The organism is Clostridium sp. 29_15, from assembly GCF_001916075.1.
Classification (GTDB): domain Bacteria; phylum Bacillota; class Clostridia; order Clostridiales; family Clostridiaceae; genus Clostridium; species Clostridium lentum.
In genome coordinates, this window is record NZ_MNRT01000018.1 from 1 (window position 1) to 57,671 (window position 57,671).

Consider the following 57,671-nt stretch of genomic DNA (forward strand, 5'->3'; position numbering starts at 1 on the left):
GTAGAAGTAGTAACTGTATTAAAAGATTTATATAAATCTACAAATGAACCTGAAGTTCCAGAAGTAAAACCTGAAGTAAAACCTGAAGTAAAACCTGAAGTGAAACCTGAAGTAAAACCTGAAACTCCTGAAGTAAAACCTGAAACTCCAGAAGAGAAGCCTGATACATCAGATAAAAAAGAAATACCAGTTAGTGTAGAATCTTCAGAAAAAAATAATAAGGAAGATGATAAATCAATACCTAAAACAGGAGGAGTTAATTCTCTTGGAATAATAGGACTTGGATCTACTATTTTAACTTTAGGTGGATTATTAACATTCAAAAAGAAGAGGAAAAAATAAATAAAATCATTTATAAATTGATTAAGTAAAGATAGTTTTGCTGATTATATAAATTAGCAAAACTATCTTTTTGTAATTTATAATAAAGAAAAAAAGATAGTTTTCGATAAATATTTTAGAAGAGATTTTAATTATTAATATAGTATAAAGGAGGAAATAATTCTATGAATAAAAAAATTAATAGAATTATTATAGGGATATTTTTATTTTTAGGTGCTTTATATATTGGTGGTTCATTAAGCCAGTATGCAGTTGGAGATAGAAGTAAAGAATTTTTATTATTAATTACTGGGAGTATAATAATAACAAATTTAGTAGCTATTATAGAATATAAGAGAAATAAATTGAGTAAAACTATTTCGTGGATATATTCAATTATATATTGTATTATATACTCAATAACATTATTAACAACCAAAACTGTAGTAACATATGTAATTGCATTTGTTTATATAATCTCTATAATTTTATGTAAAAATGTAAAATTAATAAGATTTATGTGTACATGGTGTTCTATTACAATAGCAATATATGTATATATGTTAATTTCGCAAGGAAATACCAGTGAGTCTATTATAGTAATTGCAAGTGTTATTGGGTTTATACCTGTAAGTTTATTTGTAACAAGCAGTTTAAAAACTTCTGAGGAAATTACAGCAAAAACATTAGAGGAAATAAGTAATAAAAATTTACAACAACAACAATTAATAGATGATATGAAAAAAATAGTTGAAATATTATCAGAAAATTTTATATCACTAAATGAAATTATGAATGATTTTAATAATAGCAATGTAGAATTAAATAAATCATTTTTAGAAATAAAATCAAGTTCATCAAAAACTGTATTGGAAATAGAAGAGGAAAGTTCTTTAATAGAAGATATTAAAAATAAAATTGAAGATGCAACTAAAGCAAGTGAAAATGTAGAAGATTATTCAACGGATGCAGATAATGCTATTAATACAGGAATACAAAAGGTTAAAACATTACTAGAAACAAGTAAATTTGTTAATGAGAAAAACAATTTAGTAAATGAATCTATGAAAAATTTAGAAAATAAATTTTCTAATATAGCAAATATAACAGAAATTATATCTAGTATAGCAGAGCAAACCAATCTTTTATCTTTAAATGCATCAATAGAAGCTGCTAGAGTAGGAGAAGTAGGAAAAGGGTTTTCAGTTGTAGCAACAGAAATTAAGAAATTAGCAGAAGAAAGTAAGACTAATGCAGAAAATATAGAGCGTATCTTAGCAGAATTAAAGAATGAAACTCAGGTATCAGTTATGCAAGTTGAAAATTTATTAAAAGAAAGTATAAAACAACAAGAGTTGGTTTATGACACAAATGATGCATTTAACAAAATTCAAGATAATATGAATACTGTTAAAGGTGAAATAAATGTAGTAACCAATATGATGAGATTGGTATTAAATAATAGTGAAAAAGTATGTGATAGTATTTCAAATATTTCTATATTATCAAAAGAAACTATGGATAATTCAGAGTATACTGCTTCAATATCTAATAAAAATTCAGAAAAGTTAGAAGAAGTTAAAGAAATTTTTATGTCTCTAGAAAAGACTGTTAATGAAATAGAAAAATATATTTAGAATTAATAAAAGAAGCTTCCAATAAGTAATTATAGGGAGTTTCTTTTTTAAATTTAAATAAGCTTATGGTACTTAAGAGTATTGAAAATCTCATCTTTATCAAAAATAATTTAATTTTTGCAATTAAAGAGTCAATAGATAATATAATGAATAAATAGCAATAACAATGGAGGAACATATGGTACAACTAATGTTATGTTGTGGTTTGATACTTCTTATATGTATTACTTCTAGTAAGGTTTTATACAAGTTTGGAGTGCCTCTTCTTTTGATTTTTATATTTTTAGGCATGATATTTGGAATAATAGGAATTGACTTTAGTGACTTTCAACTAACTGGAGAAATTGCATCAATAGCTTTAGTTTTTATAATGTTTTATGGTGGTTTTGGAACTAATTGGAGTATGGCTAGACCAAAGGCAGTACCTTCTATTTTAATGTCTACTTTAGGAACTATCATAACTTTTTTTATTACAGGATTGTTTGTATATTTAATATTTAAAATATCTTTATTAGAATCTTTACTTATAGGTGCAGTGGTGAGTTCCACCGATGCAGCATCAGTTTTTACTATACTTAGATCACAAAAATTAAATTTGGAAGGTTCTTTAGCATCGCTTTTGGAAGTAGAAAGTGGTAGTAATGATCCAGTAGCTTATATGTTAACTTTGATTATTCTTACTATAATGGGGAACGGTACAGTAATGCAGCTTATACCAATGATAGTAAGTCAGATAGTTTTTGGAATTATTGTAGGAGCTGTGATAGCAATAGCTTCTATATATTTAATTAGGCATGCAAATTTTGAAATAGAAAGCTTTTACATTATTTTTATCATAGCTATAGCTATAATTTCATATTCATTGAGTGAATGGATGGGAGGGAATGGATATTTAAGTGTTTACATCAGTGGAATAATTATTGGTAATAGTAAGATACCTCATAAGAAGACTTTGGTACACTTTTTAGATGGTGTATCTTGGATTATGCAAATAATATTATTTTTTATTTTAGGACTTTTATCAAGTCCCATAGAACTACCTAAAGTAATAGGAAAGTCAGTGGTGATTTCTCTTGTTATAATTTTTATAGCAAGGCCAATATCAGTTTTTTTAGTGCTTAGAAGGTTTGAGTTTAATACTAGGGAAAAGCTATTTATATCATGGGTAGGTCTTAGAGGTGCAGCATCTATAGTTTTTTCCATATTTGCTTTAAATTATGAGGTTAATATAAATAATGATATATATCATATTATATTTTTTATTGCTTTGATGTCTGTTGGAGTTCAAGGAACTTTGATACCTATAATAGCAAGGCGTTTAGAACTTTTAGATAATAACAAACCTGTATTAAAGACATTTAATGATTATGTTGAAGAGAAAAATACAAAGGTTATGGAATTAAAAGTTGATGTGGGCTGTAATCTTATAAATAAAAGTATAATTGATGCTAATATTCCAGAAGAAATACTTATAGCTATGATAAAAAGAGAAGGTGAAATAATAATTCCTAAAGGATCTTCTATAATAAAGGAAGGCGATGTATTGGTGGCAGTTGGTAATTGTTTAGATGAGGACTTTTATAAAGTTATAAAGGCTAAATAGTAAATTTTTAAATAAAACAAAAAAAGAAGTTCAAAATTGAACTTCTTTTTGGTGCTGAAGACCGGAATCGAACCGGTACGGTATCGCTACCGCAGGATTTTAAGTCCTGTGCGTCTGCCTGTTCCGCCACTTCAGCAAGAACAATGTCAGTATAATATAAAAAGCTTATATGGTCAACACTTTTTTACAAAATAGTTATAAAAATTATTTATAGTATAAGTTTATATTATAATTTAATATGATAAAATTAATAAATAAAGTAAATAAGTAAAAGGGTGGTGATTAAAAGTATGAATATTATTTTTGAAGTTTTAAATAAATACTATGGATATACTTCATTTAAAGAAGGACAGTATGAAATAATAAGCAATATATTAAAAGGTAGAGATAGTTTTTGTATATTACCTACTGGGGGAGGAAAATCAATTTGTTATCAGATACCTGCAATGATATTTAAAGGAATAACAATAGTAGTATCACCACTTATATCATTGATGAAGGATCAGGTGGACAGTTTAAATGAAAATGGTATTGTAGCAGAGTATATTAATAGTACTCAAAGCTTAAATGATATAAATGACATAATAAAAAAATGTTATGAAGGAAAAGTTAAATTATTATACATAGCACCTGAAAGATTAGAAAATGATTTTTTTAAAAGAAAATTAAAAAATCTTAATATAAGTCAAATAGCTATAGATGAAGCTCATTGTGTATCAATGTGGGGACATGATTTTAGAAAAAGTTATAGAGAAATAGCACAGTTTATTAATGAATTTGATAAAAGACCAGTAATAACAGCATTTACTGCTACAGCTACAGAGGTGGTGAGAAAAGATGTGCTTGAATTATTAGGGCTTAGCAATCCTTATATTTATATTGGTGGTTTTGATAGGGAAAATTTAAATATACACTTATATATAGAAGAAGATAAGCTAGAATTTGTTAAAGATATAATTAGAGAAGAAGATAGCTCAGGAATAATATATTGTGTAACAAGAAAAGAAGTAGAAGGGCTCTATAATTACCTAAAAGATTTAGGCTATATAGTAGGAAAATATCATGGCGGTCTTAAAGATGAAGAAAAAGAATATTATCAAGAAGAATTTCTTAAGGAAAATATCAATTTAATGATAGCTACTAATGCATTTGGTATGGGAATTGATAAATCAAATGTAAGGTATGTTATACATTTTACCATGCCAAAGAATATAGAAAGTTATTATCAAGAAATAGGAAGAGCCGGACGTGATGGAGAAAATGCCAATTGCTATCTTTTATATAATAGAAGTGATGTGCGTACTTTAGAATATCTTATATATACGACATCGTCTTTAAATAGGAAAGAAATAGAGATAAGAAAGTTACAAGAAATGATAAATTTATGTGAAAGCAAAGGGTGCTTAAGGTATTTTATCTTAAACTATTTTGGTGAAAAAAATGCAAGGAATTATTGCAATAGCTGTAGCAATTGTTTAAAAGATGAAGAAATTCGTGATTATACCATAGAAGCACAAAAAATATTATCTTGTGTATATAGAAGCAGAGAAAAATATGGAATTGCTGTGTTGGTAGATGTTTTAAGAGGGATGACAGGACCTAAGATAGTTAATGATAAATTAAATCAGTTGACCACTTATGGAATAATGAAAGAGTACAGTAGCAGATTTATTAAGGATATAATAAAGACATTGATAGATTTTGGTTATGTGGATTTAAAAGAAGGTACATATTCTATGCTTAAGCTAAATAAGAAGTCATTGAAAATATTAAAATCTGAAATGAAGGTTTTATTTAAGCTAAATGAAAGCGAAGAAGAAGTAATGTTAAATAAAGATTTATTTAATGTGTTAAGGAATTGGAGAAAGGATAAAGCTCTTAAAGAAGGAATTAAGCCATATATAATATTTTCAGATGCTACTTTAATTCAAATAAGTAATATATTACCTAAGAATAAGGAAGAGCTTCTTGGTATAAGAGGAATGGGAGAAAAGAAATATGAAAAATTTGGAGAGGAACTATTAGATATAATAAATAATTATAAGTAGAAATCCATGTATGGCTCGCAACTAATATAGGTTGTGAGCCAATATTATAATATTACAAAAATTTTATATTAAATGTTTTTAATACTGTTGAAATAGGATTGAAAATACTATAGGAGGTGCTACTAGTAACGATATTACATATTTTGACACTAAAATCATTATTGGTCATAATATTACTCCTTATCATTTGTTAAAGAAAATAGCATAATATATACTACTAGGTTATTTTTAAAATTTGATATTAAATGAATAAATAATGGCATAAAAGGAAATAGTGGTAATTATAGAAAATAATATTAAGGAGTTAGTATGTTTAAAAAATTTTTAATAGGTATATTATTACTATGCATTAATCTTGTAGGTTGCTTAGAAAGTAAAGCAGTTAATTCTAACAATGTAGAGGAAAGCTATAAAAGTGAGAAATTAATAGAACTTTATGTACCAGATGATAATATTTCAAAATGGGTAGTTGAAGAGAAAAATGTAGATATTTCAGAATTAAAAAATGTTATTACAGCATTAAAAGATACTGAAAAATGTTGTATACCAAAAGAAACAGAAGTTAATTCAATAAAAATAGAGAATAAAATAGCATATGTAGATTTAAGCAAGGATTTTGATGATAGTCAAACAGGCTCTTCTGCAGCTGTTAAAGTAAAAATATATTCAATTGTAAATACATTATGTTTAAATGAATGTTTTAATGTGGATGGTGTAAAATTCCTTATTGATGGGAAGGAAGTGGAAACCATAGGTCCAATGGATGTAAGCCTTATAAAAACACCAAAACTAGAGCTTTAAAAAGTAAATAAGATAGTAGAAGTTAATTGTTACTACTATCTTATTTATTTTTTAATTAAACGCTGTTTGATTTTATTGATAAATAATAATTGGTGCAGGTTAAATCAAAGTAAGGATTTATCCATAAATAAGCCCATGGTTTGGCTACGTTTATATTTTATTTAATCTAAAAAGATAAAAAGAGTAATATATTACGTTTGGTAATTAATATATTAAAGTAAAGGGGGGAGTGCTTATGAACTTCAAAGAATTTATTCTAACAGATAGAGAAAGTAGAAATAAAGAAAAATTTGAAGGTACATTTATAGATTACTTAGAACTTGTGAAGGCTAATCCAGATATTGCACAGCTTTCTCATAAGAGATTATATGAAAGGATTATGAGTGAAGGTGTTGAGGTACTAAAGGGGGATGAGAATCCTAAAATAAGAAAAATCTATGGAAATGAAACTATAAAGAGATATGGATTTTTTAAAGATGATTTCTTTGGTATTGATAAAGTATTAATGAAATTGGTAAATTATCTTCATTCTGCATCAATGAAAGGTGAAGAGGCAAGGCAAGTATTATATTTAGTAGGACCTGTTGGTGCTGGTAAATCATCTTTGGTTGAAGCATTAAAATTAGCTTTAGTAAGCTGTGATCCTATTTATTCTATAAAAGGCTGTCCAATGCATGAAGAACCTTTACATCTTGTTCCTAATCATCTAAGAGGAAAATTTAATGAAATGTTAGGCACACAAATTGAAGGAGATTTATGCCCAGTATGTAAATATAGGCTTATTCATGAATTTAATGGGGAATATGAAAATGTTCCTGTTGAAAGAAAGAATTTTTCTATAAGATCAAGAAAAGGAATAGGTGTAGTGCCTCCAGTTGATCCTAATAATCAAGATACATCTATTTTAACAGGATCAATTGATATATCTAAGATGGATATGTATCCTGAAGACGATCCAAGGATATTCTCATTAAATGGTGCATTTAATGTAGGTAACAGAGGGTTGGTAGAATTTATTGAAGTGTTTAAAAATGATGTTGAATACTTACACACTATAATAACAGCTACTCAAGAAAAATCAATTCCATCACCAGGAAAAGGTTCAATGATTTATTTTGATGGACTTATTGTAGCTCACTCAAATGAAGCAGAATGGGAAAAGTTTAAATCAGATCATACTAATGAAGCTATATTAGATAGAATTGTAAAGATTGAAGTTCCATATTGCTTAGAGCTTGATGAAGAAGTGAAGATATATGAAAAGATATTGAAGAGAAGTAATTTTAAAGCTCATATAGCTCCACATACAATAGAAATAGCAGCAATGTTTGCTATACTTTCAAGATTATCTCCTTCAGCTAAAGTAGATCCTATGACAAAGTTAAAACTTTATAATGGTGAGGATATTGTGGAAAAAGGAACTACTAAGAGGATAGATATACAGGAATTAAGAGAAGAAGCTGGAAGTTATGAAGGTATGAAAGGTATCAGTACTAGATTTATTGTAAAAGCAATAGATAATGCCTTATCTATTTCAGAATATGATTGTATAAATCCATTAAGCATAATGGAGAGCATTATTAAATCTATTAAAGAGATGGATGCTTCAGCAGAAGATAAAAAGAGATATTTAGGATTTATTCAAGACACTATTAGAAAAGAATATAATAAGGTATTGGAAAAGGAAATAACAAAGGCCTTTATACATTCATTTAGAGAACAAGCTGAAAGCCTATTTAATAATTATATAGATAATGCAGAAGCATTTGTAAATAAGACTAAGATAAAGGATTGTTCAACAGGAGAAGAATTAAATCCAGATGAAGACTTCATGAGAAATATAGAAGAACAAATAGGTGTATCTGAAGCATCTAGCAAGGGATTTAGAGCAGATGTTACATCTTATATGTTCTACTTAGTAAGAAATGGCATGAAAATAGATTATACTTCATATGAACCATTAAAAGAAGCCATTGAAAAGAAGCTTATGGCATCAGTAAAAGATTTGTCTAGAATAATAACTAAGACAAGAGTAAGAGATAAGGAGCAAAATGAAAAGTATGATGCTATGGTTGAAGAAATGAAGAACAATGGATATTGTCTACACTGTTGTGACGTCATATTAAAATATGCAGCAAACAATTTGTGGAAGGATTGATAAAGATGGCTATCTTTCGAGATAATAGTGAAAATCCAGTAGAACACGATAGAAGCATTGAAGATAGAAGACGTCATAGACAATTAGTTGAAAAATCTATCAAAGAAAATTTAGGTGATATCCTTTCTGAAGAAAGTATTGTAGGGGAAACGAAAAATAAAAAATTTAAGATTCCCATTAGAGGGATAAAGGAATATCAATTTGTATTTGGAAACAACAATAAAGGTGTTGCTACTGGTACAGGAGAAGAAAAAAGAGGAGACAAGATAGGTTCGGCAGAAAGTATTGGAAAAAAAGGTAAGAAAGGTGCTGGAAACAGTGAAGGTGATGATGTTTATGAAACTGAAATCACCTTGGAAGAATTAATGGACTATATAGTGGAAGACTTGGAACTTCCAAATTTAGATAGAAAGAAATATTCACAGATTCTTTCTGAAAGCGCCAGCAGAAAAAGAGGATATGCAAGACATGGTATTAATCCAAGACTTGCTAAAAAGAAGACTGTTATAGCTAAAACAGCTAGAAAGCAAGGTAAAAAGAGAGCTTTAGCAGAAGCAGGCTTAGATCAGGATATAGATAGATTTCCTTTTAGAGAAGATGACCTTAGATATTATAGAGTAAAAATGAAACCAAAGAAAGAAAGCAATGCTGTGATGATATTTATCATGGATGTATCAGGCTCTATGGATAGTACTAAGAAATATCTAGCAAGATCATTTTTCTTTGTATTATCTAGGTTTATAAAGAGAAAATATAATAATATAGCTTTTGAATTTGTATCTCATACAACAATAGCCAAGCTGGTAAATGAATATGAATTTTTCCATAAAGCTGAATCAGGTGGAACATATATATCCAGCGGACTTAATGTAGCTTTAGACTTGATTAAGGAAAAATATCCTCCAGAAATGTGGAATATATATCCTGTATATGCTAGTGATGGTGACAATTGGTCAGAAGATAATGAAAGGGCAATAACAGCACTTAAAGAACTTTGTGAAGTGAGCAATATGGTGGGCTATGCTGAATTGCTTCCTTCAACCTATTCAACTACAATGTACTATAGGTTTAGTAAAGAAGTAACCAATAAAAATTTCATTTCTGTGGTGGTAAAAGAAAAGAAAAATTTATGGGATGCATTGAAATTGATGTTAAGTAAAGAGCTTAGGGAGGAGTAGCCATGGAATATACAGTGAGAGAATTAGAAAAATGGAATAAGATTATAGAACAAAAGGCTACGGAGCTTGGACTTGATTATTATCCTCAAGAATTTGAGATAATAGGATTTAATGAAATGATAGGGTATGAAGCTTATGTTGGTATGCCTTCTAGATATCCTCACTGGAGTTATGGTAAGGCATATGAAAAGAATAAGACTTTATATTCATTTAATTTAACAGGTCTACCTTATGAAATGGTTATAAACTCAGATCCATGTTTAGGTTATTTAATGAGGGAAAATACCTTGTTATTACAAATATTGACCATGGCTCATGTGTATGGTCACAATGATTTTTTTAAGAATAATAGACTATTTAGAGAAGGGACTAAAGCTTATTATACCATTGAAATGTTTAAGCTTGATGCAGATATAATCAGAGATTATATTAATGATCCTAATATAGGATATGATAAGGTTGAAAAGATTCTTGATGCAGCTCATGCTTTGAGATTTCAAATACCAAGAGTTGTAGGTGTAAAGGAACTCACTCAGGAACAAATAAAAAAAGCCTTAATTGATGAGTATAATAGCAAAGTGGATAATAAGGGAGCCTTTGATGAAAAAGAGGAAATTATTCTTCCTAACTTGAATAAGATACCTTTAGAGCCTTGTGATGATGTCATGGGCTTTATAATTAAATATTCTTCCCTAGAAGACTGGGAAAAGAATATATTAAAGATAGTTAAGAGAGAAAGCGAATATTTCTTGCCACAAATAGAAACTAAGATAATGAATGAAGGCTGGGCAAGCTATTGGCATTATACTATATTAAATGAGCTTAAATTAGAGTCAGGTTTACACTTTGAGTTTATTAAGCGGCACAATGATGTTATAGCACCTATTTTAGGAGGCTTAAATCCTTACTATATAGGTTTTAGAGTGTTCCAAGACATTGAAAAGCGATATGGACGAGAAAAGATGTTTGAAGTGAGATATTTAGAAAGAGATAATTCTTTTTTAAGAAAATATTTAACACAAGATTTATGTGAGGAATTAAACTTATTCCAATATGCTAAGAAAAATTTTGAATTTGTGGTAGAAGAGGTATCTGATGAAGATGGATGGAAGAGTATAAGAGATACTATATCAGATACTTGTGGAGTAGGGGGAATACCGTATATCAGAATAGTTGATTTTAACAGAAATGATGGTACTCTTACTTTAGAGCATGTATATGATGGACGAGAACTAGAACTATTATATGCAAAAGAAACCATAAAATATCTATTTGATTTATGGGGTCATAAGATAGTTTTAAAAACAAAAACAAAGGAAGGTAGGCAAATAGAATTAACTTGTGATAATGAACGAAAGGTTATAGTAAATTAATAAACAGGCTGTGTCAACGATTTTGATGCAGCCTGTTTATTTATAAAGAAAAAGTAACTAGAAAAATGTATTTGTATCGAAAATAAAAGCAACGAATATTTTATTTAATGAATAATTTTATAAATAATAAGGAGAGAGTTAAATGAAATATAAGGAAATGATGAAGAGTTATTATGGAGAAGTATACAATATATCTGAATTATTAAAGAAGGTAACAGACTCATATAGGCTACTAATTGCTGGAGCAGCAGAACTAAACAATATTCCTGAGGCTAAATCCAGTTATGTTAAAGATGCTGTAAAAAGAGCAGATAAATTAGGAGAAACTATAGATCATTTAATAACTCTTCTTGATAAGTGTGGTGAATCTTATTTTCAATATTGTTCAGTTTTAGGAAATTATATCATGAATAAAAGCACTCAAAAGGATATTTTAACTGAAATAGATGATGAATTGTTATATGATAATTCTTCTAATATAGGACAGGTTAAAAATAGGGAGGATAATTTTGTTAATTTTGATGACGATGATAATTAATTAAAGAGTATATTAAACTAAAAAATAAAAAAGAATTCAGCAATTTGAATTCTTTTTTATTTTAATTATGTTATAAAACTAAAATTTCTTTAATTTTAAATTACTGACCATTAAATATGAACCAATAAGCATCAATATTACTAGTAATGTTGGTGCAATAGTATATTTAAATGATAATAATGCCAAAATAGCTATAAAGCATCCTACAACAGTAATTGGAACGCCTGTAAATACTCCATCAAAGGAAACAGCATTATATCTAGCCAATCTGTATGCACCACATATTGGGAAAAGTAATAAAATAATAATTCCTATGATTCCAAATGGGCCATATGAGTTTAAGTCAAATAATAAAAATACAAGAATTGATGGTGCTACACCAAAGGATACTAGATCTGCTAGAGAATCCAATTCTTTTCCTAAATCACTGCTTACTTGCAGAAAACGAGCGATTCTTCCATCATATCTATCAACTAAAGCAGCGGCAATAATAAAGATACTAGCGAGTCTGTAATTCCCATTATGGGTTTCTATAATTGATAATATTCCAAAAGATAGATTAATAAAGGTAAATATATTAGGAACACAGCTTTTTCTCATTTTAATCACTCCTAAATAATTTCTATGTCAAAATATAATTATAGCACAAAAGTATTCACAATTTAATACTGAAAATATATGTATTATAAAATATAGATTGCAAAAAGCAATATATTTACAAGTTATTTATTTTATAAGTATAGAAATCGTGATATAATTTAAAAATAATGGTAGTAGGAGAGATAGTGTTATGAAAGTAAAGTTTATTTATAATCCATATTCAGGTGAAAATCTTATATTATCAAAATTAGATAAAGTTATAAGCCTTCATCAAGAGGCTGGATATACGGTAGTTCCATATAGAATCACAGCTGGAGAAGATGTAGGAGTGGCCTTAAGTGATATAAAAGATGGAAATTATAAATACATATTAATAGCTGGTGGAGATGGGACTGTTGATTCAGTTGTTAATGCTATGGCCAAGAGTGGTATATCATTACCAATAGGTATATTACCGGTTGGAACAGCCAATGATTTTTCTAAGTTTTTAGGGATGTCTTCTGATGTAGAAGAAGCATGTAAACAGATATTATCTTCAGAAGTCAAATCAGTAGATTTAGGAAGTATTAATGATAAGTATTTTGTAAATGTTGCTAGTACAGGATTATTTACTGATGTTTCTCAAAAGACAGATGTAAATTTAAAAAATACTATAGGTAAATTAGCATATTATCTAAAAGGGTTAGAAGAGTTACCTAATTTTAGAAAGCTTCATGTAAATATTTCATCAAAAGAAGTAGAGTTTGAAGGCGAAATGTATTTATTATTAGTATTCAATGGGGCTACGGCAGGGAATTTTAATCTGGCTATGAGAGCAGATGCTTGTGATGGTTTATTGGATATAATAATGTTTAAGGCTGTGCAGATATATGAGCTTTTACCTTTATTTATTAAGGTTCTTAAAGGTGAACACCTAGATTCAAATAAGGTGTTATATTTTAAGACAGATTATTTAAAGGTTGAATGTCATGAAGATATAGTTACTGATATTGATGGAGAAAAGGGACCAGATTTCCCATTAGAAATTAAATGTATAAAAGGTGGACTGAAAATTTTAGGTGTTAAGTAATTATATGTAGAATAAAATATAAAAAAAAATAATAGTTATAAATAACAGTAATTATGGAAGGAAATAAATGTGAAGGCTTTTTATTATTTATGTCTTTTGTTATTTATAATTACTATAATATTTTATTTAATTATGAAAGCAAGAAAAAGATGTCCAGTTAAGGTTAGGAAATACTATATTATTACTTTAACTATTTTATTACTGAGAAACATTACGTTACTATTGTTATCTTTAATTGAAAAGCAGGAAATAATGTATTTTTTAAAGCCCATGTCAATGATGGATATAATTACAATTCCGTTATTATCAATGGGGGCATTATATATATTTTTAAGAAATGAAAGGATGAGGTTTGATTATAATTTTATCTTGATGATATCAATGATAGGAATATATTGTTTCTTGATATCCTTTTATAGATTAAAGAGCTATATTGATGCTGAATTTGGCTACGTAGTTATTTTTAAAGATACGATGATTCCAAGCCTTATATATTTAATTGTTATGGCCATGGTTACAGTTATATCCTTAATAAATATAGATAAGCCATACAGTAATACTTTAGGTATGAAGCTTTTGACTTTTTCAAGTGTAGTATTTGTTATAGAGTATATATTGTTCTTAGGGGGAATAAAGATATTTCCTTATCCTTTTATTGGTGAAATTAGTTTATTAATAGTAGTATTACAATCTATAGATACTTTTAATTAGTTTAACCATTAGGAAGAATTTTTCATAAGTAAAAAGGAAAAAATAGTTGCCTTTTAAAATTAGTGTAATATAATATAAGTATATGAAAAATGCCCTTTTATGGGCTTTTTTGATGTGTATAAAAATGAGTTTTTAAATAATGGTGGTGAATTTAAATGGAGGGTGTCCCTCAGAGGAATAATTTTAGAAAATTGAATAGGGATTATTAGAGGGAATGCTATTTATTAAATAAGCTCCTCTGATAATATAGGAGGAAGCTTTATGAAGAAAATGTCAGTATTTTTATTTACAAATATTTTAGGTAAAAAAATATATGATGAATTTGATGATGTTTTAGGTGAGTTAAAGGATATCTATGTAACTACAGATGAAGGATATCCAAGAGTAATAGGCTATAAAGTTAAGAAGGATGGGTCTACTTTTCACTATGAATTTAGAAACATTAATTTTTATGCTTCTGATAATAAGGTAAAGATACTTACTAGAGGAAGTAAAGAAATTTTACCTAGAACGTACTCATATCTATTATCTGAAAATCTATTAGATAAGAAAATAGTGGATATAAATGGAAAGCAAGTGGTAAGAGTTGATGATTTAAGGCTTGCTGAAATTGCAGGAGAATATAGGGTAATAGCTGTTGAAACAGGACCATTAGCTAAATTTAGAAGAATGGGATGCCAAGGCGTAGGAAAATTTATTTATAAAGTTATCAATAAAGATTATGAAGATAGAGTTCTTATGTGGGATGATGTTGAATCATTGGAAATGATAAACAATAACTTAAAGATAGCTGTTCCTTATAAGAAATTATCAACGCTACATCCAGCAGATTTAGCAGATATTTTAGAAGAGCTTGATGATAGTTCAAGAAAGCTTGTATTTGAATCATTGGATGAAGACCTTGCAGCAGATACTTTAGAGGAAATTGAACCAGAGTATAAAGGGAGCATAATTAAAGATCTTAGTGAAGAAAAGGCTGCAGAAGTTCTTGAAAATATGCCTAATGATGAAATAGCTGATATTTTAGATGATTTAGATGATGATGAAAGAGAAAAGATATTAGTTAACTTAGAAACTGAAGATGCTAAGGAAGTTAAAGAACTTTTACAATATGAAGATGAAACTGTAGGAAGTATTATGAGTAAAGATTTTATATCTTTTAATTTAGATATAACTATAGGTGAAATAATAGAAATATTAAGAGAAACAGAATATGAAGATGATGAATTTAATAGTATATTCATCAAAGATGAAAAAGAAGAAGTCATAGGAGTTGTTTCATTAAAGGATTTAATTTTAACTAAACCTGAAACAAAGGTTAAGGAAATTATGAATGAAAAGACTAACGCTTTAAGATATGACTTAGATATAGATGAGGCAATAGAAAAATGTGCAAAATATGATTTAATGTCTATTCCGGTGGTAGATGAACATGAAGTGCTTATAGGTGTTGTGAATACTCATGATTTAATTGATGAGATATTATATCCTATTTGGAAGAGAAAAAATAAATAGATTTCATTGACATTTAAAAGCAAAGTCATATAATAATATATAAAGGATAGTTAAATAGTCGGAATTAAAACGATGAAAAAGAAAAGTAGTATAGATGATGGTTTAAGAGAGAAGAGGGGGCTGGAATCTCTTCACCTATAGTTTATATGAAGTGCACTTTGGAGTTTAAATCTGAAATATAAGTAAGATTCTACGGTAATCGTCCGTTATAGCGAAAGGGTATTATTTGTACCTGTATTTGAGTTGGAATTTATTGATTTAAAATTCAATTAGAGTGGAACCGCGATTATTACTTCGTCTCTAAGTTTAGAGACGAAGTTTTTTATATTTAAAGGAGGAAATAGTATGATTTATAACAATGTTTTAGAACTAGTAGGAAAGACACCAGTGCTAAAGTTAAATAATTTCAATGTAGAAAATGCAGCGGAAGTGTTTGTGAAATTAGAAAAGTATAATCCAGGCGGTAGTGTTAAAGATAGAGCAGCACTTGGTATGATTGAAGCTGCAGAAAGAGATGGGTTGTTAAAAGAAGGATCAGTAATAGTGGAACCTACAAGTGGTAATACTGGTATAGCATTAGCTATGATTGGTAAGTTGAAAGGGTATAAGGTGATAATAGTTATGCCAGATACAATGAGCAAGGAAAGAAGAGACTTAATAAGTGCTTATGGTGCTGAGTTAGTTCTTACTGAAGGCATAAGGGGAATGAAGGGTGCCATTGAAAAAGCAGAAGAAATGGTAGAAAAGTACGGATACTTTATGCCACAGCAATTTGAGAATTTTGCTAATTCATTAAAGCATTATGAAACAACAGCAAATGAAATATATGAAGATATAAAGGATTTAGATGTATTTGTAGCAGGTGTAGGAACAGGTGGAACTGTATCAGGTATAGCAAAGAGATTAAAAGAGCTAAATCCACATATAAAAGTAGTGGCTGTAGAGCCAAAAAGTTCACCGGTTATATCAGGAGGGAATCCAGGAGCTCATAAAATACAGGGTATTGGAGCAGGATTTATACCGGGGATTTATGAAGGAAAATATATCGATGAAGTGATGACTGTTGATGATAATGACGCCATAAGAACTGCTGTAGAGTTTGCAGAAAAAGAAAGTGTTCTAATTGGTATATCATCAGGAGCAGCAGTATATGCAGCTATGGAAATAGCTAAGAGAGAAGGTGAAGGCAAGAAGGTATTAGCCATTGCTCCAGATGGAGGAGAAAAATATATATCAATGGGAATATACGGATAAGTAAAAAATAAGCAGCATATACTTCTAAAAAGGAGAATGAGAAGAAATGTTTGATAATTTAAAGTTTAAACAGGATTATGGAAAATGATCCTGCTGCTAGAAGTAAGATAGAAGTTTTTTTAGTATATCCTTCGGTTCATGCATTAATTGCTTATAGAATTGCACATTTTTTGTATAATAAAAAACTATTTTTACTAGCTAGAATAGTATCTCAATTGTCAAGGTTCTTTACAGGGATTGAAATACATCCTGGTGCAATTATTGGAAAAGGTCTTTTTATAGATCATGGAATGGGTGTTGTTATTGGGGAAACCACAGAGATTGGTGATGATGTAACTTTATATCATGGAGTTACTTTAGGGGGTACTGGTAAAGATAAAGGTAAGAGGCATCCAACGGTGGGAAATAAAGTTGTAATAGGTGCAGGAGCTAAAGTATTAGGACCTATCAATATAGGAGATAATAGTAAGGTAGGCTCTAATTCGGTGGTTTTAAAAGATGTTCCGGCAGGTGCTACAGCAGTAGGCATTCCAGCTAGAAATATTGTAAAGGCTAGTGAAAGTCATGCAATTATAGATATAAGCCAGCGTAACGTAATAAAAGGAAAAATATATAATTTATGGTGATTTAGCATGATAAAGGATAAAATCATAGGATACTGTAATTCTTTAGGTTTAGATACGCTGGGGTTTATACCATGTAGGCAATTTGAAGAATTGGTAGAATTCTATAAGTATAGAAAAGAAAATAATTTAGAAAATGAATTTGAAGAAAAAGAAATTGAAAAGAGAATAAATCCTAAGGTTTATATGGAAGATGGGAAAACTATAATATCTATAGCTTTCCCTTATTATCATGAAGATGTTAATGAAAATAATAATGGATTTTCTATATATACTAAAAGAGGAGATTATCATAGAATAGTAAAAGAGTATTTAGAGAAAATATGTATTTACATAAATTCTTTAGGATGGGAAGCAATATCTTTTGTTGATAGTAATTATTTACCTGAAAGATATATAGCATATTTAGCTGGTGTAGGTTTTATTGGTAGAAATAATATGATAATTACTGAAAAATATGGTTCATATGTATTTTTAGGAGAAATAATAACTAATGCAAAAATAGAATGCAATGAAGTTAGAAGCTTTCAAGATATAAGGCAATTTGATGAATGTAGTAAATGTGATATATGTATAAAAGAATGTCCTACAAAATCAATAAATAAAAATAGAATTAATCCTAATATATGTCTTTCATACATTACTCAGAAAAAAGATATAAATGATAAGGAGATTAAGCTTTTGAAAGGCAATGTATTTGGTTGTGATTTTTGTCAACTTAAATGTCCATATAACGAAGGTGTAAAAATTAATGTATTAGAAGAGTTTAATACATTAGAGTATATGAATGAAGACACATATATGTTTGCTAATATGGATAATAAAATATTTAAAGAAAAGATAGCTAAAACTTCTTGTGGCTGGCGAGGAAAGAATGTTATAAGAAGAAATGCTATAATTAAAATGCACAATGAAAATTATGATATTGAAGAGTTTAAGGGGCCATCTCCGTATATAAATAATTATATTGAAATTTTAAAGAAGAAATAATTGGAGTGATTAATTATGAAACAAAGGACAAAATTTATATTAGAAAAGCTTAAGGAAATGTATCCAGATGCAAAATGTGAATTGAATTATGAAACACCTTTTCAGTTATTGGTGGCAACAATATTATCAGCACAAACTACTGATAAAAAAGTAAATGAAGTAACAGAGACATTATTTAAAAAATATCCAGATGTTGATACATTTCTTACCATGTCTATTAATGAACTAGAAGATCATATAAAACAAATTGGTTTATATAGAAATAAGGCAAAGAATTTAATGATTATGTGTAACCAACTTAAAGATAAATATAATGGAGAAGTACCAGATACTATGGTAGAACTGGTGACATTGGCTGGTGCTGGCAGAAAGACTGCTAATGTAGTGCTATCTAATGCTTTTAATGTGCCATCTATTGCAGTGGATACACATGTTTTTAGAGTATCCAATAGGCTTGCACTGGCAGATTCAGATGATGTTTTAGAAGTGGAAAAACAACTACAAAAAGAGCTTCCTAAAAAGGAGTGGAGTCTTACACATCATTTACTTATTTTTCATGGTAGAAGATGTTGCACAGCTAGAAATCCTAAATGTGATGAATGTCCATTTACATCTAGATGTAGATATTATAAAGAAAATAAAAAGAAATTAAAATAAATATAAAACTCTATATTTTTATGTAGTAGAGTTTTATATTTATGTAAACTTCTAATTAGATATAGATAATGATATAATTAGTTAAGTGCGTTAATGAAATATATGCATTGTTTAACTTTATAATATGGAGGTAGTTTTGATGAAAGTTGGAGTAATCATGGGAGGAATATCCTCAGAAAGAGAAATTTCTTTAAAAAGTGGAAAATCAATTATTGAAAATATAGATAAAAATAAATATGAGGTAATACCAGTTGTTATTGATGAAAAGGTAGATATAATAAATAAAGTAAAGGATTTAGATTTTGCTTTATTAGCATTACATGGTAAGTTTGGTGAAGATGGAACTGTTCAATCAGTATTACAGACTTTAGATATACCATATTCAGGATGTGGACCATTAACTTCTGCTTTATGTATGGATAAAGATTTGACAAAGACAGTTTTACAGGCTAATGGTATAAGAACTGCAAGATGGCTTAATGTAAAATCAGTAGAGGAAATAGATTATGAGGCAATAGAAAATATTGGTTATCCAGTATTTATAAAGCCAACTAATGGTGGTTCAAGTGTTGCTACTTTTAAGATATATGATAAAGAAAAGGTACAAGAAGCTGTAGAAGAGGGATTAAAGTGGGATACAGAAGTTATGATAGAAGAGTTTATTGATGGAAATGAAATTACTTGTCCAGTATTTGATAATAAACTATTTCCGGTTATAGCAATAAAGCCAAAAAGTGATTTTTTTGATTATACACAAAAATACTCAGAGAATGGAGCAGATGAAGTGCTTGTGGAACTTGAAGAAGATTTATATAAAGAAGTTAAAGAAATGGCATTAAAAACTTATAAAGCACTTAAGTGTGAAGTTTATTCAAGGATAGATATGATAGTTAATAAAGAAGGAACTCCTTATATATTAGAAGTTAATACACTTCCAGGAATGACTGCTGCAAGTCTTTTCCCTAAAAGTGCAAAGGGAGAAGGATATAGCTTTTCAGAGTTCTTAGATTTAATAATAGAAACATCTTTAAAGGTAAATAGAGCAGTTTAGAATGTTAAGAAGATTGGTGAGTTAAGATGTTAAGGAAGCAATTACATTAAATAGTGTAACTGCTTCTTTTTTAATAGCAGAAGATTGAGGTACGTTTTAAATTCACTAATAAAAGATTTTTATTACCAAATAGGAAACTATTTTGAAAAATATTAATAAGCTATAAAGTAAGGAAATTTTATGTACGGAGGAGCTATGCAAAATAGAACTGATAAAAGTCTTTTTGGTATAGATATAAATGAGTATACTCAGGGAGTAGATTTTGCAGTTTTGGCAAGGACGGTAGATTTTTTATATCTAAGATCATCAGGATCAGCTTCAGGGAGATTTAGAACTGATAGAAAGTTTATTGATTTTGCTTCTAAGGCAAGAAATTATGGTATTCCTGTAGGAGCATATCATTTTGCAGTGCCTAGCTATGATTTGAATACAGCAGATGCTCAATGCGATGGTTTTATTAATGTATTGCAACAAGGATTTGGTGATGGTGATTATGGAGATTTATTTCCAGTAGTAGATGTAGAAACACCTACAGATAAATCTATTTCTACTACAGCTTTAATTAATTGGATTGATAGATTTAGGAAGAGATTTGAAAAGTCCACTAGAAGAAGACTTATGCTTTATACAGGAGTATTTTTTGTACAGTTATATAATAATTTTTATATTGAAGGCAGAGGATATCCTCTAAAAAATATGCCTCTTTGGATAGCTTTATATACTGCTATATCTGGAAATCCTAAAGTACCGCCAGATGTAGGAGGATGGACAAGGTGGAGAATATGGCAATATAGTGAAAGTGCAACAGTTGCAGGTATAAGCAATAAAGTAGATGCAAACTGGGGGCCTAACAACATAGACTTATTAACACCACCAGATGTGGTTAAAGGCTTACAAGCCAGCAGACAAGGTAATGTAATAAATATAAGCTGGATTCAAAATGCAGACTTTGATTTGCTTGGTTACAATATATTTGCCAATGGTTATTGGATAGGAACAGTAGATGCAAATGATACTAGTTTTTCAATTGGAATAAATGAGTTACCATTCACAGTAAAGGGAAATATTTCTATAGCTATAGAAGCATTTGATCAAGATGGTGAAGTTTCTGTAAAAAGAGCCACTGTTAAAGTATAATTATTTAATAAAAGCCATCTGTTTCAGGTGGTTTTTATGCTGTTTTGAATATAACAATAAAATAAAGTATATTTTACATTTGCATTGAATTCACATAACACATGGAAAGTTTTCATTGTTGTTTTAGACAAAATAATATACTATAATAGTAAAAGTACTATAAAAATACATTTTTTATAGTATTTCGTATTATTGAAAGATGGGGGAGGTATATTGTTTGCAAGAGAATAATATAGAATCTAAAGATCAAAGTAAATTCAGTGAGTTTATAACTGATAAAAGGAAAATTATAATTTGTACTGCTTCCGTATTAGTAATAATTTTAGCTGCAACTATTGGGTATATATTTAGTATAAAAACTAAAGTTGCTTCTTGGGATAATAGGATTTATTCAGGAGTAAGCATATATGGTGTGGATTTATCAGGACAGACTGCTGAAGAAGCTAAGACAACTTTAGAATCACAATTAATGACGCAAATTAATAATAAAGTAATAGATGTTATGGTAGGAGAGCAGAATTTTCAATTAAGCTATAATGACATAGATTCATCAATAGATGTTGATGGTATTGTTAAGGAAGCATTAGCTTATGGAAAAGGTGAAGGGTTATTTGAAAAAAATTCAATGATTAAAAATGGAGTAAATCATCAAATGAAAACAGTATTAGTTTATGATGAAAGTAAAATTATTGAATTTGCCAATGAAATAAATAATTCAGTAAAGATTGAACCAAAGGATGCTACTATAAATATCAGTGCAGGTGCTATATCAATTTCTAATGAAACTGTTGGAAAGAAGATAGATGTGGATGCATTAGTTAATAAAATAAAAGAAAGTATTTCTCCAGATAATTTTGCAGGAAAAGCTATTGTTATTGAACTTGAGGAAAATGTACCAAGGGTTACATCAGCAGAATTACAAAAAATTAATGGTGTAGTATCAAGTTTTTCAGGTAGTTATGTGAATAACGCAACTGGCAGAGTTAACAATATGAAGATAGCTACAAATTCAGTTAATGGAACGCTTTTAATGCCAGGTGAAGAATTTAGTTATAATAAAGCAATAGGAAAAACTACACCAGAAAATGGTTATCAACAAGCTGGAGCTTATGTAGCTGGTGAAGTAGTACAAGAATATGGTGGTGGAGTATGTAATATTTCTACTATACTATATAGAGCTGCCATGAGAGCTAATTTAAAATCTTCATTAAGATATAACCATTCAATGATGGTAAGTTATGCAGAGCCAAGCTTAGATGCAACTGTTTATGAAGGAGAGATAGACTACAGATTTGTTAATACATATGATTTCCCTATATATATTGAAGGATATATGACTTCTAATACTATAGTATTTAATATCTATGGAAATAAAGAAAGTTTTGGAAACAACACTTATGAGTTAGTAAATGAAGTTATAGAAAAGCTAGATTATACTACAGAATATGTTAATGATAATACACTTGCAGAGGGAAGTAGAGTTACAACTGTAAATGGTATGGCTGGATATAGATCAAAAGCATATTTAGTTACATATTCAAATGGTGTTGAAGTGTCAAGAGAGTTTATTTCATCAGATTATTATGCACCAATGAATACTGTGGTAAAAGTAGGAACTAAAAAAGCAACTACTACAGAAAATTAAAATAATTAATTATACAAAAAATCGTTGTAAGTTTAATACATACAGCGATTTTTTATTTTGGTGAGTTTTTTGCACCATTTTTTCTTTGTTGTTAATAAGGACTTAAATAGAGAAATTATAAATTTAATTAAAATTAACATTCTGTAAAATGCTTTGACTAATAAATAATCATATAGTATTATAAAATTTATAGATAGATACATACATATATTAAAGTAAGAGACTTTCATTTTACTTTTTGGAGGGTGAATTCATTGAATTTAAATATAGTTTTATATAAACCAGAAATACCACAAAATACTGGGAATATTGCTAGAACTTGTGTTTTAACGGATTCTGTTTTACATTTAATAAAGCCTTTAGGATTTAGCATAGATGACAAGGCAGTTAAAAGATCTGGATTAGATTACTGGAAAGACTTAAAGCTTGAAGTGCATGAATCTTATGAAGATTTTATGGCTAAGTATGGAGAACAAAGAATATTTCTAGCTACAACTCATGGAGGAAAATTCTATAATGAAGAAAGTTATAAGCCAGGAGATTTTATTATGTTCGGAAAAGAATCAAGTGGGGTTCCAGAAGAAGTGCATAATGCGCATAAAGGTATACGAATACCAATGATAAAGACTAGTACAAGAAGCTTAAATTTATCCAATACAGTGTGTACAATAGCTTATGAAGCATTAAGACAAATGGATTTTCCAAATATGAAATAAGAAATGGGGGTACTGTTCATGGAAAAAATTAAAATTATAACAGATAGTACTTTAGATTTACCGGCAGAACTTATAAGAGAAAAAGACATTGAAGTGTTACCGTTATTAATAAACTTTGGAGAAGAAAGTTATTTAGATGGTATAGAAATTACCACGAAGGAAATGATTGATAAAATTGATGCTACAGGCGTTTTACCTACAACAGCTCAAGTAACTCCTAATAGATTTGAAGAAAGTTTTAAAAAGTATTTAGATGAAGGGTATAAAATAGTAGCCTTAACATTATCTTCAGACATGAGTGGAACATATCAATCAGCATGTATAGCAAAAGATATGTTAGAAAGTGATGATATTATTGTAATTGATTCTAGAAATGTTACATCAGGATTAGGATTATTAGTATTAAAAGCTTGTGAACTTAGAGATAAAGGTTTAGGAATAAAAGAAATTGAAGAGGGAATTATTAAAGCAATACCTAAGGTTAAGTGTTCATTAAATTTTGAGTCATTAGAAAACCTTGTAAGAGGTGGAAGACTATCAAAAACTGCAGGAACAATAGGTAGTGTGTTAGGCTTAAGACTAATTTTAGAAATAAAAGATGGTAAAATGTCTGTTAAAGATAAGGTTAGAGGAAGTAAAAAGGCTTTAAAGAAATTAGTATCAGATTTTGAAAGTGCTGATGTTGATTTTGACTCGCCAATAGTATTATTAGAACTTTTAAATGAAGATGTATACCAAGGGTTAAAGATATACTTCCAAGAAAAAAATATAAATTATATAGATGCTAAAGTAGGGTGTACAGTAGGTATTCACTCTGGAATTAAGCCTTGTGGAATATTTTTCTTTGAAAAATAAAAAAAAGCCATGAGGCTTTTTTTATACTGTTAGAAAATACATTACATATATCTAGAATAACCGTGGCAAAATATAGAGGGTAAATGGGGATTAGCCTTCTAATAAAAGAAACAAGAAGTTAGATAATAAAAAAATATATAAAATTTTACTATAAAGGGTTTAAAAATTCTAAATTCTGTTTTATAATAATATATGCGGGACACAAAAAGTTATAAGTGGGACGCTTTAAGACCAAAAGGAGGGCTAAAAGTGCAGGAAATATTATCAGTTCAGAAAAAGATAGTTCCTGAATTGGTTGATATCTTAGAAAAAAGATACAATATTTTAAAGACTATATATTTCAACCAGCCAATTGGTAGAAGGGTTTTAGCATCAGAACTTTCATTAGGTGAAAGAATTGTGCGTACTGAGATTAACTTTTTAAAAGAGCAGGATTTAATTGAGATAAATACTCTGGGAATGACTGTTACTGAAGAGGGTATCAGAGTAGTAGAACAATTAAACGATTTTATGCATGAGATAAAAGGATTAAACGACGTTGAGGAATTTATTAAAACATCTTTAGGATTAAAAGATGTAATAATTGTTCCGGGAGACGTGGAAAGTAATCCGTATGTATTAAAAGAATTAGGAAAAGCTGCTTCTAATTATGTAAAAGATATTATTAAAGATGATAGTATAATAGCTATTACAGGTGGAAGTACAGTTAAGGAATTAGTTGAAGCTTTCCCTAAAATAAATTATGTCTCCAATGTTCTTGTTTTGCCTGCAAGAGGAGGAATGGGAAGAAAAGTTGAAAGCCAAGCTAATACTTTGGCAGCTGCCTTAGCACAAAAAGTTAATGGGAGTTATAAATTGCTTCATATTCCGGAAAATGTTAGTTTAGAAGTCTTAGATGGGCTTTTAAAAGAAAAGCAAATCAAAGATGTCATAGATTGCATTCATAAAGCAGATATACTTATATATGGTATAGGAAATGCTATTCATATGGCAGGGAAAAGAGGAGCATCTGAAGAATTTATTGAAGAGCTTAAAAAAAATGGCGCAGTAGGCGAAGCGTATGGATGTTATTTTGATAAAAATTCAAAAGTTGTATCTGAAAATACTACCATTGGTATAAAAATAAATGATGCAAAAAAAATTAATACACATATTGCTGTAGCAGCTGGAAAAAATAAAGTAGAAGCTATAATAGCAGCTGAAATGAATGATAGTAATGCAGTTCTAGTAACTGATGAAGCAGCAGCAAATAAGATAGTGGAACTGATGAAAGCTCAAAATTAATGTTGTTTTAAAATTTTTATTTTAAATATATTATATTTATTATTTAGGAGGTAATTGTAATGGTAAGAGTTGCAATTAATGGTTTTGGACGTATAGGACGTCTAGCATTTAGACAAATGTTTGGAGCAGAAGGGTATGAAATAGTTGCTATCAACGATTTAACAAGCCCATCAATGTTAGCTCATTTATTAAAATATGATTCAGCACAAGGTAGATACGCTTTAGGAGATACAGTTGTTGCTGGAGAAAACTCAATCACTGTAGATGGAAAAGAAATAAGAATCTACGCTGAAGCAGATGCTTCAAAATTACCATGGGGAGAAATTGGTGTTGACGTAGTATTAGAATGTACTGGATTCTACGTATCAAAAGCTAAATCTCAAGCTCATATCGAAGCAGGTGCTAAGAAAGTTGTTATATCAGCTCCAGCTGGAAATGACCTTCCAACAGTTGTATTCAACGTAAACCAAGATATATTAACTGCTGAAGATAACATAATCTCAGCTGCATCTTGTACTACAAACTGCTTAGCTCCAATGGCTAAAGCTTTAAATGACTTTGCACCAATTCAATCTGGTATAATGTCAACAATTCACGCTTACACTGGAGACCAAATGATCTTAGATGGTCCTCAAAGAAAAGGTGATTTAAGAAGAGCTAGAGCTGGTGCTGTTAACATAGTACCTAACTCAACTGGAGCTGCTAAAGCTATCGGATTAGTTATTCCAGAATTAAACGGAAAATTAATCGGATCTGCTCAAAGAGTACCAGTTCCAACTGGATCAACTACTATATTAGTTGCTGTTGTTAAAGGTGAAAATGTAACAGTAGAAGGAATCAATGCTGCTATGAAAGCTGCTTCAAATGAATCATTTGGTTACACTGAAGAAGAATTAGTTTCTTCAGATATCATCGGAATCAAATACGGTTCATTATTTGATGCAACTCAAACTATGGTATCTGAAATCGGAGAAGGATTATACCAAGTACAAGTTGTTTCATGGTATGACAACGAAAACTCATACACTAGCCAAATGGTTAGAACTATTAAATACTTCGCTGAATTAGCTTAATTTTAATAGATAATTATATATGGATTTAGATGCTTATAAAAGCACTCTTATAAGATCCTAAACAGGGTCCGGTCTCTAAGGCATACTTATAAGACCGGGCCTATTTTAAAATTATAGATAAAACTATAAAAATTTATGAGGTGAAAAGAATGAGCTTTAATAAAAAGACAATTGAAGATGTTCAAGTTAAAGGTAAAAGAGTTTTAGTAAGATGTGACTTTAACGTACCATTAAAAGATGGAGTTATAACTGATGAAAATAGATTAGTAGGAGCTCTTCCAACAATCAAATACTTAATTGAAAATGGAGCTAAAGTTATACTTTGCTCACACTTAGGAAAAGATGCATCTAAGAGCTTAGCACCAGTTGCTGTAAGATTAAGCGAAATGTTAGGTAAAGAAGTTGTTTTCGCTAGAGACGAAGAAGTTGTTGGAGAAAACGCTAGAAAAGCTGTTGCTGATATGAAAGACGGAGATGTTGTATTATTAGAAAACACTAGATGCAGAAAAGAAGAAACTAAGAACGGAGAAGAATTATCTAAGGAATTAGCTTCTTTATGTGACATTTATGTTAACGATGCATTTGGAACAGCTCACAGAGCTCACTCATCAACTGTAGGAGTAACTAACTACGTTGATACAGCTGTATGTGGATACTTAATCCAAAAAGAATTAAAGTTCTTAGGAGAAGCTGTAAACAATCCAGTTAGACCATTCGTAGCTATATTAGGTGGATCTAAAGTTTCTGATAAGATTGCTGTTATCAACAACCTTTTAGAAAAAGTTGATACAATAATCATTGGTGGAGGAATGGCTTATACATTCTTAAAAGCTCAAGGATATGAAATAGGAACTTCTTTATGTGAAGATGATAGATTAGATTATGCTAAAGAAATGATAGCTAAAGCTGAAGCTAATGGAGTTAGATTCTTATTACCAGTAGATCATAGAATAGCATCTGAATTTAAAGATGTTGAAGCTACTGTAACAGAAGATCAAAACATACCAGCTGGATTCATGGGATTAGATATTGGACCTAAGACAGAAGCTTTATATGCTGATGCAGTAAAAGATGCTAAGACAGTTATATGGAACGGACCAATGGGAGTATTCGAATTTGAAAACTACAATAAAGGAACAATTGCAGTTGCTAAAGCTATGGCAGATGCAGATGCTACAACAGTTATCGGTGGAGGAGACTCAGCTGCTGCTGTTAACATCTTAGGATTTGGAGATAAGATGACTCACATTTCTACAGGTGGTGGAGCTTCACTTGAATTCTTAGAAGGTAAAACTTTACCAGGAATCGCTGCTTTAAATGATAAATAATTATTTAAATTAATAATTAATAATTGATAATTTATATATGAGGTGAAAATAATGAGAAAAGCAATCATCGCTGGAAACTGGAAAATGCACTATACTCCAGAAGAAGCTGTTAAATTAGTAAATGAATTAAAACCATTAGTAAAGGATGCTACTTGTGATGTAGTAGTTTGTCCTACTTTTGTATGCTTAGATGCAGTATTAAAAGCTGTTGAAGGGTCAAACATTAAAGTTGCTGCACAAAATATGCACTTTGAAGAAAAAGGAGCTTTCACAGGGGAAATAGCTCCAGGAATGCTTGAAGCTATGGGAGTTAGCTATGTTGTTTTAGGACACAGTGAAAGAAGAGAATACTTTAACGAAACTGATGAAGCCTTAAACAAAAAAGTTAAAGCTGCATTTGCTCATAACTTAACTCCAATCCTTTGCTGTGGAGAAACTTTAGAAGAAAGAGAAAATGGAACAACTAACGAAGTTGTTGGAGCTCAAATAAAAGCTGATTTAGAAGGTTTAGCACCAGAATTAGCAGAAAAGGTTGTTGTAGCTTACGAACCAATCTGGGCTATAGGAACAGGTAAAACTGCTACTGATGAACAAGCTAACGAAACAATTATGGCTATCAGAAATATTTTAGCTGAAATGTTTGGAAAAGAAGTTGCTGACAAGATAAGAATCCAATACGGTGGATCAGTTAAGCCAGGAACAATCAAAGCTCAAATGGCTATGTCTGACATAGATGGTGCTTTAGTTGGTGGAGCTAGCTTAGTTGCTGCTGATTTTGCACAAATAGTTAACTACTAATTATAAAGTTAAGGAAGCCTTAGGGCTTCCTTTTGTATATTAGTGTAAATTAAGAAAAAGATAAAAATTATTAATTCATAGATAAACATTTACAAAAATAGTTATTTTATTGTTATACACATATAATTATAGTATAATAATTATGAATTAAATTAAAGATAATAAATATAGATAAATTTATTATCTTTAATTTATTTAAAGCATTAATTGATGAACTTTACAATAATTTGTTTTATTGTATAAAAAATGATTTACGATATTTGGAGGGAATTATGGCTAAGAAACCAGTAATGTTAATGATATTAGACGGATTTGGAATAGCTCCAAAAGGCGATGGAAATGCTGTTGAAGCAGCAAAAAAAGAAAATTTTGATAAATTAGTTGCTAAATATCCACATAGTGAATTACAAGCAAGTGGAATGGCAGTTGGTTTACCTGATGGACAAATGGGCAACTCAGAAGTTGGACACTTAAATATAGGTGCAGGAAGAATTATATACCAAGAATTAACTAGAATTACTAAAGAAATTCAAGATGGTGGATTCTTTAAAAATGAATCACTTTTATATGCAATGAGTAATGCTAAAAAGAATAATGCAGCTTTACACTTAATGGGATTATTATCTGATGGTGGAGTTCACTCTCACATCGATCATTTAAAAGGTTTATTAAGATTAGCTAAAGAACAAGAAGTTCAAAATGTATATGTTCATTGTTTCATGGATGGTAGAGATGTTGCTCCAGGTTCAGGAATTGAATTTGTTAAAGATTTAGAAAGCTATATGGCTGAAATAGGTGTAGGACAAATAGCTACTTTATCTGGAAGATACTATGCTATGGATAGAGATAATAGATGGGAAAGAGTTGAACTTGCATATAATGCTATGGTTCTAGGAAAAGGTGAAAAAGCAACTAGCGCTGTGGAAGCTTTAGAAGCATCTTACCATGACAATAAATCAGATGAGTTTGTATTACCATGTGTAGTAAACGAAAATGGTAAAATTAAGAATGGAGATTCAGTAGTATTCTTCAACTTTAGACCAGATAGAGCTAGAGAAATAACTAGAGCTATTAATGATAAGGTATTTGATGGGTTTAAGAGAGAAACTTTAAATTTAGTATTTGTTACTATGACTCAATATGATAAGACATTAGAAGGTGTTGAAGTTGCTTATAGCCCACAAACAATTACTAATACTTTAGGGGAATATGTTGCAAGCAAGGGATTAAATCAATTAAGAATTGCTGAAACTGAAAAATATGCTCACGTAACATTCTTCTTCAACGGTGGTGTTGAAAAAGAAAATGAAGGTGAAGATAGAGCGTTAATTGCTTCTCCAAAGGTTGCTACTTATGATTTAAAACCTGAAATGAGTGCACCAGAAGTTACTGAAGAATTAATAGCAAGATTAGATTCAGGGAAATATGATATGGTTATCTTAAACTTTGCAAATCCAGATATGGTTGGACACACAGGAGTTTTAGAAGCTGCTAAAAAAGCTATTGAAGCAGTGGATGTATGTTTAGGAAAAGTTGTAGATAAAGTATTAGAATTAGATGGTACTGTATTTATAACAGCTGACCATGGTAATGCTGAAGTTATGATTGATTATTCAAATGGTAAGCCATTTACAGCGCATACTACTGATCCAGTACCATTTATATGGGTTTCAAATCATACTGAAGGTAAAACTTTAAAGAATGGTAAATTAGCTGATATAGCTCCAACTATGTTAAATGTAATGGGATTAGAAGCTCCAGTTGAAATGACAGGAGAAAATTTAATAATTTCTAAATAACAATAATAAAAGAGTAAGATATTTTAATAAACACCTTACTCTTTTATATTTCGACAAACTTTGATAATCAAAATATTTGACAATAGAACTAAAATTGATATAATAATATTAAAGAAACAATCTAATGTTTTAGGAGGGTATTATGACTATTAAGATAGTAACAGATTCATCTTGTGATTTAGGTATTGATTTTGTAAAAAAAAATAACATAGAGTTTGTTCCATTATTATTAAATTTAGATGGTGAAAATATAGAAGATGATTTAGGCAAGAGTTTAGGATATAGAGAATTTTATGATAAATTAAGGGAAGGTAGTATGCCTAGTACTTCACAAATAAATATTTATACTTTTGAAGAAAAGTTTAGAGAGTTATTAAATGAAGGATATGAAATATTATATGTAGGTTTATCTTCTGCTTTAAGTGGAACTTTTAATAGTGCAAATATGGCTAGAAATAATATATTAGAAGAAAATCCTAATGCGAAAATATCTGTAGTTGATAGTTTATCAGTAAGTATGGGTGTTGGAATGTTAGTAAAAAAATCTTGCGATATGATAGAGGAAGGTAAGGATTTAGAATATATTACAACATGGATTGAAGAAAATAAAAATAAAGTCATTCATTCTATATTAGTAGATGATTTAAAACATTTAAAAAGAGGGGGAAGAATATCGGCATCTACAGCAGCGGTAGGATCGTTATTAAATATAAAACCTATACTTAAAATAGATAATAATGGAGCTGTTGAAGCTACAGAGAAAATAAAAGGAAAAAAGAAAGCACTAAAATATTTAGCTACAGTTGTTAAAGAAAAAGCTGTAAATATCGAAAGTGAAACATTATATATAATGCATGGTGATGCGTTAGAAGAAGCTCAAGTATTAAAAGATATAATTTTACAGGAATTAAATTTTAAAGAAATAAAAATACAATATATAGGAACTGTTATAGGAAGTCATGGAGGACCAGGAACTATTGCAACTATATTTTGGGGTAATGAAAGATAAGTGAATTTAAATATTAATTTAGCAAAATTAATTATGTTTTTGTTAAATTAATATTTTTTTTATAAATAAAAATAGTTACTCACCGATAATAAGAAGAGAAGTTACTTAATTTATAGGAGAGTTTAAATGAAAAAGAAGACAATAAGTTTAAGATTTATTATTACTTTTATAATAGTTATGTTAGTTGCTATAATTTTATTTACATCAACATTACTTAATTATATAACAGTAAAGAAAAGTGTATCTAAAGAAGTTGAGGATAAGGCCAAGCTTACATCTAAGCAATATTCAGATGAGGTAAAGGAGTGGTTAAATGAAGAAATAGGAGTATTAGAGGAAATGTCTAGAACTATTTCTGTTGTGAATAATTTTGAAAATTCTTTTATAAAAAATTATTTAAAAAAACAAGGAGATGAAAAAGGTTTAACATTTTATATGTCTTTAGTTAATGGTACATATATTGGGAGTGATGATTGGATACCTGATTCTGATTATAATACATTAGAAACAGAATGGTATAAAAGTGCATTTGACAAAAAAGATACAGTAATAGGAAATCCATATGTAGACTCTGCAACAGGAAATATTATAATAACTATTTCAGTACCTATAAAAAATTCAGAAAATACAGAAGAAATACTTGGAGTATTGGCTAGTGATATAAATATATATAATTTACAAGAAATAATAAGTAAAAAGTCTATGGGAGAAAAGGACTATTCATTTATAGTGGATAAAAATGGAATAATAATTACACATAAAAATGAAGAATTTATGACAGGTAAAAAAGAATTATCATCTATAAATTCAGGAAGTTTAATGAATTTTGTAAATGATATAAAAAAGAATGATTCAGGTATTGTGAAATCTGTAGATTACGATAATGTTAAAAAATATTTTGCTTATAATACTATAGAAGGAATGGATTGGATATATGTTATTGCTATTCCAGAAAGCCAACATTTAAATAGTATTAATATTCTTTTAAAAACTTCAATAAGTATTTTTGTAGTTTCAGTAATAATAACTATAATTATTGGATATTTTGGCTTGACTTTAATAGTTAATCCTATAAAAAGATTGCAAAAAGAAGCAGCACTACTGTCAGAAGGTAATTTTAGTGGAGTTATTAAAAATACTTCAAGAAGTGAAATAGGAGATTTAATTAATAGTTTTAATACTATTAATGAGAAGCAAAGTATATTTATAAATAATCTTAAAGAGATAGTTAAAGAAACTAATGAAAAGAATAGTGAATGTAAAATTGAAATGGATAAGATATCAGAATCAGCAGGTGAAATAAAGAGTGGTATTGAAAATATAACTGAAGGAATTAATGAACAAGCTAAAGATATGATTAATATGGTTGATGAATTAAATAACCTAGCTGATGGAATTGTTAATATTGAAGGTATGTCTAAAGAATTATTAAATATGAGTGATTTAGTTAAAAGTAAAAATTCTGAATCTATTGAGCTTATTAATAATATCAAGGAAAATATACTGGCTAATTTAAATAGTGCAGAAAATTTAAATGAAGGGATTGTAAACTTATCAGAAAAATTTAATTCAATAAATAATATTACAAATACAATAAGGGGAATTGCTGAACAGACAAATCTTTTAGCATTAAATGCAGCAATAGAAGCAGCAAGAGCTGGAGAACAAGGCAAAGGGTTTTCTGTTGTAGCAGATCAAGTAAGAGAACTTGCTAATCAATCATCGGAATCAGTGAATGAAATACAAGAAATAATAAAAGAAATATCATTATTAGTATCTAATGTTAGAGGAGAGGTAACAGAAACTTTAACAATTGCTAAAAATTCAGATGAACAAATTAATAAAACTATGGGTGAATATGAGCAAATTGTAAAAACTTCTGAAAATCTTATATCTGAAATATATAAAGTAGGTAATGAAATTAAAAAGGTAAATGAAAACCAAAAAGAAGTCATGACTAATGTTGATAATACTGCACAAATAACAGAAGAGCAATCAGCATATATAGAAGAAATTAATGCTATAATACAAAATCAAACAGAATCTATTGAAGAAGTTAAAAATGTAGTTTATGAAATAAATGAGATAAGTAATATCATTGATGAAAATGTATCTAAGTATAAAACTAGAGAATAAAAAGTAAATATAAATAGTAGATAGGAATAGTATAATGTAAGTAAGTATTTCGTTTTAGGTAGGTATAATGGTTAGGACATATGCATACTCAGCTAATTTTGATAAAGAATTAGAAAAACTTTTTAGAGAAGCAAAATTTTTAGGGGAAGGTCATAATGGAATAGTTTATGAACTTCCTGAAAATAAAGCTGTTAAGATATTTACTAATAAAGATATATGCAGGGAAGAAGCTAAAATATTATATAAAGTAAAAAGGTCTAAATATTTTCCAAGAATTTTTAGGTGTGATAGATATTATATACTTAGAGAAAAGGTTAAAGGAAAGAGACTTGATCACTATATTAAGGAAAATGGAATGTCTAAAAAACTTGTGATGAATTTATATAAACTTATCAATGAAATGAAAAGATTAAAGTTTTCTAAGTTAGATGCAAGGTGTAGAGATATATATGTTGATGAAAATGAAAATTTAAAAGTAATAGACCCAAAGCAATGTTATACAAGAAAAGTTTCATTTCCAAGGCATTTAATGAAGGGGTTAAAAGGAATAGATTATTTAGATATATTTTTAAAGTATATGCGAGAAATTGATTATGAAAGTGCAAAGAAGTGGGAAATGAAATTTGAAGAGTACTGCAATGAAGAAGAATAAAGAGATGGACTGTTTGTTAAAAGAACAGTCCATTTTTCATGCTGATAAATTTATGAATATTATTTTATATTTATGAAAAAAATAATGAAGTAGTTTAAAGTGATTATTATTTTTTACATAAAGGAGGAAATATTCATGAAAAATTATGTTGAAATAGTAGATGTAGTTGCTAGGCAGGTATTAGATTCAAGGTGTTTTCCAACTGTAGAAGTAGAAGTTTATCTTGAAGACGGAACTATGGGCAGAGCGGCAGTTCCTTCAGGAGCATCTACAGGTATTTATGAAGCAGTAGAATTAAGAGATGGGAACAAAGACTACTTCATGGGAAAAGGTGTTTTAAAGGCAGTAGAAAATGTTAATGATACTATTAGCGAAGAATTAATAGGATGTAACGTATTTGATCAAACTTATATTGATAAAATATTAATAGAACTTGATGGAACTAGCAATAAGGGGAAATTAGGAGCTAATGCTATCCTGGGAGTTTCCTTAGCAGTGGCACATGCAGCAGCAAATTATTTAGGAATACCACTATATCAATATGTAGGAGGAGTTAATGCTAAAGTTCTTCCAGTACCTATGATGAATATAATAAATGGTGGTTCACATGCAGATAATTCTGTAGATTTACAAGAGTTTATGATAATGCCAGTAGGATTTGATTCATTTGATAAGGCAGTTCAAGCTTGTGGAGAGATTTATCATTCTTTAAAGAAAACATTAAATGATAAAGGATATTCAACAGGTGTAGGAGATGAAGGCGGTTTTGCACCTAACTTAAAATCAAATGCAGAAGCAATTGATGTTATTTTAGAAGCTATTACTAAAGCAGGATATGAACCAGGAAAGGAAATCTTTATTGCTATAGATGCAGCTTCATCTGAATATTATAAAGATGGTAAATATGTATTAGAAAATGAAGGCAAGACTTTAAGTGCCACTGAAATGGTAGATTTCTTTGAAGAGTGGGTTAATAAATATCCAATAATTTCAATTGAAGATGGTATGGCAGAAGAAGATTGGGAAGGTTGGAAGTTACTAACTGAGAGATTAGGCGATAGAGTTCAATTAGTAGGCGATGATTTATTTGTTACTAATACAGATAGATTAAGTGATGGAATATATAGAGGAGTTGCTAATTCAATACTTATTAAATTAAATCAAATAGGAACTCTTACAGAAACATTAAATGCTATAGAAATGGCAAATAGAGCTGGTTATACAGCAGTTATTTCTCATAGAAGTGGTGAAACTGAAGATACAACTATAGCAGACCTTGTTGTGGCAGTAAATGCTGGACAAATAAAGACTGGTGCCCCTGCTAGATCTGAAAGAGTAGCAAAATATAATCAATTAATAAGAATAGAAGAAGAATTGGATGATGTTGCTGAATATAGAGGTAAAAAGGCATTTTTTAATTTGAAGTAATTTAAAAAGGCATTTCAATTTTAAGAAATGCCTTTTAAGTTATGAAAAGTAAAGAAAATAAATGACAGAATATGTAGCTTGCTTGTAATTTATAACTTATTATGGTATGATTAAACCACATAATTAAGAGGAATTACATATGGGAGGTGCACCATGTTAACTAAAATTTTATTTGCAATTGAAATTGTAGTAGGATTAATTGTTGTAGTATCAATATTAATGCAAAAAAGTAAAGCTGATGCTTTAAGCGGACTTATTCAAGGAAGTAAAAATGAAACTTTCTTTGCTAAAAATAAAGGAAGAACAAAAGAAGCATTATTAGCAAAGGTTACAATGATTTCAATGTTATTATTTGCTATTAATACAATAGCTTTAAACGTAGTTAAATAGATTATACATAGATCGCTATAAAGTATAGTGGTCTATTTTATTGTTAATAATTAAAGTAGGATAAAATATATTAAAGAATATAAGTTTATATGAATAAAATATAGATATAAAAATGGAGGAATAAATTTATATGGGAATAAAAGAAACATTGTTAAGCTTCATGAGAGAAGAAGCTTACAGGCCAATGGATATTCAAGAGCTTGTAGCTGTTTTTGATATAAGCAAGAATGAATATACAGATTTTAAATGGACTTTAAAGATAATGGAAAAGGAAGGACTTATCGTAAGAACTAAGAAGGATAAATTTGCAGTTCCAGAGAGAATGGGATTAATAACAGGAAAATTACAGGTACACAAAAAGGGATTTGGGTTCTTAATTCCTGAAAATGAAGGTGAAAATGATGTATTTATACCAAGTTCATGTATGAATGGTGCCATGAATGGTGATAGAATATTAGTTCAAATTACGAGAGATGATTTAAATGGCAAGAAAAGAGAAGGAGAAGTTGCTGAAATACTAGAAAGAGCAAATACAAAAGTTATTGGAGTTTACGAGGAAAGTAGAAACTTTGGATTTGTAGTACCAGAAGATACAAGACTTACACAAGATATATTTGTTTCTAAAAAAGATAGCAATGGAGCAAAACATGGAGATGTGGTAATAGTCAAAGTTGTTAAATGGGCAGATAAGAGAAGAAGTCCAGAGGGAGTAATAACTGAAGTATTAGGTAAAAAGGGTGAAAAGGGTCTTGATATATTAACAATAATCAAAAAGCACGGACTTCCAGAAGAATTCCCAGAAAAGGTTTTAAAATATGCTGAAGGAATATCAGAAGAAATAGATCCAGCTGAAATTGCTAGAAGAAGAGATATAAGAGATTTAAGAATGGTCACTATTGATGGAGAGGATGCCAAGGATTTAGATGATGCTGTATCTATCGAAAGATTGGCTAATGGCAATTATAGATTAGGGGTGCATATTGCTGATGTTTCACATTATGTTAGAGAAAAAAATCCACTAGATAAAGAAGCTTTAAAAAGAGCAACTTCTGTATACTTAATAGATAGAGTTATTCCAATGCTTCCTAAAAAATTATCAAATGGTATATGTTCATTAAATCCAAATGTAGATAGACTTACATTAAGTTGTTTTATGGAAATAGACCATAAGGGTAAAGTTCTAGCTCATGAAATTGATGAAACAGTAATTAAAACAAACGAAAGAATGACTTATACTGATGTAACTAAAATATTAGAAGGCAAAGCTGATGAAGAGCTATTAAATAAATATGATTATTTAATAGAAGACTTTAAGACTATGGAAGAGTTGTGCTTAATTTTAAGAGAAAAGAGAAGAAAAAGAGGAGCAATTGACTTTGATTTTGAGGAATCAAAGATAGTGCTTAATGAGCTTGGACGTCCAATTGATATAAAACCATATGAAAGAGCAATAGCTAATAGAATAATAGAAGAGTTTATGCTTGTATGTAATGAAACTATTGCTGAAAATATGTATTGGCAGAATTTACCGTTCGTTTATAGAGTACATGAAGAGCCAGATGATGAAAAGCTTCAAAGATTTAGAGATTTTATTTATAACTTAGGATATACAATTAAATCTTCACAAGAGATACATCCAAGAGCTCTCCAAGAAATCTTAGAAAAGGTTCAAGGTAAACCAGAAGAAACAGTGGTAAGTACACTTTTACTTAGAAGTATGATGCAAGCTAGATATTCACCAGAATGTGCAGGACACTTTGGTTTAGCAGCACAATACTATTGTCATTTTACTTCTCCTATAAGAAGATATCCTGATTTACAAATTCATAGAATAATTAAGGAAAATCTAAATGGTAAGATAAATGATAAAAGAAGAGAAAGACTTGCAGTTATTGTAGATGAAGCAGCAAAACAATCATCTGAAATGGAAAGGTTAGCAGAAGATGCTGAAAGAGAAGTTGATGATTTAAAGAAAGCTGAATATATGATGGATAGAATTGGAGAAGAATATGATGGAATAATTTCATCTGTAACTTCATTTGGTATTTTTGTGGAATTATCAAACACCATTGAAGGATTAGTTCATATTACAGATTTAGATGATGATTATTATGTATATGATGAAGCACATTTAATGCTTATTGGTGAAAGAACTAAGAATATCTATAGATTAGGTGATGCGGTAAAAGTAAGATGTAGCAGAGTAGATATTGATAACAGAGAAATATTCTTTGATATAGTTAAGAATGAAGGAGAAAAAGAAGAAATAGTTCCAAGTAAAAGAACGGCTTCAATAATTGCTGAAATCAAGAAAGAGTTTGGACCAAAAGAAGAAGGTCAAAAAGAGGAAGATGAAGGTATGTAAATAATTATATAGAAGTTATTTGCAGTTAAACGCTACGCTAATTAAACTACAAGTTAATAAGCACTGCGTTAATTTTAGTTTCAAATGTTTATTATTTTGTTATAATAAAAGAAAAAGTACGTAATAAATAAAGTGGGTGGAAAAAGTGGCAAGGGTTAAAAACAAAAACAATTTAGCTGAAAATAGAAAGGCTCGTCATGACTATTTTGTAGAGGAGACTATAGAAGCAGGGATAGCTTTAGTTGGAACTGAAGTAAAATCTATTAGAGCTGGTAAATGCAATTTAAAGGATTGTTATGCAGATGTAAGAAATTGTGAAGTTTTTATTTACAACATGCATATTAGTCCTTACGAACAAGGAAATATATTTAATGTTGATCCATTAAGAGAAAGAAAGTTACTTTTGCATAAAGAGCAGATAGCTAGATTCAATGGATTAATAGCAAGAGAAGGATATACGCTAATTCCTTTATCTGTATACTTAAAAGAGGGAAAAGTTAAGGTGGCTTTAGGATTATGTAGAGGTAAAAAGAATTATGATAAGAGAGATTCTATGTTAGAAAAAGCCCATAAGAGAGATATGGAAAGAGCACTTAAAGAGAGAAATAGATAATTATAAAAACAGATGTATTAGAAAAATTTTAGGTACATCTGTTTTTTTTATCATAAAATCACCAAAAATGAAGCTAGGTATATTATAAAATATAGGACTAGCTAAGATACTTATTTCACTTTACGAGAATAGGGGGTGTGTCATATATCCCATAATAAATATAAAAAAGACAAAAATGCTGGAAGAAATGAAACTGGTTATTCTGAAGAAACAATTAATAAATATAATAATTATACATTACAAGATTTGCAAGATATAGAATTATTGCAGACCCAATGGAAAGCTCAATTAATTTTAGTATTAGGATATTTATTAGAATATACAGCTTCAGTTCAAGGGATAAATATATTACAATTTAGAATTAAAAGGAGAAATGAAATTTTTCAAGCTGGCCAATATGGTGATAAAGAAGAAAGTGAGCTAATTAATGAAGTTGCAGATGAATTTGAAGATATGGGAATTAATGTTGATGCTACAGCAGTATTAGCAGCTCAATTAGAATTATTTGGACAAACTATATTAACACCGATTTATTGGACGAAGTATCAAAGATTACCACATAATTTAGATACTGAAGATTTTTTAGTTACTAAAAGTGCAAATAAAGAAATATTTATTGGAGCTGTATTAGAAGAAATAGCATATATTTTTAATTTGATAGGAACTACTGCATTATATCGGGAGAATAGTACAGGTGATACAAATAATGTAGATGATTAGTTTTTATATTTTTTATATAGGCTATTTAGTGTTTTGAGTATAATACCATATAGTATATATTACTATAAAAATAAGTATATATTTATAGTAATATATACTATAATAGTAATAATGGATAAGTGTAGGAGATAGATAGGATTAGAATATATCCTGCTGATATATAAAGTGAGGGATAAGAAATGACATTAAATATAATTGATATAGCCAAATTAGCAGGTGTATCAAAATCTACAGTTTCAAGATACTTAAATAATGGCTATGTTGGAGCAGAATCCAGGGAAAAAATAAAGAAGGTAATTGATGAGACTGGTTTTATGCCACAAAGTTATGCTAAATCATTAAGGACTGGTAAGACAAACCTTATTGGAGTAATAGTGCCAAAGATATCTACAGAAACAGCACCAAGAGTTGTACAAGGAATCACAGAAGTGTTATCGGAAAATAATTATGATGTACTGATAGCTAACACTAACCTTTCAGTGGAAAAAGAATTTGAATATTTAAATATTTTTAAAAATAATCAAGTAGATGGCGTAATATTCATGGGAACTAAAATAACTCCAAAACATAAGAAGATTATGGATAAGTTAAATGTGCCAATAGTTGTGGTGGCACAGTATATGGATAACTATCCTTGTGTATATCATGATGATTTTAATGCTGCAAAATATATGACAGAGTATCTTATAGGAAAAGGTCATAAGAATATTGGTTTCATAGGGGTTTATGAAGAAGATAGATCTGTTGGTCTTGAGAGAGAAAATGGATATATAGCAGCTTTAAAAGAAAATAATATAGAGATGGATATAGAAAATTTAAAAGTGGGAGATTTCTCTTATGAAAGTGGTTATAAATTAGCTAATGATCTTATAAATAAAAAGAATACACCAACAGCGATTTTTGCAGTTACGGATAATCTAGCTATAGCTGCCATAGATTGTTTGAAAGATAAAGGTTTAAATATACCAAAGGATGTAGCAGTGGTGAGTATTGGAGATACTAGGATTTCAGAAGTTGTTTCACCAAAATTAACTACAATTCACTATCATTACAAGACATCAGGTAGAAAGAGTGCAGAAATAATGTTGGAATTATTAAAGAGTGGGATAAAAATATCAAAAACTGTTAAAAAAAATATTAAGCTTTCATATATACTTATAGAAAGAAATAGTGCATAATGAAATAATAGTAAGATGTAAATTTTATATTTGAAAATATGGGAACGATACCTTGTATTGCAAATTTATTTTGAAACTTATGAAAAGGTTTTACAAAGTGAGGTATTGCCAGTTTACACTGGTAAATATTTAATCAGGTATACACCACAGCTTCCATGCTATAGAATTAGGACTTATAGCAACAACAGGATTTAATTGGAGCTGCCATTGGTGGAGCAGCAGCTGGAGCTTATGTAGTAGCTACTAAAGTTCAAATGACAGCAGTTGGAGTTACAGCTTTACCAGCTATAGCTATTACAACTAGTGATACGATGCTAAATTACTGTATAGGATTAGTTATTGCAGGAGCAGTTTCTTTTATTGCTACTTTTATTATGGGAATTAAAGAAGAAGCGTAAAATAGTGTCAAAAACAATAAATATTAATATAATATAAATTATGAAGTGATAGAAGTTGTTAGGTTTGTATAGCTTTTATCACTTTTTTTATAAAAATTATCTGTTAATCTTTGATACTGTTGTTAAAGAAAATAGTATTTGTAGACGAAAAATTATAATATGAGAGATTGATTTATAATGAGTGTTATGGAATTATATAAGAGGGGAAAAGGTGGAGTAGAAGAATGAAAAAGTATGTTCTAGGAAATGTACTAAGATTATTTATTTATATTCTTAATGGAACAGATGAAGAATTATTTCTACACGGTCACAGAGTTGCATACATATTATTAAAATATTTACAAGAACAAGGCAAATACAGTGAAGATGAAATAAATCAAATGGTGCAAATAGCCATTTTACATGATATTGGCGCTTGTAAATTAGAAGAAAAATTTAAACATGATAAATCTGTAACAGCAGATTTGAGTAATCATTCAGTATTCGGATATATATTTTTAGAAAATTACACTGTTTATTCTACAGATATGGCTGAGATATGTTTATATCATCATCTTCCGTATGATAAATATTCTTTAATAAGTATTAGATATAAAGAAATAGCTATTTTGTTTAATATATTAAATGATATTGATAATATATATATAAACGGGCTTAGTTTAAACATGGGAAAATTATTAAGCCATATTGATGAAGAGTTTACTATAGAAGTTTGTAATATTTTTTCAAAAATAAATGAAGATGATATTTTATATAAGAAGATAAGCAGTGGAGAATATTTGAGTGAACTTTATAATTATTTAGACACTATAGAAATATCAAAAGAAGAGTTAGAGCAGTTTATCAAGATGATAATACAATGTAATAATTTTAGAAGTAGAGGTACATTAGAACACTCTATAACTGTAGAAGTAATTACGTATAATTTATATAAGCTTTTAGGAATAGTAAGAGAAGATATGGATACTATTTTACTTTCAGCTTTTTGTCATGATTTAGGGAAGTTATTTACTCCTATAGAAATATTAGAAAAGTCAGATAAATTAACTTATGAAGAAATGGAAATAATGAAAGAACATGTTATATATACAGGTATGATTTTAAAGGAACTTGGATTGGAATATGTAGGAAGAATAGCAGAGATGCATCATGAAAAGTTAGATGGAACTGGGTATCCATATGGGCTTAAAGATGAAGAAATACCTATGGAAGCTAAGATATTGGCAGTAGCTGATATTTCAAGTGCATTAATGGAAAAGAGGCCTTATAAAGAAAAGTTTTCTAAAGATAAAACTCTTGATATATTAAAAGCTATGGCAGATGATAATAAAATTGATAAAAATATAGTAAATAAAGTTATAGAGAACTATGATTATCTTGTAGAGATATGTGAAAAAGTAAGAAAGAAAAATAACTCTAAGTATAATGACTTAATTAGAAAATATAATGAAATAAATAATCAATATGAGGAACTTTGTAGAGATAAAACTGAAAGTTGACAATAAATTTTAAATGAATTATAATTAAATCCTAATAAGAAACTTATTAGGATTTAAAACTTAATATGGATGGTAAGTAAGCTATCATATCATATTACTACATGGGGGCGTTTTGGCTTCGACGGGGGTAAGATGGGTTTGATAAGCGAGCCGAGGCAAGCATGTCACCTCGATAATAAAGTATGCATTAAATATAAACGCAGAAGATAATTTTGCATTAGCAGCTTAATTTAACGCTGCTCATCAGCCCTGTGTGCCCACGCATAGGATTACTGGTGTCATTAAAGTGGGGAACGAAGTTTAGCAAAGCTTTGAGCTAAAGGGGTATTTATGAAGCTAGGGAATCAGGAGTTTGTTTGTGAGCGAACTGAGGACCGAAATTTTAGTCACAAACTATGCTCGTAGAAAGTCAGACTGGTCTGCTTTCGGACATGGGTTCGACACCCATCGCCTCCACCACAATAAGCCGTGAAAATTTTTCACGGCTTATTTCTTGTATAAAGAAAACCCTTGCTATGAAAAGGTGCTTAGAAAAGCTTTAGTTGGATTATCAAAATATTGACCAAATATGTATATAATGGTAGAATGACGTGTAAAAATAATAGGTAAACTCTTTAGAGTAGCTTTTTTTTATATCAACTTAGTGTACTTATGAAACAATAAATTACTTTGGGGGAGAAATATGCACAGAAGAAAACTATCAGCCTTAATTATGTTAGCAACCACTTTTAACTTTTCAGCACAAACTATAGATGTTTTTGCTAGTGAGATAAAAGAAGACATCAAATTATCTAGAAGTATATCAAATGAAGAAAATGGAAATATACAATTAAATCAATCTAAAGTAAGTAAGTTTGATTTACTTAATAGTAGTTATTTAGAAGAGTATAATAAAGCTTTTAAATTAGATAATTCTAAAATAATTTCAATAACTAATAACGGAGGACAATATTCATCATCAAACATATATAAAGCTATTGATGGAAGCTTTAGTACTCATTGGGAAACAGGAAAAGTTAACAGTGAAACCTTTGAAAATGAAGTAATACTTACACTAGATGAAGTAACGAAATTAAATAGAATAGTATATGGTGCAAGACAAGATGGTGCCAAAGGTAAAGGTTTTGCTGAAGAATTTGAAATATACTCTTCACTTACAGACAATGAAGATGATTTCACTTTAGTAAGCCAAGGAAAATATACAGATTCTACTAGAGATATAGTAGAAATAGAATTTGAAGAAACAGAATTTAAAAGAGTAAAATTTAAATTCAAAAAAGCTAATCAAAATTGGGCATCTGCCTCAGAGTTTATGCTTTATAAAAAGGATACACTATCTGAAATAATAAATAATATTTTTACAGATGGTACAATGACAAAGTTAAAAGATGAATATAACAATATAGATGTAATAAATAATTTAGAAGCGGAACTTAATAATCATCCTTTAAAAGAACAATTAGTATATTCTATAGATTTAGCAAAAGAAATTTTAAAAGGTGATAAAGATTACTCAGATAGAACATTTACACTGACACAATATGGTGATACACATGCAAAAGCAAGAAATCAATTAAAAATGTCTACTTTTGGTACAGACTTACAATCTACAGGTATAGTGGCAAAACCAGGACAAGTATTTAGAGTTTTTGTTGATGCAGAAGATGGGGCACCACTTCCAACAATTGCATTTACTCAGCAAGAAGGTAGATTTGGTTACTGGAAAAAAGAGTATCAATTACAAAAGGGTATGAATGTTATAACAGTACCTGAAATATATAGTGACTCATGGAGTATGAAATCTACAAAGGGTGGAGCAGTATATTTAATAAATAAATATATACCTGAACAACAAGGAAAAGCCCCAGTTGTACGTATAGAAGGTGGAGAATTCTTCCCATCATTCAAACCAGGAGATGATAAAGAAAAATTCTTAAAATTATTAAAAGAATATAAAGAAAAGCTAGATAAAGATCCTGAAAATACAGTTGATATATATGAATTCAGTACAAAAAGAGTATTATACACAGGAACTGCAAAAGCAGCATATCAAGTATATGTAAATGAAAACGTAGATGTTGAAGAAAGTGTAGATGTTTGGAATAAGAAATTCCAAGAAGCATTTGATTTTGCTGGATTAAAAGATGATACTAGCGATCCAGATAATGATTCTACAAATGTTAGAACAGCAGTAAGGTTAATGCAACCTTATGGTGCAGCTTATGCATATACTGATCATATAGGTATTCAAAGACATATACAAGAAATTGTATTAAGAACTGATGAAAGTAGTATAAACAGTGTACTTTGGGGAATGCTTCATGAAGCCGGACACCAAATGGATATAAAGGCAAGAGAGTGGGGCGAAGTTACTAATAATATGTGGGCAAACAATGCTTATATAAAAAATGGATTAAATGATAGAGTACAATATGATAAATTATATGAGTATTTAGCACCAGAGAAATCATTAAAAACGTACGAAGAATTAGATTATTCTGAAAAACTAGGAATGTTCTGGCAGTTACAAATAAAGAAAAATACTTATTGGCCAGAGTTAGAAGCATTATATAGAAAGAGAAAACCTAATCCTAGCACTACACAAGAAAAGCAAGATTTATTTGCTGAATATTCATCAGAAATTATAGGTATGAATTTAAGTAATTATTTTGACAAATATGGATTTAAATTATCAGATGAATGTAAAAATAGATTAAAAGAGAAATACTCAAATGTAGGACAAAAAATATGGTATTTAAATACTAGTGCTATGAATTATGAAGGAAATGGATTTGAAAACAAAGATACTTCTTTAGAAGTTTCATTATCAAAATCAAATTCTGGAATAAAACTAAGCATGAGTATTGCTAGTGAAGCAAAAGATGACTTCCTTGGTTATGAAATAGTGAAAAATGGAAAAGTGATAGGGTTTACTACATCTGGAACTTATACAGATTCAGAGGCAACTAATACAAATGAAAATATAAATTATGAAGTAATACCTTATGCAAAAAATTTATCAACAGGTGATAAAGTACAAATAAATTCATTAACACCAAGCATAAGTATTCAACAAGAAACTATAACATTAAATTTAAATGAAGAATTTAATGCTATGGATTATGTTAAAGGATTTACTCACTCAGGAAGTGACATAACATCAAAAGTTAAATTTGAAAGTAATGTAGATACTACTAAGCATGGAAACTATCAAGTTAAATATATAGTAGAAGATAATGATGTAACTTTTAATAAAATATTAAATGTAAAAGTAGTAAGTGACTATGATTATTTATCAGATTTTGAGTGGAAATCTGTATCAACAGCATGGGGGACTCCAAGAAGAAACTCTAATATACAAGGTAGAGTAAATGGAAATATAAAAACATTTGAAAAAGGTTTTGGAATACATGCTAATGGTAAGATAACTTACGATTTATCAGATAAAGAATATGATACATTTGAGGCATTACTTGGAGTTGATCAATCATCAATACAACCAAATAATAATTCAAGTATCAAATTTAAAATAATAGCAGATGGTAAAGTTTTAGCATCTACAGATGTTTTAAGATATTATGACAACATGGCTTATGTAAATGTTCCTGTATCAGGTGTTAAAGAGCTTGTAATTGAAGTTTCTGATGCTGAAAATGGAAATACAGCAGACCATGGACTAATAGCTAATCCAAAATTAACTACAAATAATGCTAAACCAAAAATTATAGCAGAAAATAAAAACTTAAAACTTGGACAAGATTTCAATCCAAGAGAAGGTGTTGAAGCAATTGATGTGGAAGATGGAAATTTAACATCAAAAATTGAAATTGAATCAAATAGTTTTGAAAAAGATAAAATAGGAAAATTTGAAGTTGTATATAAAGTAACTGATAAAGATAACAATGTAACAAGTAAAAAAATATATGTTACAGTATCTGAAGATTATACAGTTACAAAATCTAAGTATGGGCAGTTCTCAAATTTAGATGGATATAACGAAGAGTTTAAATTACCTATAGTATGTGCAAAAAATAATGCAGGAAATTACGGAAACAGTGTAATAGGCAATGCAATAGATGGAAAAATAAATACTCATTGGGAGACAAACTCTCCAAATAATAGTTCATTTAAAAATGAAGTAACATTTGATTTAGGTGAAGTTCAAGAAATAAGCAAGATGGCATATGCATCAAGGCGTGACGGAAATAACAAAGGTTTTGCTACTGAATTTGAAATATATGTATCAGAAAGTGAATCAGGAGATGATTTCTATTTAGCAGGACAAGGCTCATATTCTGGAGCAATAAGCGATACTGTTGAATTTAATATGAGCAAAGTAAATGCAAGAAGAGTGAAGTTTAAATTTGTAAAAGCAAGTGGAGAATGGGCAAGCTTTGGTGAAGTGGCATTTTATAAAGAAGATAAATTAGCAGATAAAATGGCTGGTTTATTTACAGATGAAAACAAAACAGAAGTAGCACAAAGCTATAATACTTTAGAAAAATTAGAAACTTTAAGAGAAGAAGTTAAAAATCATCCAGCATATGAATTATTCAAAGTTGAATTGGATAACGCTGAAAAAATAATAAAAGCTAAATTCCCAACTTTAACATTTGAAGAATTTACAATGATTGAGAAAAATACTGAATTAAATTTAATGGATGGAGTAGTTGCAAGTGATCAAGAAGATGGCAACATAACTTCAAATATAGTAGTAAATGATGGTGGATTTTCATCAAACAAAGTAGGAACATACAAAGTAACATACACAGTAACTGATAGTGATTCAAATATAACTACAAAGGAAAGAACAATAGTAGTTTATGGTCAAAGTAAATATTTATCAGATATGAATTGGGAGTCAGCTACAACTGGATGGAGAAGTGTTGTTAAAGATATGGCAGTTGGCTCAACTAATAAGATTAAACTTAACGTAGATGGAACTGTTAAAACTTTTGATAAAGGTATTGGTGCTGCAACAAATGCTAAAATAGTATATAATTTAGATGGAAATTACAACTATTTTACAACATATGTGGGAACAGATAAAAACTATAACTTAGGAAGTACAACAATAAGATTTAGAATACTTGCTGATGGAAAAGAAGTTTATACTTCTGATGTAATAAAAACAAATACTCCTGCAGAATATGTAAGATTAGATGTTACAGGAGTTAAAGAACTTACTTTAATTGCTGATGATGTAGATGGAAACTTAGTAGGAGATTTTGCATCTTGGGCAGATACTAAATTATATAAAAATTATTCAAAACCAGTAATAGAAGGTAAAGATTTAGCAGTATTTAATGTAAATGAGGAAGTAGATTTACTTCAAGGAATAACAGCAACTGATTATGAAGATGGAAACTTAACTTCTAAAATAAATGTAAAAACAGATTATGAAAAAGGAAAAGTTGGAATATTTGATGTTGTATATTCTGTAACAGACAGTGATAACTTAACAACTGAATTTACAAGAAAAGTAGCAATTACAGATGAAGAAACTTATGTATCTGATTTAGAATGGAAATCAGCAATAATAGGTTCAGGGGCTATAGGTAAAGATAAATCAGTAAGACAACAACCTATAAAACTTTTAAATGAAAATGGAACTTATGATACTTTTAAAAAGGGTATAGGAACTCATTCTTATTCAGAAATAGTATATGATTCAACAGGATATGATATATTTGATACTTGGGTAGGTCTTGATGAATTTGTATCAAATCAAAGTGCATCAAGTGTTATATTTAAGGTTTATGTAGATGGTAAATTAAAAGTAGAAACTGATGTTATGAAATCAAATTCACCAAAACAACGTTTAATGGTAGATGTTAGAAACTCTAATGAAGTTAAATTAGTAGTAGATTCAGCAACTAATGGTATTACTTGGGATCATGCAGACTGGGCAGAGGCAAGATTTAGAAATATAGCAAAATTTAATACAGCTAAATTAGAAGAAGTTTTAACAAAAGCTGAAAATATAAATTTAAATAATTATACTCAAGAATCTATTGAAAGATTAGAAAATGCAATAAATGTTGGTAAAGAAGCTTTAAGTTCAGCTAATCAAGAAACAATAGACAAAGCTATTGAAAAATTAAAAGAAGCTATGGATTCATTAGTAGAAGTTAATTTAAATGAAATAGTGCAAATAAAAGATGAATTTTTAAAAGCTAGTATACAAAAAGAACTTGGAATATCAGGTGAAATAACAGTTGGACAAATGAGAAAGCTTACTTCACTAAAAGTATCACAAGTAGAAAGTTTAGAAGGGTTACAACATGCCATAAACTTAGAATCATTAGATATAGACTATAATGAAATAAGAGATTTATCACCACTTAAAAATCTTAAAAAATTAAAAGATTTAAAAGCAAATGTTTTAGGTGGATTAATTCCAGGCAGTATTTATTCAAAAGATAATAAAGCAATTGTAAACTTAGATGTTATAAATAGAAATGGTGAAAAATTATTACCAAAATCAGTAATAGTGAAGCATAATAAAACACATGAATATACTACTTTAGATATAAAAGATTGTGTAGATGAAAATGGAGTTGTAACAATAGATACTACAAATTTTGACTCATATATATATACAATTACTTTAGTATATGAAGATGAAGTTGATAATTATACATCACAATTTATGTTTATGCTTGATAATAGATAATAATATATAGAATAGTAAAATTAATTATTTTTAATATACACTTTGACTGTTTTTAGGCTTTTTCAGTGTTTATGCACACCTCTTAGTTGAATTTTTACTAAGGGGTGTGCATTTTTATGCAAATGGTGCTGGGGTCGTTGGTTTAGATTAAATCATGATTATGGAAAATTTATATATGGAATACTATGGGTATCAAGTGTTTAGTGGATAACAAAAGTGACCTTCTTCACTGAAAAGTAGCACAAGACACTTTTGTACTTTATATTATAATTTATCAATAAAAAATATAATATAAATATGAAAATATTGACGAAATAAGGCGAAAATGATAATATAATTCAAGTGATAATACAATTCAAGTAATAATATAAATCAATAACAAAAGAAGGGGGAATATCAGATATGATACTAAATAAATTAATAAAAAAATCAGTATTAATGAGCATGATAATAGGAAGTGTAGCACTTATAGGGTGTGGAACACAAACAAATGAAGAAAAAGTAAAAAGTGAAAATCAAATAGTAGTAGAACATAAATTAGGAACTACAACTTTAAATGATACTTCTAAAAAAGTAGCAGTATTAGAATTATCATTTTTAGACTCACTTTATAACTTAGGAGTAAATCCAGTAGCTATAGCTGACGATGGAGAGCAAACTAAAGTAACAGATATAACAAATGGAGAATCAATAGAATACGTATCAGTTGGAAATCGTAAAGAACCAAATTTAGAAGAACTAAGTACATTAGATTTAGATTTAATAATAGCAGATACAACTAGACATAGCAAAATATATGAAGATTTAAGCAAAATAGCACCAACAATAGTATTAGATAGTATTGGATCAAGCTATGATGAATACATAAAGAACTTTGAAACTATAGCAAAAATAGTTGGAAAAGAAGATAAAGCAAAGACTAAGATAGAAGAAACAGAAAAATTATTATCAGATGTTAAAGCAAAAGCACAAGAAAAATTAGGAGATAAAAAAATATTAACAGTATCACCTAAAAATGATGAATACACAGCACATACTTCAACTTCATTTGTAGGACAAGTTTTGGAAAAAGCAGGATTTGTTAATGCAATTGAAAATAATGATAAAGAAGTATCATTATCTTTAGAACAATTGGTAGAAATCAATCCAGATATAATGGTATATATGAGAGAAGATATAGATAAAACTATATACAAAGAATGGAAAGATACAGAATTATATAAATCATTAAAAGCTATACAAAATGGAGATGTATATACAACGATAGCAAGAGGTCCTTGGACACAATATAGAGGATTTATATCAATAAATACATTAACTAAAGAAATGTCACAATGGCTATTAGATAATAATTAAATGATAGGATGGTGATGCAAGTGAAGTCTATAAATAAAAATAAATTTTTAATATTTTCAACTATAGGTATATTAGCAATAGGGGTATTTTTATTAATAGACATTTTAATAGGAATGAGTGATATAGGCTTTAAGGATATTATAAGTGCTATTTTTGATTATAGTGGAAGTAAAGAGGATTTAATAATAACAACTATTAGACTTCCACGTGTATTATTATGTATATTAGTTGGAGCATCTATGGCTATTTCTGGATTAATTATGCAAAACTTAACTAGAAATCCACTTGCATCATCTCAAGTTTTAGGAATAAATGCAGGAGCTACTTTATCAGTAGTTATAGTAATGGTATTTTTTCCTGCATTAGGATATAAAACAAAAATATTAGCATCTTTTTTGGGAGCAGGATTTGTAGGGATAACTGTTCAAACAATAGGGAAAATTAGAAATTTATCACCATTAAAAGTAACATTAGTAGGAATAAGTATACAGTTATTTTTAAGCTCTATAACAAAATTTATAATGCTATTTAATGATAGTAAAACATCAGATTTACTGTTTTGGATGATTGGAGGAGTTCATCATGCTCAAATTACACATATAGTGGAGTTATTACCATGTTTTATTATATCAATACTTTTAATAATTAAAATATCAAATTCAATGGATACATTAAAAATGGGGGATGCCATAGCAATTAGCTTAGGAGAAAATATTAAAGTAATAAAAAGTATAGCAACTATAGTAGTAATTTTACTATCCAGTTCTTCTGTAGCAATAGCAGGACCAATATCATTTATAGGATTAATAACTCCTCATATAGTAATTAAGCTAGGAGCAAGAAATTTTAGAGAAAGTTTTATATTATGCGGTATATATGGAGCCAATTTGCTTTTATTATCAGATATAATATCTAAAATTTTAAAGTATCCTTATGAATCACCAGTAGGAATAGTAACAGCTTTTATGGGAGCAGTTTTTTATATAATACTAGCTAATAAAGAAATGAAAAGAGGTGGAGTAAGTGAAAAGTAAAAATACATTAATATTTACTATAAATATAATAATGTTAGTGCTTGTATCTTTTATAAGCTTACTCTTTGGAAGTAAGATATTAAATATAACAGATGTATTTAATGCAATATTTAATAATTCAACTTCAAAATACTCTTTCATTATTTTTGAATATAGAATACCTAGATTATTAATATGTATAATGGTAGGTATGAGTTTAGCTGTAGCAGGGGCTATTTTTCAAGGTGTACTTAGAAATGCACTTGCATCTACTGATGTACTTGGGATAGGAAAAGGAGCAGGCTTTTTTGCTTGTATGGCAATAAGTCTAGGTTTAAAAGAGCCTATATCCTTATGGGCTATGGTTGGAGGGCTTTTAGCAGGAACTATTATTTATATACTAACTAAAAAAACAAATTTCAAAAATACTAGTATAGTAATAATGGGAATAGCTATAAGTGCATTATTTGATGCAGGAATACAATACTTAAATATAAGCAATTCAGAAAATATACAAACTATTCTTTTATGGTTAACGGGAAGTGTATGGGGAAGATATTGGAATGAAGTAAAAGTACTAACACCTTATGTAGTAATATTTATTCCATTAGCTATAGTATTAGCACATAAAGTAGATATATTATCATTAGGTGATAATATAGCTATTAATTTGGGTGAAAAGGTAAGTTTATTAAAAGTTGGTTTATTATTAATAGGAATAATACTTACAACTAGTAGTGTAAGTGTAAGTGGAACTATAGGATTTGTAGGACTTGTAGCACCACATATAGCAAAAAATTTAGTTGGATATAAACATATTTTAGTTATTCCATTAAGTGGTTTAATTGGAGCAATACTTTTAATTACAGCAGATATTATAGGAAGAACTATAATTGCACCAAGTGAAATTCCAGTAGGAATAGTAACAGCTATAATAGGAGCACCTTATTTCTTATATTTGTTATTAAGAAAAAAATCTAATTAGAAAGGTAGTAATTATAATGAGCTTAGATATAAAAAACTTAGTTTTAGGATATGAGGACAAAATAATAGTTAATAACATTGATATATCTATTTCAAAAGGTGAAATTACCATTTTAATTGGAGCAAATGGTTGTGGAAAATCTACTTTACTTAGTGGAATGAGTAGACTATTAATTCCTAAGGAAGGAAATGTATTTTTAGAAGGAAAATCAATACATGATTATAAACCTAAAGAATTAGCTAAAAAGTTAGCAATTTTACCGCAGGGACCAATAGCACCAGAAGGTATAACAGTAAAGGAACTTTGTTATTTTGGAAGAAATCCATATAAAAGTTTATTTGGAGGAAGATCAAAAGAAGATGAAGAAATAGTAAATTGGGCTATTGAGGTAACTGGACTTAAGGAATTTGAAGATAGGAAATTAGATTCATTATCTGGTGGACAAAGACAACGTGCATGGATTGCAATGTCATTAACTCAAGATACAGATATATTGTTATTAGATGAACCTACAACTTATTTAGATTTAGCATATCAAATAGAAATTTTAGAGTTACTAAAAGATTTAAATAAAAAGACTAAAAAAACAATAGTTATAGTAATACATGAATTGAATCAAGCTGCTAGATATGCAGATAATCTTGTTTGTATGAAAAATGGGAAGATATATTCAAAAGGTAAAGTACATGATATATTTAATGAAACAATGTTAAAAGATGTATTTGGTATAGAGAGTATAGTAATTCCTGATCCTATTACTAATAGACCAATGTGTATTCCAAGATAGCAATATTTAAATGTGAGTATTACATCACTTCTATACATGAAACCCACAAAAATCATGATTTTTGTGGGTTTATTTTATAGACACAAGGTAATCTAAAATACATTGGTAAGTAAATTTATTTTTTTATTAATAAAATAAGAAAAAAAGAAGATATTCAAAGTAAAAATGATTATATTCATGAAAAATTAGAAAAAGTTCAAAATAAAACTGCATTTTTATTGGATTATGGGTTTAATTCTAATAATTTATCAGTAAGTGAAGAAACTATAGGGAAAGTAATAGCTGGAATGGTGTTAGTATAAAGTAGTGGACACATTAAGACGAACTAAGTAAAATAATATTTAGTTAAGAAATGATGTGTCCATTATGGGAAAGGGCAGAAGATATTACATATATTCATACTAGTAGGGATGGTTGGTGCTATTTAGCTTCAGTTCTTGACTTACATTCTAAAAAAATAATTGGCTACGCTTTCGGTAAAAAAAAGGTTGTCCTTATGACAATGCTTGTATAGAATCTTTCCATTTTTCAATAAAGAAGGAAGAAATCTATAGAAATACATATCGCACCTTCGAAGAAGCCAATATAGCTATATTTAAATATATTGAAGGTTGGTATAACAGAAAAAGAATACACTCTTCTATTAATTACATGACACCAGAACAATATGAATTATTAGCTAGAAGTGCAGCATAAAAAAGTTTGACTTTTTGTGTCCAAAATATTGACATAAGACCATAAAATAGAAAGTTATAATAAGTAACTGCAAGGTAAAGTTAGAAAGTTTTATGATGATGAATATAGATATAAATTGTGGAATGAAAACTTAGATATAGGAAACATAAATCAATATTTTAAAAACTTAATTCTATTTTATTATAAGAAAATTATTGTAATAATATATATGAGATTTAAGAAATCGATTTCTAAAGTTTAATTAAACAGGTGTTGTAGATTTTATTATAAATATAGGGGTGAAATTTTGAGAACAGTAATAAACAAACAAATTAATGAAAATAGTGAGATTTCTGTAAAAACTTTATTAAATTATAGCTCAGGAAGCTTAGGAAATAATATGATATATGCATTAATTAATTCTTATTTTTTAATTTTTTTAACTGATAAATTTGGAATAGGTGCAGCGGCAATAGGTACATTATTTTTAGTGGCAAGAATTATAGATGCAATAACAGATCCAATAATGGGTATTATAGTTGATAATACTAATACAAAATTAGGAAAAAGTAGACCTTATTTATTTGTTGTTCCTATATTTATGGGAGTTGCAACAATAATGTGTTTTTCATCACCTGACTTAAGTTATAGTAATAAGATAATATGGATGTATGTTTCATATATCTTATGGGGAATAAGCTTTACGGCTATGGATATACCGTATTGGTCACTATCTGCAAATATTACAAGGTCTTCTCAAGGGAAAACTAAAATTGTTACAGCAGCAAGAACAGTAGCATATGTAGGTAACTTTATAGTATTATCACTTACTATACCACTTGTATCAATTCTTGGAAGCTGGAGCAAGGTAGCTATAATTTATGTTTGTTTTGCTACTGTTTTTACTTGGATTACTGCTTTTAGAGTTAAAGAACTTACCAATAATAGCCATAAAAAAGAAAAGCAAGGCGTAAAACAATTTATAAATTTATTAAAATCAAACAAGCCTTTAAGAATAGTTCTATTATCAATGTTAGTATTAGAGTTAAGCGGTTCAATAAAAAATACAATATTGATATATTATGTAAAGTATAACTTTAATTCAGAAATGATGATACCAGTAGTAAGCTCTATTGGTATGGCTGCAAGTATAGTGGGAGGAATAATTTCTCCGTATATATCAAGTAAATTAGGAAAGAAAAAAACTGCTCTATTAGGATTATTAGCTAGTGCAGTAGGGTCACTTATGGTATTTTTCCTATCATATTCTTCTTTACATTTACTAATACTTATAAACTTTATAAGTGGAATTTTTGATGGAGCAGGGTATATTACTTTAACATCTATGGTTGCTGATTGCGTTGAATACGGAGAATGGAAAACGGGAAAGAGATCAGAAGGAATGATATTCTCTATAAATATATTTAAAAGTAAAATTGCCAGTGCAATTGGTGGTTCTGTATGCGGATATATTTTAGCTTATATCGGTTATAATGCTAATTCATCTCAATCTACATTTACACTAAACGGAATTCACTTAATACAAAGTATAATTCCATGTATATTTGTAGTAATAAGCTTCTTATTATTAAGAAGATATAATTTATCTGAAGCAGAATATGATGCAATAGTTGATGACTTAAAAAATGGTGTTACAAGAATAAGCCAATAGAAATTTAATAAAAGTAGAAATGAAGTTTATCAAATTAAACTTCATTTCTACTTTTTGTATTTTATTCATTATTCACTTTATTATTTCTATAATTTAATGGCGACATTGAAAAATATCTTGAAAAAGTTTTTGAAAATAATAAAGAGTCACTATAGCCTACATTATTTGCAACTTCGCTTATAGGGAGCTTAGTATTTTTCAATAAAAGTGTTGCTTTATACATTCTAAGATTTATAAGATATTTTTGTGGAGAAATCTTAAGATTTTTTATAAACATTTTATATAAATAACTTCTACTTAAGTTTACATGTTCAGCAATTTCAGTAACAGTTATACTATTCATATAGTTGGAATTAATAAAATTAATAGCATCTTGAATATATTTATGTATCTCTTTATCTTTATACTCAAAAGGTTTAGGAAACTCTCTTATGAGTTCATATAATAATGAGCAAAGTTCATTTAATAATAATATATCATCAGAATTGGATGGATTATAATTTTTTGATATATCACACATATTTAATATTATACATGGTATTTTTGAGTTTTCCTTGCAAGTAGCAACATTAGAATCAATAATAGAAGTTCTATTTAAATATTCACCAGTTTTTGAACCACTAAAACCTATCCAGCAATACTCCCAAGGATTATCAATAGAAGCCATATATTCAACATCCATACCTTTTAATAATATAAATATATCTCCTTCTTTTAAATTATATATTTTATCATTAAGCTTAAATGTTCCGTATCCTCTAATTACATAATGTATAACAGAATTTTTTAACACTTCATACTTATATCCAAATCCAGGAATACCCTGCTCTATTCCACATTCATCTAAGTTAAGTTCAAAATTTTCTTTTGTATATTTTTTCCAAAGTATTTGCATGTATGTATATCACCTCTATATAAAAAAATTTACAAGAAACATTATACCATATTTAGGAAACCTATGAATATTCTAAAGTAATAATTAATATATTAATATTTTATTATAGAAACATATATAAAATACGTATTAAAAAATAAAATATATGAAACATTATTCCATAATGCTGAAAAATATATTGGGAGGATAAAAATGTTATTACTAAATGAATACCATGAAGATATTTCTAAACTGCATGTAAATATGATGCAAAGAAGGAGTTATTATGTTCCGTTTGTAGATACGAATGAAGCTATTACTATTAAGGACAGAAATAAACAAAATAACTTTTTTTTACTTAATGGCAAATGGCAGTTTAGATATTTTAATACATTACAATCAATTAAAGAATTTGAGAATATTAATGAAATAATTCTTTTAGATACAATAGAGGTGCCTTCTGTTTGGCAAGTAAATGGATAT

At 28.7% G+C, this 57,671-nt stretch carries 47 protein-coding genes, 1 tRNA gene, 1 other RNA gene, 1 pseudogene and 1 other annotated feature (1 of these 51 running past the window's edge); of the genes and pseudogenes, 47 read left to right on the plus strand and 3 right to left on the minus strand.

Features of this window, described 5'->3' with window-relative positions:
• The 3 genes from BHW04_RS02430 to BHW04_RS02440 form a co-directional block, all read left to right on the plus strand.
• A partial coding sequence (locus tag BHW04_RS02430) for an LPXTG cell wall anchor domain-containing protein (RefSeq protein WP_302698744.1) occupies positions 1–342 on the plus strand: 342 nt, incomplete at its 5' end.
• Positions 343–506: 164 nt separating this feature from the next.
• Positions 507–1,958, plus strand: coding sequence for a methyl-accepting chemotaxis protein (locus tag BHW04_RS02435; protein WP_302698746.1), 1,452 nt, complete (start codon positions 507–509; stop codon positions 1,956–1,958).
• A gap of 178 nt (positions 1,959–2,136) precedes the next feature.
• The gene (locus tag BHW04_RS02440; RefSeq protein WP_022211015.1) at positions 2,137–3,561 is read left to right on the plus strand and encodes a potassium/proton antiporter; all 1,425 of its coding nucleotides are present in this window, start codon (positions 2,137–2,139) and stop codon (positions 3,559–3,561) included.
• Between the two features lie 49 nt (positions 3,562–3,610).
• Here BHW04_RS02440 and BHW04_RS02445 read toward each other — a convergent pair.
• A tRNA-Leu gene (locus BHW04_RS02445) sits at positions 3,611–3,697 on the minus strand.
• 145 nt (positions 3,698–3,842) lie between these two features.
• Between BHW04_RS02445 and recQ the strand changes: the two genes are divergently transcribed.
• The 6 genes from recQ (at position 3,843) to BHW04_RS02475 (ending at position 11,657) form a co-directional block, all read left to right on the plus strand.
• A complete protein-coding gene (recQ, locus tag BHW04_RS02450; protein ID WP_370545588.1) occupies positions 3,843–5,609 on the plus strand; it encodes a DNA helicase RecQ in 1,767 nt (588 codons plus the stop codon).
• 309 nt (positions 5,610–5,918) lie between these two features.
• Positions 5,919–6,410, plus strand: coding sequence for a GerMN domain-containing protein (locus BHW04_RS02455; RefSeq protein WP_022211017.1), 492 nt, complete (start codon positions 5,919–5,921; stop codon positions 6,408–6,410).
• A gap of 235 nt (positions 6,411–6,645) precedes the next feature.
• Positions 6,646–8,568, plus strand: coding sequence for a PrkA family serine protein kinase (locus BHW04_RS02460; protein ID WP_302698749.1), 1,923 nt, complete (start codon positions 6,646–6,648; stop codon positions 8,566–8,568).
• Between the two features lie 5 nt (positions 8,569–8,573).
• A complete protein-coding gene (yhbH, locus tag BHW04_RS02465; RefSeq protein WP_302698751.1) occupies positions 8,574–9,746 on the plus strand; it encodes a sporulation protein YhbH in 1,173 nt (390 codons plus the stop codon).
• 2 nt (positions 9,747–9,748) lie between these two features.
• Positions 9,749–11,119: a SpoVR family protein gene (locus BHW04_RS02470; RefSeq protein ID WP_022211020.1), complete on the plus strand. Its 1,371-nt coding sequence runs from the start codon at positions 9,749–9,751 to the stop codon at positions 11,117–11,119.
• Positions 11,120–11,261: 142 nt separating this feature from the next.
• Complete coding sequence (locus BHW04_RS02475; protein ID WP_022211021.1) at positions 11,262–11,657, plus strand: hypothetical protein; 396 nt, start codon at positions 11,262–11,264, stop codon at positions 11,655–11,657.
• 78 nt (positions 11,658–11,735) lie between these two features.
• Here the strand turns inward: BHW04_RS02475 and pssA are convergent, their stop codons facing one another.
• Positions 11,736–12,257 carry a CDP-diacylglycerol--serine O-phosphatidyltransferase gene (pssA, locus tag BHW04_RS02480; RefSeq protein WP_022211022.1) on the minus strand — a complete coding sequence of 174 codons (522 nt, stop codon included), beginning with the start codon at positions 12,255–12,257 and terminating at the stop codon, positions 11,736–11,738.
• 190 nt (positions 12,258–12,447) lie between these two features.
• On the opposite strand from pssA, the gene BHW04_RS02485 reads away from it, so the two are divergent.
• The 37 genes and pseudogenes from BHW04_RS02485 (at position 12,448) to BHW04_RS02660 (ending at position 56,314) form a co-directional block, all read left to right on the plus strand.
• Positions 12,448–13,326, plus strand: a complete 879-nt coding sequence (locus tag BHW04_RS02485; protein WP_022211023.1) for a YegS/Rv2252/BmrU family lipid kinase — start codon at positions 12,448–12,450, stop codon at positions 13,324–13,326.
• Between the two features lie 252 nt (positions 13,327–13,578).
• Entirely contained in the window at positions 13,579–14,037 is a 459-nt protein-coding gene (locus BHW04_RS02490) for a hypothetical protein (RefSeq protein WP_302698753.1), read from the plus strand.
• 261 nt (positions 14,038–14,298) lie between these two features.
• On the plus strand, positions 14,299–15,552 hold the full coding sequence (locus BHW04_RS02495; protein ID WP_022211025.1) for a magnesium transporter MgtE N-terminal domain-containing protein: 1,254 nt from the start codon (positions 14,299–14,301) through the stop codon (positions 15,550–15,552).
• A gap of 63 nt (positions 15,553–15,615) precedes the next feature.
• Positions 15,616–15,857, plus strand: a binding site (T-box leader).
• Positions 15,858–15,897: 40 nt separating this feature from the next.
• The gene (gene cysK / locus BHW04_RS02500) at positions 15,898–16,806 is read left to right on the plus strand and encodes a cysteine synthase A (protein WP_022211026.1); all 909 of its coding nucleotides are present in this window, start codon (positions 15,898–15,900) and stop codon (positions 16,804–16,806) included.
• A gap of 77 nt (positions 16,807–16,883) precedes the next feature.
• Positions 16,884–17,432, plus strand: a complete 549-nt coding sequence (gene epsC, locus BHW04_RS02505; RefSeq protein WP_302698755.1) for a serine O-acetyltransferase EpsC — start codon at positions 16,884–16,886, stop codon at positions 17,430–17,432.
• Positions 17,433–17,438: 6 nt separating this feature from the next.
• Positions 17,439–18,419, plus strand: a complete 981-nt coding sequence (queG, locus tag BHW04_RS02510) for a tRNA epoxyqueuosine(34) reductase QueG (RefSeq protein ID WP_302698757.1) — start codon at positions 17,439–17,441, stop codon at positions 18,417–18,419.
• A gap of 15 nt (positions 18,420–18,434) precedes the next feature.
• On the plus strand, positions 18,435–19,076 hold the full coding sequence (nth, locus tag BHW04_RS02515) for an endonuclease III (RefSeq protein ID WP_302631092.1): 642 nt from the start codon (positions 18,435–18,437) through the stop codon (positions 19,074–19,076).
• A 139-nt stretch (positions 19,077–19,215) separates the two neighbouring features.
• Positions 19,216–20,127, plus strand: coding sequence for a D-alanine--D-alanine ligase (locus BHW04_RS02520; protein WP_302698759.1), 912 nt, complete (start codon positions 19,216–19,218; stop codon positions 20,125–20,127).
• A 195-nt stretch (positions 20,128–20,322) separates the two neighbouring features.
• Positions 20,323–21,264 (plus strand): glycoside hydrolase family 25 protein, encoded by a 942-nt coding sequence (locus BHW04_RS02525; protein ID WP_022211031.1) that lies wholly within the window; start codon positions 20,323–20,325, stop codon positions 21,262–21,264.
• Positions 21,265–21,481: 217 nt separating this feature from the next.
• Positions 21,482–22,909, plus strand: a complete 1,428-nt coding sequence (locus BHW04_RS02530) for a VanW family protein (protein WP_022211032.1) — start codon at positions 21,482–21,484, stop codon at positions 22,907–22,909.
• Positions 22,910–23,163: 254 nt separating this feature from the next.
• On the plus strand, positions 23,164–23,625 hold the full coding sequence (locus BHW04_RS02535) for a tRNA (cytidine(34)-2'-O)-methyltransferase (RefSeq protein WP_022211033.1): 462 nt from the start codon (positions 23,164–23,166) through the stop codon (positions 23,623–23,625).
• Between the two features lie 18 nt (positions 23,626–23,643).
• Positions 23,644–24,480, plus strand: coding sequence for a DegV family protein (locus BHW04_RS02540; protein ID WP_302698762.1), 837 nt, complete (start codon positions 23,644–23,646; stop codon positions 24,478–24,480).
• A gap of 249 nt (positions 24,481–24,729) precedes the next feature.
• Complete coding sequence (locus BHW04_RS02545) at positions 24,730–25,764, plus strand: sugar-binding transcriptional regulator (RefSeq protein WP_302698764.1); 1,035 nt, start codon at positions 24,730–24,732, stop codon at positions 25,762–25,764.
• Positions 25,765–25,823: 59 nt separating this feature from the next.
• Positions 25,824–26,837: a type I glyceraldehyde-3-phosphate dehydrogenase gene (gene gap / locus BHW04_RS02550; protein WP_022211036.1), complete on the plus strand. Its 1,014-nt coding sequence runs from the start codon at positions 25,824–25,826 to the stop codon at positions 26,835–26,837.
• Positions 26,838–26,986: 149 nt separating this feature from the next.
• Positions 26,987–28,165, plus strand: coding sequence for a phosphoglycerate kinase (locus BHW04_RS02555; protein ID WP_022211037.1), 1,179 nt, complete (start codon positions 26,987–26,989; stop codon positions 28,163–28,165).
• A gap of 51 nt (positions 28,166–28,216) precedes the next feature.
• A complete protein-coding gene (tpiA, locus tag BHW04_RS02560; protein ID WP_022211038.1) occupies positions 28,217–28,963 on the plus strand; it encodes a triose-phosphate isomerase in 747 nt (248 codons plus the stop codon).
• A 272-nt stretch (positions 28,964–29,235) separates the two neighbouring features.
• Positions 29,236–30,762 (plus strand): 2,3-bisphosphoglycerate-independent phosphoglycerate mutase, encoded by a 1,527-nt coding sequence (gene gpmI, locus BHW04_RS02565; RefSeq protein ID WP_302698766.1) that lies wholly within the window; start codon positions 29,236–29,238, stop codon positions 30,760–30,762.
• 142 nt (positions 30,763–30,904) lie between these two features.
• A complete protein-coding gene (locus BHW04_RS02570; protein ID WP_302698767.1) occupies positions 30,905–31,771 on the plus strand; it encodes a DegV family protein in 867 nt (288 codons plus the stop codon).
• Positions 31,772–31,897: 126 nt separating this feature from the next.
• Positions 31,898–33,907: a methyl-accepting chemotaxis protein gene (locus BHW04_RS02575; RefSeq protein WP_022211041.1), complete on the plus strand. Its 2,010-nt coding sequence runs from the start codon at positions 31,898–31,900 to the stop codon at positions 33,905–33,907.
• Between the two features lie 67 nt (positions 33,908–33,974).
• On the plus strand, positions 33,975–34,559 hold the full coding sequence (locus BHW04_RS02580; protein ID WP_022211042.1) for a hypothetical protein: 585 nt from the start codon (positions 33,975–33,977) through the stop codon (positions 34,557–34,559).
• A gap of 135 nt (positions 34,560–34,694) precedes the next feature.
• Positions 34,695–35,987: a phosphopyruvate hydratase gene (eno, locus tag BHW04_RS02585; protein WP_302698769.1), complete on the plus strand. Its 1,293-nt coding sequence runs from the start codon at positions 34,695–34,697 to the stop codon at positions 35,985–35,987.
• Between the two features lie 153 nt (positions 35,988–36,140).
• Positions 36,141–36,377, plus strand: a complete 237-nt coding sequence (secG, locus tag BHW04_RS02590; RefSeq protein ID WP_302631261.1) for a preprotein translocase subunit SecG — start codon at positions 36,141–36,143, stop codon at positions 36,375–36,377.
• Between the two features lie 130 nt (positions 36,378–36,507).
• Entirely contained in the window at positions 36,508–38,742 is a 2,235-nt protein-coding gene (gene rnr, locus BHW04_RS02595; RefSeq protein ID WP_186835034.1) for a ribonuclease R, read from the plus strand.
• A 145-nt stretch (positions 38,743–38,887) separates the two neighbouring features.
• Positions 38,888–39,355 carry an SsrA-binding protein SmpB gene (gene smpB / locus BHW04_RS02600; RefSeq protein ID WP_302698772.1) on the plus strand — a complete coding sequence of 156 codons (468 nt, stop codon included), beginning with the start codon at positions 38,888–38,890 and terminating at the stop codon, positions 39,353–39,355.
• A 135-nt stretch (positions 39,356–39,490) separates the two neighbouring features.
• The gene (locus BHW04_RS02605; protein ID WP_022168156.1) at positions 39,491–40,075 is read left to right on the plus strand and encodes a hypothetical protein; all 585 of its coding nucleotides are present in this window, start codon (positions 39,491–39,493) and stop codon (positions 40,073–40,075) included.
• A 179-nt stretch (positions 40,076–40,254) separates the two neighbouring features.
• Entirely contained in the window at positions 40,255–41,253 is a 999-nt protein-coding gene (locus BHW04_RS02610; RefSeq protein WP_302698775.1) for a LacI family DNA-binding transcriptional regulator, read from the plus strand.
• A gap of 254 nt (positions 41,254–41,507) precedes the next feature.
• Positions 41,508–41,651 carry a hypothetical protein gene (locus tag BHW04_RS02615; protein WP_302632183.1) on the plus strand — a complete coding sequence of 48 codons (144 nt, stop codon included), beginning with the start codon at positions 41,508–41,510 and terminating at the stop codon, positions 41,649–41,651.
• A 224-nt stretch (positions 41,652–41,875) separates the two neighbouring features.
• The gene (locus BHW04_RS02620; RefSeq protein WP_302698777.1) at positions 41,876–43,150 is read left to right on the plus strand and encodes an HD-GYP domain-containing protein; all 1,275 of its coding nucleotides are present in this window, start codon (positions 41,876–41,878) and stop codon (positions 43,148–43,150) included.
• A 103-nt stretch (positions 43,151–43,253) separates the two neighbouring features.
• Positions 43,254–43,609, plus strand: a transfer-messenger RNA (tmRNA) gene (ssrA, locus tag BHW04_RS02625).
• 223 nt (positions 43,610–43,832) lie between these two features.
• Positions 43,833–49,826: an NPCBM/NEW2 domain-containing protein gene (locus BHW04_RS02630; RefSeq protein ID WP_302698778.1), complete on the plus strand. Its 5,994-nt coding sequence runs from the start codon at positions 43,833–43,835 to the stop codon at positions 49,824–49,826.
• A gap of 402 nt (positions 49,827–50,228) precedes the next feature.
• On the plus strand, positions 50,229–51,182 hold the full coding sequence (locus BHW04_RS02635; protein WP_022168250.1) for an ABC transporter substrate-binding protein: 954 nt from the start codon (positions 50,229–50,231) through the stop codon (positions 51,180–51,182).
• A gap of 20 nt (positions 51,183–51,202) precedes the next feature.
• Entirely contained in the window at positions 51,203–52,216 is a 1,014-nt protein-coding gene (locus tag BHW04_RS02640; RefSeq protein ID WP_302698779.1) for a FecCD family ABC transporter permease, read from the plus strand.
• Entirely contained in the window at positions 52,206–53,180 is a 975-nt protein-coding gene (locus BHW04_RS02645; protein ID WP_022168252.1) for a FecCD family ABC transporter permease, read from the plus strand. The genes BHW04_RS02640 and BHW04_RS02645 overlap by 11 nt, the downstream gene beginning before the upstream one ends.
• A gap of 13 nt (positions 53,181–53,193) precedes the next feature.
• Positions 53,194–53,967, plus strand: coding sequence for an ABC transporter ATP-binding protein (locus tag BHW04_RS02650; protein ID WP_302631610.1), 774 nt, complete (start codon positions 53,194–53,196; stop codon positions 53,965–53,967).
• A 134-nt stretch (positions 53,968–54,101) separates the two neighbouring features.
• On the plus strand, positions 54,102–54,269 hold the full coding sequence (locus BHW04_RS12275; RefSeq protein WP_441294414.1) for a hypothetical protein: 168 nt from the start codon (positions 54,102–54,104) through the stop codon (positions 54,267–54,269).
• Between the two features lie 80 nt (positions 54,270–54,349).
• Positions 54,350–54,663, plus strand: a pseudogene (locus BHW04_RS02655) (transposase); the annotation flags it as partial.
• A gap of 286 nt (positions 54,664–54,949) precedes the next feature.
• Positions 54,950–56,314 (plus strand): MFS transporter, encoded by a 1,365-nt coding sequence (locus BHW04_RS02660; RefSeq protein WP_302654558.1) that lies wholly within the window; start codon positions 54,950–54,952, stop codon positions 56,312–56,314.
• A gap of 61 nt (positions 56,315–56,375) precedes the next feature.
• On the opposite strand, the gene BHW04_RS02665 is transcribed toward BHW04_RS02660, so the two are convergent.
• Complete coding sequence (locus BHW04_RS02665) at positions 56,376–57,209, minus strand: AraC family transcriptional regulator (RefSeq protein WP_302654559.1); 834 nt, start codon at positions 57,207–57,209, stop codon at positions 56,376–56,378.
• Between the two features lie 192 nt (positions 57,210–57,401).
• On the opposite strand from BHW04_RS02665, the gene BHW04_RS02670 reads away from it, so the two are divergent.
• Positions 57,402–57,671 carry the 5' portion of a glycoside hydrolase family 2 TIM barrel-domain containing protein gene (locus BHW04_RS02670; protein ID WP_302698780.1) on the plus strand. The gene runs 2,763 nt beyond the window's last position, so the window shows 270 of its 3,033 coding nt (coding positions 1–270); the start codon lies at positions 57,402–57,404; the stop codon falls past the right edge of the window.

What these genes read in the sequence shown, in the direction of transcription:
- BHW04_RS02440 (WP_022211015.1), top strand. Translation starts at nt 2,137, where the DNA reads ATGGTACAACTAATGTTATGTTGTGGTTTGATACTTCTTATATGTATT.
- gpmI (WP_302698766.1), top strand. Translation starts at nt 29,236, where the DNA reads ATGGCTAAGAAACCAGTAATGTTAATGATATTAGACGGATTTGGAATA.
- BHW04_RS02520 (WP_302698759.1), top strand. Translation starts at nt 19,216, where the DNA reads ATGAAAGTTGGAGTAATCATGGGAGGAATATCCTCAGAAAGAGAAATT.
- BHW04_RS02470 (WP_022211020.1), top strand. Translation starts at nt 9,749, where the DNA reads ATGGAATATACAGTGAGAGAATTAGAAAAATGGAATAAGATTATAGAA.
- BHW04_RS02525 (WP_022211031.1), top strand. Translation starts at nt 20,323, where the DNA reads ATGCAAAATAGAACTGATAAAAGTCTTTTTGGTATAGATATAAATGAG.
- BHW04_RS02475 (WP_022211021.1), top strand. Translation starts at nt 11,262, where the DNA reads ATGAAATATAAGGAAATGATGAAGAGTTATTATGGAGAAGTATACAAT.
- BHW04_RS02490 (WP_302698753.1), top strand. Translation starts at nt 13,579, where the DNA reads ATGTATTTTTTAAAGCCCATGTCAATGATGGATATAATTACAATTCCG.
- BHW04_RS02495 (WP_022211025.1), top strand. Translation starts at nt 14,299, where the DNA reads ATGAAGAAAATGTCAGTATTTTTATTTACAAATATTTTAGGTAAAAAA.
- gap (WP_022211036.1), top strand. Translation starts at nt 25,824, where the DNA reads ATGGTAAGAGTTGCAATTAATGGTTTTGGACGTATAGGACGTCTAGCA.
- epsC (WP_302698755.1), top strand. Translation starts at nt 16,884, where the DNA reads ATGGAAAATGATCCTGCTGCTAGAAGTAAGATAGAAGTTTTTTTAGTA.
- eno (WP_302698769.1), top strand. Translation starts at nt 34,695, where the DNA reads ATGAAAAATTATGTTGAAATAGTAGATGTAGTTGCTAGGCAGGTATTA.
- BHW04_RS02610 (WP_302698775.1), top strand. Translation starts at nt 40,255, where the DNA reads ATGACATTAAATATAATTGATATAGCCAAATTAGCAGGTGTATCAAAA.
- BHW04_RS02630 (WP_302698778.1), top strand. Translation starts at nt 43,833, where the DNA reads ATGCACAGAAGAAAACTATCAGCCTTAATTATGTTAGCAACCACTTTT.
- tpiA (WP_022211038.1), top strand. Translation starts at nt 28,217, where the DNA reads ATGAGAAAAGCAATCATCGCTGGAAACTGGAAAATGCACTATACTCCA.
- BHW04_RS02555 (WP_022211037.1), top strand. Translation starts at nt 26,987, where the DNA reads ATGAGCTTTAATAAAAAGACAATTGAAGATGTTCAAGTTAAAGGTAAA.
- BHW04_RS02620 (WP_302698777.1), top strand. Translation starts at nt 41,876, where the DNA reads ATGAAAAAGTATGTTCTAGGAAATGTACTAAGATTATTTATTTATATT.
- BHW04_RS02580 (WP_022211042.1), top strand. Translation starts at nt 33,975, where the DNA reads ATGGTTAGGACATATGCATACTCAGCTAATTTTGATAAAGAATTAGAA.
- BHW04_RS02570 (WP_302698767.1), top strand. Translation starts at nt 30,905, where the DNA reads ATGACTATTAAGATAGTAACAGATTCATCTTGTGATTTAGGTATTGAT.
- pssA (WP_022211022.1), bottom strand. Translation starts at nt 12,257, where the DNA reads ATGAGAAAAAGCTGTGTTCCTAATATATTTACCTTTATTAATCTATCT.
- BHW04_RS02665 (WP_302654559.1), bottom strand. Translation starts at nt 57,209, where the DNA reads ATGCAAATACTTTGGAAAAAATATACAAAAGAAAATTTTGAACTTAAC.
- BHW04_RS02615 (WP_302632183.1), top strand. Translation starts at nt 41,508, where the DNA reads ATGACAGCAGTTGGAGTTACAGCTTTACCAGCTATAGCTATTACAACT.
- BHW04_RS02485 (WP_022211023.1), top strand. Translation starts at nt 12,448, where the DNA reads ATGAAAGTAAAGTTTATTTATAATCCATATTCAGGTGAAAATCTTATA.
- nth (WP_302631092.1), top strand. Translation starts at nt 18,435, where the DNA reads ATGAAACAAAGGACAAAATTTATATTAGAAAAGCTTAAGGAAATGTAT.
- secG (WP_302631261.1), top strand. Translation starts at nt 36,141, where the DNA reads ATGTTAACTAAAATTTTATTTGCAATTGAAATTGTAGTAGGATTAATT.
- BHW04_RS02540 (WP_302698762.1), top strand. Translation starts at nt 23,644, where the DNA reads ATGGAAAAAATTAAAATTATAACAGATAGTACTTTAGATTTACCGGCA.
- queG (WP_302698757.1), top strand. Translation starts at nt 17,439, where the DNA reads ATGATAAAGGATAAAATCATAGGATACTGTAATTCTTTAGGTTTAGAT.
- BHW04_RS02575 (WP_022211041.1), top strand. Translation starts at nt 31,898, where the DNA reads ATGAAAAAGAAGACAATAAGTTTAAGATTTATTATTACTTTTATAATA.
- rnr (WP_186835034.1), top strand. Translation starts at nt 36,508, where the DNA reads ATGGGAATAAAAGAAACATTGTTAAGCTTCATGAGAGAAGAAGCTTAC.
- cysK (WP_022211026.1), top strand. Translation starts at nt 15,898, where the DNA reads ATGATTTATAACAATGTTTTAGAACTAGTAGGAAAGACACCAGTGCTA.
- BHW04_RS02460 (WP_302698749.1), top strand. Translation starts at nt 6,646, where the DNA reads ATGAACTTCAAAGAATTTATTCTAACAGATAGAGAAAGTAGAAATAAA.
- BHW04_RS02435 (WP_302698746.1), top strand. Translation starts at nt 507, where the DNA reads ATGAATAAAAAAATTAATAGAATTATTATAGGGATATTTTTATTTTTA.
- yhbH (WP_302698751.1), top strand. Translation starts at nt 8,574, where the DNA reads ATGGCTATCTTTCGAGATAATAGTGAAAATCCAGTAGAACACGATAGA.
- BHW04_RS02635 (WP_022168250.1), top strand. Translation starts at nt 50,229, where the DNA reads ATGATACTAAATAAATTAATAAAAAAATCAGTATTAATGAGCATGATA.
- BHW04_RS02455 (WP_022211017.1), top strand. Translation starts at nt 5,919, where the DNA reads ATGTTTAAAAAATTTTTAATAGGTATATTATTACTATGCATTAATCTT.